Below are 53137 nucleotides of genomic sequence, written 5' to 3' on the forward strand. Positions count from 1 at the left end.
TGTTCGGCCCGAAGATACGCAACGGCTTCACGCTTCACGGCGGGCCCTACCACTTTTTTGAAACCAGATCCTTCATTGCTGCCAGATCCAGCATTTGCTCGGCCAGAAGCTTCTTGAGCTTGGCGTTCTCGTCCTCGAGCGTCTTCAGCCGCTTGGCCTCTGACACCGTCATGCCGCCGAACTTGGCTTTCCAGTTGTAAAAAGTGCCTTCCGACATGCCGTGCTTGCGGCACAGGTCGGCGCACTTTGCCCCTGCCTCATGTTCCGCCAGAATCCCGATGATCTGCTCGTCTGTGAATCTCGTTCGCTTCATTGTCCGTCCTCAAGTTGGGCCGGACTCTAATCGACGGTGGAGGAAAAATCCCGTGGCAGGTCACGCGACCCATTCGGAAAAACTGTTCCAACCATAGCCCCGGCTTATTTGCGCAAATCCTGCGTTCGGTGTTTCTTCGGCGACAATAATCGCTCAACAGGAGACCCGAACATGACATCCCCCTTCCCCTTGATCCGCACCGGCCTGCTGGCGGCCTGCCTTGCCGGGCTGGCGCCCGTCGCCGCCCTGGCTGCCGAAGTTTCGGTGCGTCTCGGCCACGTCCTGCCCGAGAGCCACAGCTGGCATGTCGCGGCCACCGGTTTTGCCGAGGAGGTCAACCAGCGCACCGACGGCCGGGTTGCCATCGAGGTCTTCCCTTCGGGCCAACTCGGCAGCGAAAAGGAAGTGATCGAAGGCATGCAGTTCGGCTCGGTCCAGGCCGGTCTGATCGGTTCGGGGTCGTTCCAGGGGATCGAGCCGCGGATGGGCATCATCGAAATGCCCTATGCCTGGGGCGCGCGCGATCAGGCCTTTGCGGCGCTTGACGGCGAACTGGGCGCCGAACTGGCCGGCATGCTCGACGCCAAGGGCATCAAGGTGCTCGGCTGGTGGGAAAACGGCTTCCGCAACATCACCAACAACGTCCGTCCGATCGAGACCCCCGAGGATCTCGCCGGCCTGAAAATCCGCGTCACCCCGGACAAGGTGCGCCTCGCCACCTTTGAAGGCCTGGGCGCCGAGCCTGCGCCGCTGTCCTTCGGCGAGCTGTATTCCGCGCTGCAACAGGGGTTGTTCGACGCCCAGGAAAACCCGCTGGCGATCATCTATTCGGCCTCCTTCTTCGAGGTGCAGAAATATGTCTCGCTCTCCGAGCACATCTGGGGCGCGGCGACGCTGACCATGTCGAACGCCACGTGGAACAAGATCGCGCCCGAGGATCAGGAGATCGTCATGGAGGCGGCCACGTCCTGGGGCCTGCAACAGCGCGACATGGTCGCCGCCGCCAACGATGAACTGATCGCCCAGCTGAAAGACAAGGGCATGCAGTTCAACGAAGTCGACAAGGCTGCGTTCATCGACGCCGTGGCGCCGATCTGGGAAAGCCAGAAGGATGTCTATGGCGAAGAGCTGCTGAGCGTGCTCGACCAGTACCGGAAATGAGCCTGCGGCCGGAAATAACAGAAGTTGCATCGGTCGAGCCGGTGCAACTTTACGACTTTTCGCAGAAAGTGCTGTTTTCTCCGGCGGCGCGCGGCGAGGGCTTTCTCAAGCTGACCGTGACCACCGGCCGGAAGGGCGCGAAATCCACCGCCCACAGCCATCCCCGCGACGAGGTGACGCTGACGCTGAAAGGCGAGGCGATCCTGCGCGCCGGGGGCGAAACCTACCACATGACCGAAGGCACCGCGGTGCGCCTGCCGCCCGGGCTCGACCACACGGTCGAGGTGATCTCGGACGAATGGGTGGTTGTGGCCGCCTATTGCGACGAATGCACGCTCTGCCGCGGCCCCGAAGGATTTCTGAACCCATGACATTGAAAGACGGGTCGCTGCGCGCGGCCGGAACCATCGACCGCGCCGCGCGCTGGTCCGGCGCGGCACTGGTGGCGGGGTTCGCCGCGATGGTCGTCTATGTGGTGATCTCGCGCTACCTGTTTTCCTCGACACCGCGCTGGGCCGAAGAACTGCCGCGGCTGGCACTGGTCTGGCTGACCTTTGTCGGCGCGATCTCGGGCTTCGTGCGTGGCTCGCATTTTCGCGCCGGGCTGCTCGACCTGATCGCCTTGCCACCGCTTCTGCGCCGCGGGCTGGCGATTCTGGCCTGGCTGGCCAGCGCTGTCTTTCTCGGGGTGTTCATCTGGACCGGCGCCCGGCTGACCGGAATAACCTGGAGCCATCAGACCACCGCGCTCTCACTGCCGGTCGGCCTGTTTTACCTGTCACTGCCGGTCTGCTGCGGGCTCGCGCTGCTGGGTCTGATCCTGAAAGGGGGGCGGGAATGAGCCTTGCGCTTGCACTTCTGCTGATTGTCTTTGTGGTTCTGGTGCTGCTGGATGCGCCGATCGCGGTGGCGCTTGGCCTGTCATCGATGTTCTACCTGCTGATTGCCGATGCCGCGCCGATGATCGTCGTGGCGCAGCGCGCGGTGGCGGGGATCAACAGTTTCACCCTGCTGGCGATCCCGCTGTTCCTGCTCGCCGGGCTGCTGATGGTCCACGGCGGGCTGGCGCCCAGGATCATCGCCTTTTGCGCGGCGCTGATCGGGCGGCGCACCGGCGGGCTGGCGATGGTGATGATCATCGCCTGCATGATGTTCGGCTCGCTTTCGGGCTCGGGCGTGGCCGATGTGGTCGCCATCGGCACGATGATGCTGCCGGCGATGCGCGATCAGGGCTATGCGCCGGGGTTCTCGGCGTCGGCGCTGGGCTGCGCCGGTTCGCTCGGCACGGTGATCCCGCCGTCGATCGTGCTGATCGTCTATGGCACTGCCACCAACAGCTCGATCGGCCAGCTCTTTGTCGCCGCCATCATCCCCGGCATCCTGCTTGGCCTCGGGCTGATGCTGGTGGCCTGGTGGATTTCGCGCCGCAATGGCTGGCAGGGCGGCGAGCCCTTTTCCTGGGGAGAGTTGGGCCGCGCCGCCAAGGGCTCGATCCTGGCCATGCTGGCGCCGATCATCATTGTCGGCGGCATCCGGCTGGGCATCTTCACCCCGACCGAGGCCGCCGGCATCGGCGTGGCCTATGCGCTGTTCATCGGCGTCTTTGTCTACCGTGCACTGACGTTGGCAACGCTGATGCGGCTGTTGCGGGAAACCACCGAGATGACCGGCGTGATCCTGCTGGTCATCGCCTCGGCCTCGGTTTTCGGCTGGATCCTCGCCGCCGAGCAGGTGCCGCAGATGGCCGTCGCCGGCATCACCCAGGCGACCGAAAGCGGCACTGTCGCGCTCTTGCTCATGATGCTGGTGCTGCTGGTTCTCGGCACCTTCATGGAAAGCATCGCGATCATCCTGATCCTGGCGCCGGTTTTCCTGCCGATCCTGGCGCATTACGGCATCGATCCGGTCTATTTCGGCATCCTGCTGACCATCAACCTCGCCATCGGCGCCAATACGCCCCCGCTCGGCATCGACCTGATGGCGGCCTGCCGTGTCGGGGAAATCCCGCTCAGCGCCTCGTTCCGATACCTCGTGCCCTTCCTTGGCGTGATGGTCGGCGTTCTGCTGCTGCTGGTGCTGTTTCCCGTTCTGATTACCGATCTCCCGGCGATCCTGTTCTGATCCCCGGCTCCTGAAAGAAAGAAGGTTCCCATGCCATTGCTCCCCGATACCCGCGTCGACCTTGATCGTTTCTGGTCGACCATCGAAGCCTCTGGCGCGATCGGCAAAGGCCGGCCCGGCGGGTTGTCGCGGCTGACGCTCAGCGACGACGACCGCAGCATGCGCGACCTGTTCCGCCGCTGGTGCGAAGAGGCGGGGCTGGCGGTCGAGGTGGATGAGGCGGGCAATATCTTTGGCCGCCGTGACGGCAGTGACAACGATCTGCCGCCGATCCTGATCGGCAGCCACCTCGACACCCAGATCAACGGCGGCCGCTTCGACGGTATTGCCGGCGTGCTGGCCGGGCTCGAGGTGATCCGCAGCCTGAACGACGCCGGCCATGTCACCAAACGACCGATTGTCGTGGTCGATTGGACCAATGAGGAAGGCGCGCGGTTTTCGCCGCCGATGGTGGCCTCGGGCTGTTTCATCGGCAAATACGATATCGACTGGGTGCATGATCTGGTGGGCGACGATGGCGCGCGCTTCGGCGATGAACTGGAGCGGATCGGGTACAAGGGCGACCGCTCCTGCAAGGCCGGCGAGATCGACGCCTATTTCGAGCTGCATATCGAGCAGGGGCCGATCCTCGATGCCGAAAACCGCCAGGTCGGCGTCGTCACCGGCGGCTATCCGGTGCGCGGCATGCGGGCATCGTTCAGGGGCCAGACCTCGCACACCGGGCCGACGCCGATGGACCTGCGCAAGAATGCGCTGGCGGCGGGCGCCCGCTGGCTGACGGCGGTGGACGATATCGGCTGGGATTTCGCGGTGCATGACGGCAAGGCCACCGCCGCGCGGCTGACTGCCTGGCCGAACAAGCCGGGCATTCTGTCGGACACCGCCGAAGCGGTCTGCGACGTGCGCCACCCCGACCCGATCACCACCCGCGCGATGGCGGAAAAGATGCGCCGGGCGCTTTTCGAATCCGCCGCCCGCTGCGGCTGCGACGCGGTGATCGAAGACGAATGGGAATGGGGCGGCGACATCTTTGACGCCGAGATGATCGACGGCGTGCGCAACGAGGCGATCCGCATGGGCTTCAACTGGCGCGACATTCAGAGCCAGGCGGGTCATGACGCCTATTTCCTGGCCACCCATTGCCCGACGGCCATGATCTTTACCCCCTGCAAGAACGGCATCACCCACAACAACGAAGAGCATTGCGAGCCCGAGGATTTCCTCGCCGGGCTGAACATCCTGATGCATGCGGTCGTCAACCGGGCCGACCGATGAGCGTGATGATCGGACATGACGCGCTCGAGGCCGGGCTGGGATGGCCCGAGCTGATCGCGCAGCTGCGGGACTGGTATCGCAGCGATGCGGTGACCGCGCCTGACCGGCAAGTGCTCTCCATCGCCCAGCCCGACGGCAGCGAGGCCTCTTTGCTGATCATGCCGGCCTGGGTGCCGGGGGCGCGCATCGGCGTCAAGGTTGTCAGCTTCTTTCCCGCCAATGCCGCCAAGGGTCGGCCGACGATCAACGCCGGCTATCTGCTGTTCGATGGCGAGACCGGCCATATGAAGGCGGCGCTTGACGGCGATGCGCTGACCGCACGGCGCACCGCTGCCGCCTCGGCGCTGGCCGCCGGCTATCTGGCGCGCCGGGATGCGGCGCATCTGCTGGTGGTCGGCACCGGCCAGCTCTCGCGCGCGGTGGCCGAGGCGCATTGCACCACCCGCAGCTATGACCGCGTGTCGATCTGGGGGCGCAGCCGCGACAAGGCGGCGGCGGTGGCGGCAGAGCTGGCCCAGGCTGGCCTGCCGGCCGAGGTGGCCGAGGATCTGGAGGCGACCTGCCGGGCGGCGGATGTGATCAGCACGGTCACCGCTTCGACCCGGCCGATCATCCGGGGCGACTGGCTGAAACCGGGCAGCCACCTCGACCTGATCGGCGCCTTCAAGGGCGACATGCGCGAAAGCGACGATCGGGCGATCGCGCAGGCGCAGGTCTTTGTCGATCTGCGCGCCGGGGCGATGCTGGCCGGCGATCTGTCACAACCGCTGGACGCGGGGCGGATCGAGCCCGGGCATATCCGCGCCGACCTTGCCGAGCTGTGCCAGCAGCGGCATCCCGGCCGCAGCGATGCGGCGGCGCGCACGGTGTTCAAATCCGCCGGCATGGCGCTTCAGGATCTGGCGGCGGCCGATCTGGCAGCCGGTCAGGCCATGTCGGGATAAAGCGCCAGAAGCTCCTGCACGATGGCCACGAACTTCTGCTCTGATGGGGAAAGCTTCTCCATCGGAGCATGCACCAGATAGACATCCGCGCCGATCGGCTCGTCCGAGATCTTGAGCGGCCAGAGGTCGCCGCGCCGCACATCCTCGTCCGAGGTCATCAGCGGCAGCAGGCCAATGCCCAGCCCGGCCACGATCATCCGGCGGATTTCCTCGATATTGGTGCTCAGCCCGTTGATCCTGTTGCCCAGTCGCATGCCCTCGCGCAGCACCGTCATCGGCTCCAGCCCCATGCCCTCAGTGGCGCAGGCGAACGAGATGAAGGGCTCGCGCTGAAGATCGCGAAGATTGACCGAGTCCTGGCCGAACAGCGGATGTTCGGCGCCGCAGAACACGCTGAATTCCTCGCGAAACAGCCGGATCGAGGGCAGGTTGACCAGCGGCCGGGCCAGAAGGCAAAAGCCCAGGGTCGCGCGGTTCTGCTGGATCGAGCGGACAATCGACTGGCTGTTCTTCACCTCGCTCTGGAACACCACCGACGGGTGACGCTGGTGATAGAGCCGCAGCATCTCGTCGAGCATCGGCGAGATCAGGTTTGACACGATCAGATAGCGAACCCGCCCGCGCTCTTCCTCTTCGGCGTCACGTCCCAGAAGGTTGATCCGCTCGGCGCTGTGAAAGATGTCGCGGCATTCCTGAAAGATCTTGTCGCCCCGCGTCGTCAGCTCGAAGTGGCGGCTGTCGCGAAACACCAGCTGACATTCGAGCTGGGTTTCGAGCTTTTGCAGCGCATTGCTCACCGAAGGCTGGCTGAGTCCCAGGCGTTGGGCGGCCTTGGTGATGCTTTGTTCCTTGGCAATCACATAGAACATGCGGAGCAGGTTCCAGTTCAGGTCCGATTGCTGATCCATGCGGGGTCTTAACTTTCAGTTCTGTTCAGGGCCGGAGTGCCTGTTCTTGAGGCAACCGTAACATAAGGCGACTCTATTAATGCCATTCTTTCCGGCTATGAAGCCAGCCTGTAAGGAATGTGCAGGGTCGGCTAAGCTTGCCGAAGTTTTAATCAGAAAGCGAGAAGCATGAGCATTACCCGTCTTCACCCCGGCCCCCGCATGAGTCAGGTCGTGATCCACAACGACACCGTCTATCTGGCTGGTCAGGTCGGCACCGCCGGCGCCGATGTCGCGACCCAGACCCGCGATTGCCTGGCCGCTATCGATACCCTGCTGGACGAGGCCGGCAGCAACAAATCCAAGCTGTTGCAGGTCATTATCTGGTTGGCCGACATGGGCGATTTCCAGGAAATGAACGCGGTTTACGACGCCTGGATCGATCCGGCCAACCCGGCGGCGCGCGCCTGTGGCGAGGCCAAGCTGGCGACGCCGGAGTACAAGGTGGAGTTCATCGTCACCGCCGCGCTCTGAGCGGTGCGAAAGGGGGGTTATGGTTGCCATAACCCCCGACTATTTGACCCTGACCGTGCCTGTGCGTCTTCTCTACGGGCAACCCCAAAGGTCAGGACAGGGCATGACGGCACAAGACGATCTCTCGGATGTGGAAACCGCGACACTCGGGCACTTTCTCGAGTCGGGTTTCATGGCCCCCGCGCTTCAGGCGCTGCTGCCCGAGCGCCGTATCTTCGGCCCGGCGCTGACGGTGCGGATGCCCGGTGACGATGGCTCGATCCTGGTCGAGGCGCTGTCGCGTGCCGAACCGGGGCAGGTGATCGTCATCGACCGCTGCGGCGACCTGCGCCATGCCTGCTGGGGCGCGGTCACCACCTGCGCCGCCAAGGCGCGCGGCGTGGTCGGCACGGTGATCGACGGCTTTGTCACCGACCGCTCGGCGATCCTCGCCGAGGATTTTCCGGTCTGGTGCCGTGGCCGTTCGCCGGTCACCACCAAACCGCGCCGTTTGGGCGGCGCCGTCAATGTCACCATCAACTGCGGCGGCGTCGCTGTGCGCCCCGGCGAGCTGGTGCTCGCCGACGAGAGCGGCGTTGTGGTCATCCCGCCCGGTGAGTCCGAGGCCCATATCCGCCGCGCCCGCCAGATGCAGGCCGAGGAACGCCTGCTCCTGGCGCGGCTGCGCGCCGGGGAAACCCTTGCCGATATCACCCGCGCCGCCTGATCCCGCCAGAGACCGGAAAACCGGCCGGCCTTCCCCCTCCCCATCAGCCAACCAACAGAGAGAGACATGACTGACATCTTCAAGACATCCCTGACCGGACTGGCGGCGCTGGCCGCCTGTACCGCCCTGACGCTTGGCACGCCGGCCAGCGCCGACAAGGCCAGCAACACGCTGAACGTCGCCTTTGCCGCCGAGCCCGAGCCGCTCGACACCTACAAGATCGCCGGCCGCCAGGGCCTGATCCTGGCGCGGCACATCTACGACGGCCTGCTCTACAAGAACCTCGACACCGGCGAGATCGTGCCCGCGCTGGCCGAATCCTGGGAATTCACCGGTCCGCTGACCATGGAATTCACCCTGCGTCAGGGCGTCAAGTTCCACAATGGCGCCGATTTCACCGCCGATGACGTGGTGACGACGCTGAACACCGTGATCACCCCGGAATACGGCACCCGCTATTCGATCTCGGTCGACTGGATCGAAAGCGTCGAGAAGCTGGCCGATTACAAGGTGCGCATCAACATGTCCAAGCCCTTTGCCGGCGCGGTCGAGATGCTGGCCGATGCGCTGCCGATCTATCCGCATGACTTCTTTGGCGAAAACGGATCAAGCGGCATGGCGGCCACGCCCATCGGCACCGGCCCCTACAAGCTGGTCAGCCAGGAGCCGGGCATTCGCTATCAGCTCGAGCGGTTCGAGGACCATTACGCAGGCAGCCCCAAGGCCGGCGCCACCATCGACGCGATCACCGTGCGCACCATCCCCGAGATGAACACCCAATATGCCGAGCTGATGTCGGGCGATCTTGACTGGATCTGGCGGATTCCACCGGATCAGGCGGCGCGGCTCGAGGGCCGGGTGCAGATCATCAGCGCGCCGATCATGCGCATCGGCTATGTCGGCTTTGCCCCCGAGGCGCTGGCCGGCGACAGCCCGATCGCCGACAAGAAGGTGCGACAGGCGCTGATCCACGCCACCAACCGCGGCGCGATTGTCGAGGCATTCGCCGGCGGCGCGTCGAAAGTGCTCAATACCCCCTGCAACCCGGCGCAATTCGGCTGCGAACAGGATGTCGCCGCCTATGACTTCGACCCGGAAAAGGCCAAGGCGTTGCTGGCCGAAGCGGGCTATGCGGACGGCTTCGAGATGGAGATGGTCTTTGCCGCCATGCCGCGCCCGACCGCCGAGGCCGTGGCCGCCGACCTGGCCAATGTCGGGGTGAAGCTGGAGCTGAACGAGCAGCAATATTCCTCCGGCATCGGCAAGTGGCGGGCCCGCGAGCTGCCGGCGTTCTTTTCGAACTGGGGCAGCTACGGCATCGGCGACACCGCCTTTATCCTGTCGAATTTCTTTGGCGGCGGCGCGGATGATCTTGTGCAGGACGCGCAGCTGGCCGAATGGCTGACCGAGGCCGATACCGCTTCGGATCGCGCGGTGCGGGCCGAGAATTATGCGATGGCGGTCAAGAAGATCGCGGAAGAGGCCTATTGGATGCCGATGTACAACTTCAACGTCAATTATGGCCTGTCCAACGATCTGAACTTCACCCCGCACCCGGATGAGTTCGCCCGTTGGTGGATGGCAAGCTGGAAATAGGCTGACCTCACTAACGACCTGTGCCGGGCGGAGCGCTTCCCGCCGCCCGGCACGCCATGAACGGAAAGACCCCATGCTCAGCTTCCTCTCCCGGCGTCTCTTTGTCGCCTTTTGCGTCTGCGTCACGGTTTCGGCGCTCAGTTTCGCGCTGATGTTCCTCTCGGGCGATCCGGCGATCGCCATCGCCGGCGCCGGTGGCCGCGCCGAGGATGCCGAGGCGATCCGCATCGCCTATGGCTTCGACCGGCCGCTGATCGTGCAATATCTCGACTGGATCGGCAGCGCGGTGACCGGCGATTTGGGGCAGAGCATCTATTTCAATCTGCCGGTGACCGAGATCATCGGCAACCGCGTCGGGGTGACGCTGACGCTGGGATTCATCTCGTTCCTGGTCGCACTGGCGGTGGCGGTGCCACTGGGCATCGCCGCGGCACTGCGCCCCAATGGCTGGATCGACCGCATTGCGCTGATCATCGCCGTGTCGGGGCAGGCGATCCCCAGCTTCTGGCTCGGGCTGATGGCGATCGTGGTCTTTGGCGTCTGGTACGGCATGGTGCCGATCTCGGGTGCCGAAAGCTGGCAGGGTTTCATCCTGCCGGTCATCGTGCTGAGCTATTACGCCGTGCCGGAACTGATGCGGATCACCCGCTCCGGGATGATCGACGTGCTGGCCACCGATTACGTGCGGGCGGCGCGGGCCAAGGGGCTGCCGATGCATCTGGTGATCTCGCGCCACGCGCTGCGCAATGCAGTGCTGCCGTTGGTGTCGCTGGCGGCGGTTCAGCTCGGGCAGCTTCTGTCCGGCTCGATCGTGATCGAAAGCGTCTTTGCACTCAATGGGCTGGGACGGCTGGCCTGGGAATCGCTGTTGCGCAGCGATCTGCCGGTGGTGCAGGCGATCATTCTGGTGCTGTCGCTGCTCTATGTCCTGCTGACCACCTGCGCCGACATTCTGAACGCGGTGCTCGATCCGCGGCTGAGGGGAGCGACCTGAGATGACCGAAGCAACCATGGAAACCACGCGCCCCTCGGCCTGGCGCAAGATGCTCGGCAACACCGGGGTGATGATCGGCGGCACGCTGCTGGCGGTGATTGTCGCGATTGCGGTGCTGGCCCCGGTTCTGGCGCCGCATGACCCGCTGGCGCAGGATCTGACCCGCCGCCTGCTGCCGCCGTTCTGGCATGACCGCGCGGTGCCCGAGCACATCCTCGGCACCGATCACCTGGGCCGCGATTACCTGTCGCGGATGATCCATGGCGCCCGGGTGTCGCTGGGTGTCGGGCTGGGCGTGATCCTGGTGTCGGGCGCCATCGGCATCACCCTGGGGTTGCTGGCCGGCTATTTCGGCGGCTGGATCGACATGGTGATCAGCTTTGCCATCACCACCCGGCTCTCGCTGCCCATCGTGCTGGTGGCGCTGGCGGCGGTGGCGCTGGGCGGGGCCTCGCTGACCACCCTGATCACGGTGCTGGGCCTGCTGCTCTGGGACCGCTTCGCCGTGGTGACGCGGGCGGCGGCGCAGGGCCTGCGGCATCAGGAGTTCATCATGGGCCTGCGCGCCATCGGCGCCAGCCGCGCGCGCATCCTGTTTCTCGAGATCCTGCCCAACATGCGGGCCACGATCCTGGTCGTGGTCTCGCTCGAGGTGGCCAATGTGATCCTGCTCGAAGCGGCGCTGTCCTTTCTCGGACTGGGGGTGCGGCCGCCAACGCCGTCCTGGGGACTGATGATCGCCGAGGGCCGCGACAATATCCTGTTCGACCCCTGGCTGATCGCGCTGCCGGGCTCGGCGCTCTGCCTGCTGGTGCTGGCGGTCAACCTGTTTGGTGACGGGCTGCGCGACATCACGGGGCCGGCACGGAAATGACTGACATGATGCTCGATATCCGCGACCTTCGGGTCTCCCTTCCGACCGAGCGGGGCCTGCTGAACGCCGTGCGCGGCGTCGATCTGCAAATCGCGCGGGGTCAGACGCTCTGTCTTGTCGGGGAATCCGGCTGCGGCAAATCGCTGACCGCCACGTCGATCATGGGGCTTCTGACGCGTCAGGCGCAGATCACCACCGACCGGTTCGAAATGGCCGGGCAGGATCTGACCCGCAAACCGGCCGCCGGGCTGGCCCGGATGCGCGGCCGCGACGTGGCGATGATCTTTCAGGATCCGACCAGCGCGCTGAACCCGACGCTGACCGTCGGGCGGCAGTTGACCGAAGGGGTGATGCGCAGCGAAAAGCTGAGCCGCAGGGCGGCCGAGGCCCGCGCCGTAGAGATGCTCGAGCGGGTGGGCATTTCCAATCCCGCGGCGCGGCTGGCGCAATATCCGCACGGCTTTTCCGGCGGCCAGCGCCAGCGCATCATGATCGCCTCGGCGCTGATGGGCCGCCCGAAACTGCTGATCGCGGATGAGCCGACCACCGCGCTCGACGTCACCATCCAGGCCCAGATCCTTCAGTTACTAGGCGAGTTGCAGGCCGATCTCGGGCTGTCGATCCTGCTGATCACCCATGATCTCGGGGTGGTGGCGGCCATCGCCGATGATGTGGCGGTGATGTATGCCGGGCGGATCGTCGAACGCGCCCCGGCCCGCGATCTCTTTGTCCGTCCGCGCCATCCCTACACCCGCGGTCTGCTGGCCGCGATCCCGGTGCCGGGGGTCACGCCGCGCGGCAGCGCCTTGCCGGCGATCCCGGGGCGGGTTCCCGGGCTGATCGGCACGCTGCGGGGCTGCGCCTTCCGCGACCGCTGCGCCCAGGCGGCGCCGGATTGCGCGGCCGATCCGGTGCCGCGCCACGGGATCGGTGCGGGCCGCTTTGTCGAATGTGTCAACCCCGAGGAGGCCAGCACATGACCGCCCCGATGATCCGCCTGCACAACATCCGCAAGGCCTATCGCCTGCGGCGCGGCATGTTCGCCCCGGTCGAAGAGCTGGTGGCGGTCAACGATCTGTCGCTTGAGGTGGCCGAAGGCGAGACCCTGGGGCTGGTCGGCGAATCCGGCTGCGGCAAGAGCACGGCGGTCAGCATCATGCTGGGCCTGCAATCGCCCGACAGCGGCGCGGTCGAGATCGCCGGGCAGAAGATCGGCGCCATGCCGGTGGCCGAACGCGTCCGTCTGATCCAGCCGGTGTTTCAGAATCCTAACGCCTCGCTTAACCCGGTCAAGCGCATCCAGAGCCTGATCGGCCAGCCGCTGCGACTGCACGGTGGCGGCAACGAAGCGGCCGAGGTGGCGCGGATGTTCGATCTCGTCGGCCTGCCGTCGCGGCTGGCCGATTCCTATCCCTCGGAATTGTCGGGTGGCCAGCGCCAGCGGGTGGCCATCGCCCGCGCGCTGATCCTGAATCCGCGAGTTATGATCTGTGACGAGCCGACCTCGGCGCTGGATGTCTCGGTCCAGGCGCAGATCATCAACCTCTTGCTGTCGCTCAAGCAGGAGCTGGGCCTGACCATGGTCTTTGTCAGTCACAACCTCGCCGTGGTCGAGCATCTGGCCGACCGGGTGGCCGTCATGTACCTCGGGCAGAAGATCGAAGAGGCCGCCACCGACGCCCTGTTCGACCGGCCACGGCATCCCTATTCGCGGGCCTTGCTGGCGGCGACGTTGCTGCCCGATCCCGGGCTTGGCATGCCCGAGCAGAAGCTTGGCGCCGCGGCGGCGGACCCCTTTGCGGCGCAGCGGGGCTGCCTCTTCGCGCCGCGCTGTCCCGAGGTGCAGAGCAGCTGCGCCGGCACGCCACAGCACCTGCGGCAGCTGGCCGAAAGCGCGGTGCGCTGCGACCAGGCGGTCTGACGGCCGCTGGGGTCAGGCGGCATCCGCCGCGATGCGCTGGATCGCCCGGAAGCCTTCGAAGCGGGGATGGCCGTCGTGCAGCGTGGGGCCGGTGCCGGCGCGGGCATCGGCCACGCGGAACTGCGGGCTGCGGGTCCAGGCGGTGAAATGCGCCTCGGACTGCCAGAGCGTATGCGAGGCATAGAGAATCCTGCCCGCCTCTTCGGGGCCTTTCAGCATGTGGAATTCGACGAAACCCCCCATCTCATGCAGCCTGCTGTCGCGGCTCAGCCAAAGCTCTTCGAAATCGGCGGCGTTTCCAGCGGCACGGTAAAGCGGTTCATGGCAAGGAACATCTGTGGTCTCCTGTTTAAGTCATTCGGCGGCAAGCGCCGCGAGGTGCGGCAGGACAAAGGGCGTGCCCGGCGGGGGGATCTGCCCGACATGCAGGGCACAGCCATAGGCGCGGCTCAGGATGTCGCTGGTCATGACGTCGCCGGGCGTGCCCTGGGCATGACAGGCGCCGGCGGCCAGCAAGATCACCTTGTCGGCGCAGATGGCGGTCAGATTGAGGTCATGCATGACGGCCACCACGCCGCCGCCGGCGCTGGCAAAGTCGCGGGCGATGCGCATGACCTGAAGTTGATGGGCGATGTCGAGGGAGGACACCGGTTCATCGAGAAACAGCCAGCGCGGCACCCCGTCCGCCACCGGCTCCCAGACCTGGGCGAGCACGCGGGCGAGTTGCACCCGCTGCTGTTCGCCGCCCGAAAGCTCCTGGTAGCTCCGGTCGGCATAGGCGCCGAGATCGACCCGGCCCAGCGCCGCCCGAATGCGTTCTGATTGCGCGCCCGAGGTGCCGCGATGCAGACCGATCTGCACCACTTCGGCCACGGTGAAGGGAAAGGCCAGGGTGCTGGCCTGCGGCAACACCCCCCTGAGGGCGGCGAGCTCTCGCGGGGAGAGCCGGGCGATGTCCTGCCCGCCGAGAGCGATGCGCCCGGCAAACGGCAGATCGCCGGTGATCGCCCGCAGGCAGGTGGTCTTGCCCGAGCCGTTCGGGCCGACGATGCAGGTGATCTGGCCAGGGCGGGCGGTCAGGGTCAGCCCGTCGAGGATGGTTTTGCCTCCGAGGGAGACGCGGAGATTTTGCACGTCGAGCATGTCAGAGGTCCACCACGCCGCGTTGCCGCAGCAGGATCCAGAGGAAGACCGGCGCGCCGAGCACGGCAGTGACGATACCGATCGGCAATTCGGCCGGCGTGATGATCACTCGCGCGATCATGTCGGCGCCGACCAGCAGCGCCGCGCCCAGCAGCGCCGAGTTCAGCAGCAGCGCCCGGTGGTCCGGTCCGGTGGCCAGCCGCAGCAGATGCGGCACCACGATGCCGACAAAGCCGATCCCGCCAGAGATGGCGACGGCGGCGCCGCTGGCGGCGGCGACGCAGAGGATGGCGGCGTTCTTCATCCGCTGCACCGGAATGCCGATGTGATGCGCCGTGGCCTCGCCAAGCGCCAGGCCGTTCAACCCGCGCCCCAGGCAGAGCGCCCCGGCGATGGCGGTCAGGATGATCGGCGCAGCGGCTGTCAGCTTGGCCCAGTTGGCGCCGGCGAGCGAGCCCATGTTCCAGAAGGTGAGGTCGCGCAGCTGCTGGTCGTCGGCCTTGTAGATCAGCACGCCGGCCAGCGCCCCGGCCAGGGCGGTCAGGGCGATCCCGGCGAGCAACATGGTGGCGACCGAGGTGCGCCCGGCGCGGGTCGAGACGCGGTAGAGCAGGATCGTGGTGGCCCAGCTTGCGACAAAGGCGGCGCAGGGCACCAGATAGGCGCCGGTCAGCGCGCGCAGCGCTGCGGGCAGCAGGCCGCCCAGAACGATCGCCAGAATCGCGCCCAGCATGCCGCCGGCGGTGACGCCGACAATGCCGGGATCGGCCAGCGGATTGCGGAACAGCCCCTGCATGACGGCGCCGGAAGTGGCCAGCGCCGCTCCCACCAGAAGCCCCATCGCCAGCCGTGGCAGGCGAATGTCCAAGAGCACGACGGATTCGGTGCGGCTCAGCGCATCGCCGCGCAGGCCCTTGGCCAGCACATCGCCCAGCGAGAGGCCGGTCGCCCCCACGGTCAGGCTTGCCAGTGAGACCAGAACCACCAGCAGGGCCAGCAGCAGATGCAGTCGCCGCGCCCGGTCCAGTCGGCGGGGCGGGCGGGTGCCGGGCAGAACGTCGGACAGCGCCACCATTGTGTCAGCCTCCGTAGAGCAGGGTGTTGAGCTCGGTCACCGCCTCGGCCGTGCGCGGGCCGAAGCCGAGCAGTTTCAGCCCGTCGATCTTGATCAGCGTCCGGGTGTCGGCGGCAGGGGTGATCGCCAGCGCCGGCAGCGAGAACAGCACATCGGCGGTGGTGCCATGATCGCCGCCGCGTTCCATCATCAGGATCACGTCGGGCGCGGCCACCGCCGCCGCCTCGTCGGAAAGTTGCTTGTAGCCGTCAAACCCTTCGGCGGCATTCACGCCGCCGGCCAGTCGGATCACCGCATCGGCGCCGGTTTCGGCGCCGCCAACCGTCAGCTTGCCTCCGGCGGCGCTGAGCACGAAGAGCACCCTCTTGCGCGGGTCAGGATTTGCGTCGGCCCGGGCCTTGGCGGCCGCCAGCGCCGTGGTGACCTCCTGCGCCAGTGTGTCGGCCTTGCCGGGCACCCCGAGCGCGTCGCCTATGGTGCGGATCTTGGCGGCGATGGCGGCGCCATCGAATCCGCCGGTAACCTCGACAAAATCGATGTCGGCGGCGCGCAACACATCGAGGGTCTCGGGCGGGCCGGCGCCCTCGGCCGAGAGGATCAGCGACGGCCCGACCGACAGCACGGCTTCCGGCGACAGGGCGCGCATATAGCCCACGTCGGGCAGGGCGCGCGCCGCTTCGGGCCAGGTCGAGGTGCTGTCGCGTGCCAGCAACCGGTGGCCCTGGTCCAGCGCATAGACGATTTCGGTCATGTCGCCGCCGATCGCCAGCACCCCGGCCGGCGGCAGGGGCTCGGCGGCCGGCTGATCTGCGCTGGCCGACCCGGACGCGAAGACACCGGAGGCCGCCACCCAGAGCGCCATCACGGCGCCAAAGCTCTGCCGTTTCATTCTGCCGCCTCCGTGGCCCGCGTTTCCAGCCCGGCGACGATCTCGCGCCACTGCGGGCGGCTGTCATTGGTCTCTTTCGACACCGGGAACGCCTGAAAGATCACCGTGCCCTCGGCATCGAAGGCCTCGACCGACAGTGCCGTGCCGCGCCGGGTGGGTTTCTCGACCGCATAGACCTCGGCGATGTGATTGCGGCGCAGGTGCATGTCGAAGCCGGGATCGAGGATGTTCAGCCAGGGGCCGGTTTCCTGAAGCCGTTTGACCGGGCCACTGTGAATCTGGATGCAACCGCGATTGCCGACAAAGAACATGAAGTCGATGCCACTGTCGCGCAGTCCTGTGAACATCTCGTCCACCGCGCCGGGGGGCAGGGGCCGCACAAAGGGGTTGCCCGGCATGCGATAGGCGCCAAGCCGGTTCATCTTGAGCTTGGCGCAGAGCCGCAGGAACTGATGCGTGTCGGTCAGCCGGGCCCATTCCTCGAACAGGATTTCGCGTTTCTCGGGCCGCGTCTTCGGCGCTTCGGCCGGTTTGCGGGCGGCCACCTCCAGCGCGTCGGATTGCGCCTCCAGCGCCAGCGCGGCCTTGATCCTCTCCCAGGCCGCCAGATCGGATGCCGGGCGCAGATGGATCTTGTGCACCGCCTCGCCGGCCGCGTCGAACACCTGCAACGACCGCCGTATACCGCCCGCCGTCTGTTTCTCGACCGCAAAGGCGCTCACCCACCAGGCGGGAAAGATCCGCAGGTCGATCTCTTCGGCCAGCACCATCGCCGCATGTTCGCCAGACCGGTAGTTGCTGTAACAGCCCACCTTTTCATGCACGCAAGAGGCATTGCGCGTGAGCGCCATAACCTCGCCCAAGGCCTCGGCGGCGGGGATCAGCCGGTCGGGGTGGGCGGCGATCCTGGTGGCGCTGTGGCCGACCCGAGCGGCAACAAGCTGGGCCTCGGCAATGCCCAGCCTCTCGGCCAGATCCCGTTCTCGCATCTTGGAATTTTCGGCAATGGCCGCGCGGATTTCGGCCGCGCCCGGCGTCTCTTGAGCCATCAGGTCCCTCACTTCGTTTCGACAAGGTTGCAACGCGTGGCTGGGCGCTCGAGAGAGATCGCTGGCGGGCATCTTTTTCTTGACTGTTTTAGTCGGTTAACTTAACTGCCGCAACCATGTTTTGCGCCGCCGCCCCGTGGCCGCCGCGCCCGCCAGCCCCCACGCCAGCGCCTCATCCCGAAAACACCTCACTTCATAAAGGGGACAGTCATGTTCATGACTCCGCTTCGCAGCTCGACCGCGCTGGTCACACTGCTTTCTCTGGCCGCGCCCGTCGCGGCGCAGGCCCAGGACACCCCCGGCGCCGGGTTCCTCGGAACGCTGTTTCTGACCTTCGGCAAACGCGACATCGCCGTCGGCTCGGCGGTGGCGCAGACCGTCGTCGATCAGGACGAGATCGAGGACCGACAGGCAGGCACCATCGCGCAGCTGATCGATTCCGTACCCGGCGTGACCCTGGTCAACGGCAACATGCCGCAGGGCTCGGGCATCAACATCCGCGGCTTTGGCGCCAACAACACCTATGGCACCGATCAGAAGGTGGCGATCCAGATCGACGGTGCTTCGGTCGGTTCGGAAGAGCTGTATCGCATCGGCACCCAGCTCTTTACCGATCCGCTGCTCTATCGCGAGGCCACCGTCCTGCGCGGCACCATCGGCAGTTTCGCCTATGGCTCCGGCATCGTCGGCGGCGTGGTCAAGCTGGACACCAAGAACGCCTCGGATTTCACCGGCGGCGAACATGGGCTCGCGGTCGGGCAGACGGCGGAATACAGTTCCAACGGCGAAGGTGTCAGCAGCTCGACCACGCTGGCCTGGCAGCCGAACGATCAGGCCGAATTCCTGCTCAACTTCTCCTATCGCAGCTATGACGACTATCTCGACGGTGATGGAGACGTGGTTGGCAATACCGCCTTTACCACCCCGTCCGGGCTGGCCAAGGCCCGGTTCACCTTTGGCGAGATGGGCGATCAGAGCCTGACTTTTGTGGTCTCGCGCACCGTGGCGGATGACAAGGACGTGCCGTATGATCAGTTTGCCACCACCGGCGGCAGTTTCGGCAATGTCGACCGGCTGACCGATACCACTCAGGCCAGCGTGGAATATGGCTACAATCCGCTGGGCAATGACCACGTCGATTTCACCGCCAACCTGTCTTATGCCGATCAGAAGATCGAATATGACTATGTGCCGGGGTCTTCGCCACTGGAGGGCACGCCGAGCTTCCCTTTCCTTGTGGGCACGGTGAATGCCGATCAGCGGTATGAGACGACCAAGCTGAAACTGGCCAATACCGCGCGGTTCGGCACCGGCGGGATCGGCCACAGCCTGGAAACCGGCGTCGAGGTGCAGGAACGCCGGCGCAAGGACAATGAGGCCGCAAGCGCACCGGGCGGCACCGATGACCGTCTGGCGGTCTATGCGATCGACGAGATGCGTCTCGGCCGGCTGACCGTCACCCCGGCGCTGCGGTTCGAGAGCGCGCGGGTCACCCCCGCCAATGACAGTTTCGACAGCTACGAGAATGATGCGCTCATGGGCGGTCTGGCGCTGGCCTATGAATTCGACAACGGCTTTGCCGTCTTTGGCAGCGCGGCCTATACCGAAGGCCTGCCGATCATCGACGATCTCGGCGACACCGCGGCCGCCATCGACAAGATGACCACCAGCGAAAAGTCCGAAACCTACGAGCTTGGTGCCTCTTTCGGCGGCGCCGATGTCTTTGCCGCGGGTGATACGCTGGCGATGCGGGGCAATCTCTACCGGACCGAGCTCTGGGACATCACCAGCTACGCCTCGCTCGAGCGGGTCAATGTCCAGGGCTTCGAGCTCGAAGCCTCGTACGGGCTGCAAAACGGGCTGTATGTCGATCTCAATGCGCATGTCGGCCATGGCGAAGAGACCGACACCGCCGGTGATACCGAGCGCTGGCGCATCCAGGCCGCCGACACCGTCAACCTGACGGTGGGCAAGCGTTGGAATGACCGCCTGGATCTGAGCTGGGAAGTGGTGCATGGCACCGACCGCCGCGATTCCACCGTCGAGGCGCTGCCCGATGCCACGGTGCACAACCTGCGTGCCACTTTCCGGCCAGAGCAGGGGGTGTTCCAGGAGACCGAGTTTCGGGTCGGGCTGGAGAATGCCTTCGATCTCGACTACGTCGGCCATCTTTCGTCGCCCGAGCGAAAGGCCCCGGGCCGAACCTTCAAGTTCGGCGTGACCAAGGTGTTCTGACACCGCACGGGCCCGGCGCCCTGTCGCATTTTCCTGATTGTTTCAGTCGGATTTCGGGTTGCAGCCGCGCCGCGCAATCCGTTAACACCGCTGCACACCCGCGAAGCCAAGCCGACCCGCCAGCCACGCGATTGCACCCAGAACAGGAGCGATCCATGCGCATGACCCTTTTCGGCGGCCTCATCGGTGCCGCGCTTGCCGTGCCGGCGCTGGCCGGCGATGTTACAGTCGAGACCGCCACCGGTCCGGCCCCCGTGCCCAGCCACCCCGAAACCATCGCCGTTTTCGACATTGCCGCCGTCGACACGCTTGTCGCGCTGGGCCAGGAGATCGACGGCTTGCCCGACAAGGTCTTTCTCGACCATCTCAAGCCCGCCGCCGAGAGCGCCGAGGTGGTCGGCACCTTGTTCGAGCCGGATTACGAAGCGCTGGCGGTGATGCAGCCTGACCTGATCGTCGCCGGCGGCCGCTCCTCCGCGCAGGTCGAAAACCTGGCGCAGATCGCGCCGACCATCGACATGACGATCTGGGGCGACGACCTGCTCGAACAGGTCGGTGCCCGGATCGCCGCCTATGGCACGATATTCGGCGTCGAAGACCGCGCCGCCAGGCTGACCGAGACGCTCGAAGCCCGGCTGCAAGAGGCCCGCGCAGCGGTGGACGGCAAGGGATCGGCGCTGATCCTTCTGACCAACGGCGGCAAGATCTCGGCTTATGGCGCCGGCGGCCGCTTTGGTTGGCTGCACAGCGCGCTCGACCTGCCGGAAGCGGCCGAGAACGTCGAGGCCGAAACTCATGGCGAAGCGGTCTCGTTCGAATTCGTCGCCGACATCGACCCCGAATGGATTCTGGTGATCGACCGGGGCGCCGCGATCGGCGCCGAAGGCGAAGCGGCGGCGGCCACGCTCGACAATCCGCTGATTGCCCGCACCAGGGCGGCGCAGGACGGCCACATCGTCCATCTCGACGCCGCCTCGCTTTACATCGCCTCGGGCGGTGCCGGTGCGGTGATGCAGGTGCTGGACGAAGTCATTGCGGCCTTCGGCCGCGCGGACAGCTGATCCTTGCGCCGGATTTGGCCTCTGGCATGGGCCGTGCTGGCCGGGTTGAGCCTGCTCAGCCTGATGATCGGCGCGGCCTCGCTGTCCGACGGGGACGGGGGCTGGCTGTTGATGGTCAGCCGCATTCCGCGCACGGCGGCGGCGCTTCTGGCCGGCGCCGGGCTGGCTCTGGCCGGCGTGGTGGTGCAGCAGGTGGTGCAGAACCGCCTGGTGGAACCGGCGCTGACCGGCACGCCGGAGGCGGCGATGCTGGGGCTGCTGGCGGTGACGCTGATCGCCCCGGGCATGGCAGTGGCCGGCAAGATGCTGATCGCTGCCGGGGCCGCGTTGGCCGGCATGGCCGGGTTCATCGCCCTGGCCGAACGGGTGCCGCGGGCCGATCCGATGATGCTGCCCATCGTCGGCATGATCTATGGCGGCATCCTGGGGGCCATTGTGGTCTGGGCGGCCTGGATGACCGACCTGATGCAATACCTCGGCACCTGGCAACTGGGCGAATTCTCGGGCGTGATGATCGGGCGCTATGAATGGCTCTGGGCGGTGGCGCTGCTGGCGGGGCTGCTGTACGCGGTGGCCGACCGGATCACCATCCTGGGGCTGGGCGAGGCACAGGCGCGCTCTCTGGGGCTGAATTACACCCAGACCCGGGGGCTGGGGCTGGTGATCGTCTCGACCCTGACGGCGCTGGTGCTGGTGACGGTCGGCGCCTTTCCCTTTGTCGGGCTGGTGGCGCCGAACCTGGTGTCGCGCTGGCGCGGCGACAACCTGCGCACCAACCTGCCGCTGATCGCGCTGGGCGGCGGCGGGCTCGTTCTGGCGGCGGATGTCATCGGCCGGGTGATCCGCTATCCCTTCGAAATCCCCGCCGCCACGGTCTTTGGCGTCTTTGGCGCCGGGGTATTCCTTTGGCTGCTCTACGCCGCCCCGAGGCGCGCCCATGGCTGAGCGACATCTGCCGCTGCTCGCTTTGGCGCTCTGCGCGCTGAGCGCGGCCTTCCTGGGGTGGCATCTGCGCGCGCCTTTCGGGTTCATCCTGGAATTGCGCGCCACCAAGCTGGCGGCGCTGATCTGTGTCGGCGCGGCCACTGGTGCCGCAACGATCCTGTTTCAGACCGTGGCGATGAACCGTCTGCTGACGCCGGGGATTGTCGGCTTCGATGCGCTTTTCGTGCTGCTTCAGACGCTTCTGGTGGTCGCCCTCGGCGGCGTCGGCACGGCGCAGATCCCGGGGGCCTGGCGATTTGTCCTCGAGGCGGTGTTCCTGATGGCCGCGGCGACGGCGCTCTTTGGCCTGCTGTTGCGCCGGGATGCCTCGGATGTGACGCGGATGATCCTGACCGGCGTGGTGCTCGGCGTGCTGCTGCGCGGGCTGGCCTCGATGGTGCAACGGATGATGGACCCGTCGGAATTCGCGGTGGTGCAACAGGCGATGTTCGCCAGCTTCGGCCGGGTCGACGGCGGACCGCTGGCCGCCGCCACCGGGCTGCTGGCGGCGGCTCTGCTGGCGGCGTTGCGACTGGCGCCGGCGCTGGATGTGGCCGGGCTGGGGCGCGGCGCGGCACGCGCGCTCGGGCTCGACCATGACCGGGTGGTGCTGGTTTCGCTGATGTTGGTGGCGGCGATGATCTCGGTCTCGACCGCGCTGGTCGGGCCGATCACCTTTCTCGGGTTGCTGGCCGCCAGCCTCGCCCGGCACCTGACCGACAGCCATCGCCACGCCGTGCTGATCCCGGCGGCGGCGCTGATCGGGGCGCTGATCCTGGTGACCGGGCAATTCCTCTTCGAACGGCTCATGGGCAGCCAGTCGGCGCTGGCGGTGGTGGTCGAATTTTTTGGCGGGCTGCTGTTTCTCGGGCTCGTGCTGCGCAGGGGGCGCCAATGATCGAGGTTGACGGGCTGAATTATGAGGTGGCTGGCACCGCCATCCTGCACCAGGTTGGCCTGGCGCTGGAACCCGGCGGCATCACAGCGCTGATCGGGCCGAACGGGGCGGGAAAATCCTCGTTGCTGCATTGCATGGCGGGGCTGAACCGGCCCGTGGCCGGGCGGGTGCGGATCGACGGGCTCGACCCGTTCACCGCCCCGGGAGAAGAGCGGGCGCGGGCGGTGGCGCTGTTGCAGCAATCGCCGGTGGTGGTCAGCCGGTTGAAGGTGCGCGATCTGGTGGCCTTTGGCCGCTGGCCGCATCACCGCGGCCGCTCCGGCGCGCGCGATGCCGCGCTGGTCGAGGCGGCGCTGGCGGCGTTTTCCTTGCAGGGTCTCGCCGAACGCCCCTTGGAAACTCTCTCCGGCGGCCAGCGCCAGCGCGCCTTCATCGCCATGACCTATGCCCAGGACACGCCCTGGATGCTGCTTGACGAGCCGCTGAATGCGCTCGACCCGCGCCATGCCCGCGACTTGATGGCGCGGCTGCACGGGCTGACGCGCGGCAGCGGGCGCAGCATTGTGATCGTGCTCCATGACATCAACGCCGCCGCCGGTTGGGCCGACCGGATCGTCGCGATGAAGGACGGCCGGGTGGTGGCGCATGACGCAAGCGCCGCGCTACTCACCTCGCAGATGCTGGCGGATGTGTTCGACACTCCCTTCGAGGTGCTGTCGCACAGGGGGCGCGCGGTGGTTGTGGCGCGTTAGGCCGCCCCCTCAGCGCCCCTGTATCCTGATCGAAAAGCTCCGCCGCGCGCCTGCGGGCGGCCGGGGAAAGGGGGCGGCGTTGCGCACCACCGCCAGCGCCGCCTGGTCGAAAGCCGCCGTGCCCGAGCTGCGCGCGATCGAGATCGCCGACAAACCGCCGCCCGGGGAAATCGAAAAGGCCACCACCGCCGCGCCCCGGGCCCGCCCCTCGGGCCGGCCGGCGCCCGCGATCCGGCGCATCACCAGGCCCGGGTAAGTGCTGGCGGCCGCCGTCCCGGCGTTGGTGCCGGCGCGGGCCTCCTGCCTGGCTCCGGCCGGCGCCGACTTGGCCTGTCTGGACGCCGGTTGGGCTTGAGGTTTGCGCGCTTGAGAGGTCGGCTCGGGCCGGGGCGAGCGGGCGAGCGTTGCGGTGTCGGGCGTCTCGCCGCTTACGACCTCGCGGGGGCGGTTTGGTGCCAGTTCGGACGCCGGCGCCGCCTTGAGCGGGGAAATGCCCGGCACCTGCGGCGCGGGCAGGACATCGGGGCGCTCTGCCATCACGGGCGCAACCTCTGGCGCCGCGTGCGCCACTGTATCCTGCGCCGTCTGGGCCGAGAGCGCCCCGGCGGCCATATCGGCAAAGGCATTGCCCAGGCGCACCTCGGCGGCACCGCCGCTGCCTTCGGTCATGGTCTCACCAGAGGCGGCCAGCGCCAGGGCGATGGCAGCATGGGCGAGGCCCGCAAATGACAGCGCCGCGAGCTTGGCCGTGCGTGACGACGCGATCATGACGCCAGTCCCCGTTCGGTGACCAGCACCACCCGCGCTGCCCCGGCGGCGCGCAGCGCGCGGCCGATGCGCAGCAGATCGGTGGCTGGCAGATCGCGGTCCGGCACAAGGCGCACCAGCGCCCGGCTCTCGGGCGGTTGCGCGTCAAAGAATGCCTCGGGCGAGGCGGTCTCGGCCCCGCGCCAGGTGAGCCGGCCATCGGCATGGATCACCAGCGCGTCGGCCGGGGCGGTGCCGGCAAGATCGGCGGTGCGCACCAGCGTCAACTGCTTGTCCAGCGGCCGCGCCAGGGTGCCGGCGACGAGAAAGAAGATCAGCATGAGAAAGACGATGTTGATCAGTGCAATGGTCGGTTCGCCTTTGTTGCGTGGGCGCGGTTTGCGGATCATGACGTCTCCAGTACCGTGACAGTGAGGCCCGGCACCTGGCGCAGGGTGGCCAGAAGGTCGGACAGGCGCTGCGCCGTTACCGCGCCGGTCAGGGCCACGATGACCGGCAATGCGCCATCGGCCCGCTGCTGCGCCTTCAACGCGGCGGGCAGGCCGACCAAGGTACGCTCGGCCCCATTCAGGCTGAGCCGCTCCGGCGACAGCCGCAGGAACACTGGTCGGCTGGTGTTGTCGGCCCCGCCGCCGGTGCCGCCGGCAGCCAGCTCGAGTTCGGCAAAGCGGGTGAATGTCGAGGACAGCATGAAGAACAGCAGCAACAGGAAGATCACGTCGATCAGCGAGGTCATCGACAGCCTGCGCCGCCGCCGGAGCCTACGCATGGGCAGGCGCGACCTGGGTTTCGGGGGCGAGGATGCTGTGCAGCGCCTGTTGCGCAAAGACCCGCTCGCGGTCCATCCGCGATTCGAACCAGCTCAGGATCAGCGCCGTCGGCATTGCCACCGCCAGCCCCACCGCTGTGGTCAGCAGCGCCACCCAGATGCCGCCGGCAAGGATCGACGGATCGACCTGCGCGCCGGCCTCTTGCAGCGCCTGAAAGGCCGAGATCATCCCCAGAACGGTGCCGAACAGCCCCAGAAGCGGCGCCAGCTGCGCCACGCTGTCGAGCAGGCGAAAGCCGCTTTCGAGCCGGGCGAAACGTGCCTCTGCCTCGGCCTCCAGCCGGTGCGGATCGGATTGTTCCGAGAGCGCCATGTCGATCACCGGCCGCAGATAGCTGCGCGACCGCCCGAGATGGTCCCGCGCCGCGCCACGCTCGCCCGCGTCCCAGGCGGCGACCGCCAGTTTCAGGGCGCGGTGGCTGCCCACCCGGGCGGCGGCGAACTGCCAGAGCTTGTAGAGCACGACGGCGCAGACCAGCACCGACAGCGCCGCCAGCAGCAGAACCACCGGGCCGCCGAGCTCGGCGATCCGCGTGACGGCCTGTTGCAGCGCGGCGATCATCCCAGCACCTCGACGTCGGCGCGGCTGCGCAGTTCGAGCCCCTCGCTACAGGCCGTCGGGCTCAGCCCGTCGCCGGAGCAGGTTTCGGCGCCGTTGAACAGAACCTGGCCCAGCGCCGCGCAGTCCAGATCGGGCACCACGAATTGCCGCACCCTTGGCCGGGCCGCCGGAAGTTCGCCGAAATCGAACAGGGTCAGCCGGTCGACCCGGCCCTGATCGTCGAACAGCACCGCTTCGAGCACCGCCTGGCGGATGTCGCTGGCGTGGCCGTTCTGGATCAGAAAGCTCATCCGGCAGGCGGCATCGACCGGCACCACGGCATTGAGCTCGATGGTGACATGGGCGCCCAGATCGGTTTCGGCTTCGGCGGCGGCCGGCCCGGCGAGCGGGACAAGGGCGGCCCAGACTGCCAGGGCGCGCGGTGCAAGGCGGATCATGGCCTTCGCTCCTGAGATTGTTTCACTTGGAACGTCTGGCTCGGGCGCCCGGCACCGCTGGCTGACTTGGCCGGTTTGGTACCAGCTTGCGCCGCGCTCGGCAATACCAGACAAAAACACTATGATTTGGCCGCCGGTGGGCCGCAGCGCGGAAAAACACCGGCGGTCTGGCTCAGGGAAGGTGGAAGACCTCTTCCATCGGTGCCCACCATTCACCCTCTGACCGGCTGTCGAGCGGGCTTTGCATCGGGCCGCAGATCTTCCACCAGTCGCGGGTGACGGGATCGGCGGCGATGGCGGCGGAATCGGCTTCGAAATCAGTGCCGGTATACTCCCAATAGCTGAACATCAGCATTTCCGGCTCGCGCAGGAAGATCGAGTAATTGGTGATGTTGGACTGCCGCAACCGTGCCAGCACATCCGGCCAGACCTCGGCATGAAGGCGTTTGTATTCCGCTGTGTGCTCCGGCTTCAGTCCGATGACCTGTCCCATGCGTTTCATTGAATTTCTCCCTCTTGATCAAGCGCGTAGATGCGGCGCGCGGTATTGCCGAACAGCGCCTCGCGTTCGGCCAAGGTCAGCTCTGCCGCCATTTCCTGCGCCGCCGCGTGCCATTTGGCATAGGTGCCGGCCAGCTCCAGCACCGGCCAGTCGCTGCCCCACATCACCCGCTCGGGCCCGAAACAGGCGAACACATGATCGAACACCGGGCGCAACCTTGGGGCGGACCAGCCGGGACCGAATTCATTGGCCAACCCCGAGAGCTTGCAGCTGACCTGCGGATGGCGGGCAAGGGCCTGAATGCCGGCGCGCCAGTTGTCGCCGGGATCGCTGCCGGCAAAGCGCGGCTTGGCGCAGTGGTCGATGATCAGCGGCAGCTCCGGCAGGGCGCGGGCGAGCCTGTCGATCAGCGCAAGATGGCGCGGCGTGATCAGCGCGTCCATGCGCAGCCCGGCTTCGGCCACCTGGCGCAACCCGGTCAGCACGTCATCACGCAGAATCCAGTCGGTTTCGGGGATGTCCTGAAGCATCGGCCGGATGCCCCGCAGCCGCGGATGCGCGAGGCGGTCGATCTGGCGCGGCACATCCCCGGTCAGATCGAGCCAGCCGACCACGCCGCGGATCAGCGGCGTGGTGTCGGAGAGCGACAGCAGGAATTCGGTCTCTTCCAGCGTCGGGGCGGCCTGAACGGCCACCGTTCCGGTCACCCCGGCGGCCTGGGCCAGCGGCGCGAGATCGGGCGGCAGGAGGTCGCGGCGGATCGCGGCCACGCTGTCATCCATCCACGAATAGTCGCCGCGCGCGATGCGCCAGAAATGCTGGTGGGCGTCAATGGTCACGGATTTTCCTTGCATGCTGCATTGTTCTAAATAATAACAAACCAAATCGGGAGACTCGTCAATGGCAATTCCAACCGTCCTGCAATTCGGCACCAGCCGCTTTCTTCAGGCGCATGCCGATCTGTTCCTTGCCGAGGCCATGCCAGAGGCGCGCCCCGTCGTGGTGGTGCAATCGAGCGGCGATCCGGCGCGCGCCGGGCGGGTCGCGGCGCTGGCACAGGGCTATGACGTCAGGATCCGCGGCTTGCAGGACGGCAAGCCATTGGACGAAACCCGGCGGGTCACCTCGGTGGCGCGCGGCCTGTCGCTCGGCCCGGATCTGGACGAAGTGGCGCGCCTGGTGGCGGGGGATGTGGAAATGATCCTGTCGAACACCGCCGATGCGGGTTTTGCGCCGCAACCGGCCGATGCGGGGACGCGGTTCGACATGGCGATGTCGTATCCCGCCAAGCTGGCGCATCTGTTGCGCGGCCGGTTCGAGGCTGGCGGCGCACCGGTGCAGATCATGCCGACCGAGCTGGTGCGCAATAATGGCAGGGTCCTGCGCGATCTCGTGCTGGCCGCCGCCGGCGCCATGCCGGCGGGCTATCGCGACTGGCTGCGTGACGAGGTCGTCTGGGTCAATTCGCTGGTCGACCGCATCGTTTCCGAGCCGCTGCATCCGGCGGGGGCGGTTGCCGAACCCTATGCGCTCTGGGCGATCGAGGCGCAGCCGCGCCTGCGGCTGCCCTGCACCCATCCGGCGATACGGGAGGTGCCCGATCTGGGGCCGATCGAGCGCCGCAAGCTCTTCGTGCTCAATCTCGGGCACAGCTGGATCGTGGCCGACTGGCTGGCGCGCGGGCGGGCCGGTGCCACCCATGTGCGCGACGTGATGGCAGATGCCGATTGGGCCGGGCGTTTGCGCGACCTTTATGCGCAGGAGGTGCTGCCCGGCTTTGCCGCGGCGGGGGAGGGCGATGGCGTGGCCGAATATGTGGCGACCACGCTGGAGCGCTTTGCCAACCCCTATCTCGACCACCGTCTCGAAGACATTGCTCAGAACCATGCCGAGAAGCTCGCGCGTCGGATCGGCGCCTTTCTCGATTGGGCTGAGGCCAACGGCGACACTGGCGCCAAACCGCAGCTGCGCGCTGCCCTGGAGGGGAAATGACCATGAAGACACGACGCATCGGCACCACGGATCTTTCGGTCACCGAGGTCGCTTTCGGCTGCGCCAGTATCGGCAATCTCTATCGCGAAACCAGCGAGGCCGAGGCCGAAGCGGTGTTGTCGCGCGCCTGGGAGGCGGGCATCCGCTATTTCGACACCGCGCCGCATTACGGCCGCGGCCTGTCCGAGATGCGTCTGGGGCGGTTCCTGAAATCCCGCCCCGAGGCTGTCGTGTCCACCAAGGTCGGGCGCATCCTGTCTCCCGCCGGATCGACGATTGCCGAGGCCGACGGCTATGTGAGCCCGGCCCAGAACGACGTGCGCTACGATTACTCCGGCGACGGGCTCGAAGAGAGCTTCGAGCAGAGTTGCGAGCGGCTCGGGCGCACGGAGATAGATATCCTCTATGTGCATGATATCGGGGAATATACCCATGGCGCCGAAGGCAATCGCCCACACCGCGAGGCGTTTCTTGACAGCGGTTATGCGCGGCTCGTTCGGCTTCGCGAGCAGGGGCGGATCAAGGCCTTTGGCCTTGGCGTCAATGAATGCGAGGTCTGCCTCGACCTGATGCGCAATGCCGGGCCGATCGACGTGATCCTGCTGGCCGGCCGGCTGACGCTGCTGGACCGATCCGCCGAGGCAGAGCTGGTGCCCGCCTGCACAGCGGCGGGGACAAGCCTGGTGCTCGGCGGTATCTTCAATTCCGGCATTCTGGCGACCGGCCCGGTCGAAGGCGCGACCTATGATTACGGCCCGGCCCCCGAAGAGGTGCTGAACCAAGTGGCCGAGTTGCAGGCCAGGTCCGAGGCGCTGGGCGTGCCGCTGGCGACGGCGGCGTTGCATTTCGCCATGCAGCATCCGGCGGCGGCTTCGGTGCTGCTTGGCACCGCGAAACCGGCCTCGCTGACCCGCAATCTCGACGCGCTTGCGACACCAACGCCGCGCGGCCTGCAAGCGCTCTTTGGCTGAGCGCGTTCAGCCCAGGTCGTGATGTCGCAGCGAGGACAGCAAGGTTGTCTTCGAGGTCCGCAGGTGGCGCAGGGCGGCGTCGCGCGCGGCCTCGGCATCGCGGGCCTCGAGCGCGTCGATGATCGCCAGGTGCTCATCGATGGCGGCGGCATTGCGGTGTTTCTCTTCGGTCTTGTCCCACATGTAATGGTAGTGAAAAATCAGCGAGATCACCTTTTGGAACTCGGCGATAAAGCGATTTCTGACCACTGAATTGATGGTCTGGTGAAACCGTTCGTCAAGCTTGGAGAATTCGTGGAAATCGCGGTCGATGGCCTGTTTCAGGGCGAGGTGGTCGGCGCGCAGCTGCGCCAGCCCGGCCCAGACCGGATGATCCACCGGCGCCTCGACGACCTGGCTCACGGCGTTCTGTTCCAGCACCGAGCGGAAATCTGACAGCTCGATGGCGAAATCCTTGGTAAAGCCCAGCAGCATCCAGCCGCCCTGCGGCCGGCGCGAGACCAGGCCAAAGCGGCTGAGCCCGGCAAGGAATTCCTTGAGATCGTATTGCGGCACCTCGAAGGTGCGCGACAGTTCCGCCACCGACAGCGGCGTATTCGCCGGAACGTCGAAGCGCAGCACCCAATCGAGAAAGCGTTGCTCGAGATCGCTGGGGTCGGCCGCGGCCTCGGGCACCGCGATCCGGTCTTCGGCGCGGGGCTGGCGCAGCAGATGTTTGTCGCGGCCCTGCCAGGAAATCAGGCCGAGCTCTTCCAGCCGCGTCAGGCAGCGCCGGATCACCGTGCGGCTGACGCCGGCAATCTCGGCCAGACGGGTTTCCGAGGGAATCGGCGCCTTGGGCGGCAGGGTCTCGCAATAGGTGAGGATCCGGTTGTAGGCCTCCCGATACCTGGTGTCGCTGCGCGCCATGTCACTGCCTTTCCTCGCGTCCGCCCCGGGGCGGTTCTTGTATTTGTACGATATTATAAAAAACAGTTGACGGAATCAAGAGAGGCTTGTTTATGTACTAAATAATTAAATGCAAGACAGCGAGAAGGGGAGGCGCATGTCTGACGCAACCAAACCCGCGGATCGGCGCGCTGCGACGCCGCTGGCGGCCCTGATGCCGGATGCGGCCAAGATCCACCGGCTCTCGGCGGTTCTGACGCTGCTGCTTCTGGTGGCCGGGTTTTCGCTGGCCAGCCAGGCATTCTTTTCGGTCAACAACGGGCTGACCATCCTGTTGCAGACCTCTGTCATCGGCCTGCTTGGCATCGGCATGACCATGGTGATCATCACCGGCGGCATCGACCTCTCGGTCGGCTCGGTTCTGGCGCTCTCCGGGGTCGGCACGGCGATGGCGATCAAGGCCGGGCTGCCGGTGGCGCCGGCGATGGCCCTTGGCGTTCTGATCGGCGCCGGCTGTGGCGCGGTCAACGGTCTGGTTGTCACCCGGATGAAGATCCCGCCGTTCGTGGCGACGCTGGGCATGATGCTGATGGCGCGGGGTCTGGCCCTGCAACTGACCGGCGCGGCGCCGATTTCCCAGCTTGGCGAGGCCTTTGGCCGGCTGGGCAACGGGGCGCTCTTTCGCATGGTCGAGATGCAGTCCAACGGGTTTCCCAAGGTGATCTTTCCCGGCATTCCCTATCCGGCGATCCTGCTGCTGCTGGTGGCAATGGGCGCGGCCTACATGTTGCGGCGCCGCCGCATCGGCCGCCACATCTATGCCACCGGTTCCAACGAAGAGGCGGCGCGGCTTTCCGGCGTGCGCGTCGATCAGACCAAACTCTATGCCTATGTGATGTCGGGCGCGCTGGCCGGGCTGGCGGGCAATGTGCTGATGTCGCGTCTGGTCACGGCGCAGCCCAGCGAAGGCGTGATGTACGAGCTTGACGCCATCGCCGCGGCGGTGATCGGCGGCGCCTCGCTCTCGGGCGGTGTCGGTACCGTCTCGGGCACGATGATCGGCGCCTTCATCATCGGCATCCTGCGCAACGGGCTGAACATGGCCGGCGTCTCGGCCTTCATCCAGCAGATCGTCATCGGTGCGGTGGTGATCGGCGCGGTCTGGATCGACCAGATGCGCAACCGGCGCTGACAGAGGTTCTGTCCGGTGCCGGCCATGGCCGGACCGGGCGTCCAATAAGACCAAGACCCAAAATCTCAACTGAGGAGGAATGAGATGAAGACCTACAAGCTTGGAATGCTGGCGTCGGTGATGGCGCTTTCGGCCGGGATGGCCACGGCCGGCGAGATCGCGGTGATCGTCAAGACCACCAGCTCGAACTTCTGGCAGAACGTCAACAAGGGCGCGGAAGCCGCGATCGCGGCCCAGTCCGAACACAGCTTCAGCTTTGATGGCCCGGCCACCGAAAGCGCCGTCGCCGATCAGGTCAACCTCGTCGAGAACGCGATCAACCGCGGCGTTTCCGGCATCGTGCTGGCACCGTCCGACCCCGAAGCGCTGGCCCCGGTGGTCAAGCGTGCCTATGAGAGCGGCATTCCGGTGGTGATCATCGACAGCGCCCTGACCGACGGCGCGAAAGGCACCTATCAGGCGTTCCTGTCCACCGACAATTGCGCCGCCGGCGAAGAGGTGGCCAAGCGGATGATCGACGAGGCCGGCACCGAGGGCAAGGTTGCCGTGATGTCCTATGTCGCCGGTGTCGGATCGGAAATCGGCCGCGTCGGCTGTTTCTCGGACTATCTGACCGCCAATTCGGATCTGGAAATCGTCGGCCCTTATTATTCGCAGAGCCAGATGGCGCAGGCGCTGAACCAGACCACCGATATCCTTGCCTCAAACCCCGATCTTGTCGGCATCTTCGGCGCCAACGAGCCCACCGCCGTGGGCATGGGCCGCGCCATCATGCAGGCGGGCAAGGCCGGTCAGCTGGTCGCGCTGGGCTTTGACGGCAACGAAGACCTGCAACAGTTCGTCCGCGAGGGGCTGATGGAGGCGACGGCGGTTCAGGGCTCTTTCGCGATGGGCGAAAAGGGCGTGAACGCGATCATCGACATCCTCGGCGGTGAAAAGGTCGAGCCCTTCATCAACACCGGTGTGGTGCTGGTGGATCAGGAGAACATCGACTCCGACCAGGCGAAAAACGTGCTCTACTGAGCCGAAATCGCGGCGGGCGCGCCAGGTTGCGCGCCCGTCGATCAGACAGCAGCAGACCCCCGGCAGAAAGGCGCCCCATGTCACAGCCCCCCCTCGTAGAGATGATCGGTATCGAGAAGCACTTCGGTGGCGTCCGGGCCGTCGATCACGTCTCGCTTGATCTGTTTCCCGGCGAGGTGGTCGGCGTGCTGGGCCACAACGGCGCCGGCAAATCCTGCCTGATGCGCATCCTGGCCGGCGCGATGATCCCCAATGCCGGCGAAATCCGCGTCAACGGCAGCCCGGTGAGCTTTGCCGATCCCAACGACGCCCGCGAAGCCGGAATCGAGACGATCTATCAGACGCTGGCGCTGGCCGATCACCTGGATGCGCCGTCGAACCTGTTTCTCGGCCGCGAGCTCAAGACCCGTTTAGGCAATCTCGACGATGCCCGCATGCTGGCGGAATCGCGCAAGGTGCTGGCCCGGCTCAACCCGAATTTCAAGAACCTGCAAGACCCGGTCTCGTCGCTTTCGGGCGGCCAGCGGCAGGTGATCGCCATTGCCCGGGCGATCTATTTCGACACCCGTGTTCTGATCATGGACGAGCCCACCGCCGCGCTCGGCCCGTCGGAGACCGCGATGGTCGCCAATCTGATCCGGCAATTGCAGTCCGAGGGCATCGGCATCCTGCTGGTCAGCCACGACATGCACGATGTCTTTGACCTCTGCGACCGGGTGGTGGTGATGAACAAGGGCCGGCTAGTCGGCGCCCACCGCATCGACGAGGTGACCAAGGACGATGTGCTCAGCCTGATCGTCAAGGGCGAACTGCCGGCCGACTGGACGGCGCGCAATCTGGAGGCGGCGCAATGAAGGACGTGATGCAAGAGACAATGGCCTGCGGCACCTGTGTCGAGCCGGGCACTTTCGCGCTGCAAGAACGTGCCAAGCCGCGCGAGGCGCCAGAAGGTCACCGACTGGTGGATATCGCCGCCATCGGCATCTGCGGCACCGATTACCACATCTTCGAGGGCAAACACCCGTTTCTGAACTACCCGCGCGTGATCGGCCACGAGCTCTCCGGGCATCTGGCCGACGGGCCGGACGCCGGCAGGCTGGTGGTGGTGAATCCCTATCTGTCCTGCGGCACCTGCCGGGCCTGCCGACGTGGCAAACCCAATTGTTGCAGCGATATCGCGGTGCTAGGGGTGCACGCCGATGGCGGCATGTGCGCCCGGATCGTTGTGCCGGAACAGAACCTCTATCCCGCCGAAGGGCTGACACCGGAGCAGGCGGCGATGGTCGAGTTCCTTGCCATCGGTGCCCATGCGGTGGCGCGCTCAGGGTGCGGGGCGGGCGACCGGGTGATGGTGACCGGCGCGGGGCCGATCGGGCTTGGCACCGCGCTTTTTGCCCGGATCGCGGGGGCCGAGGTGCATCTGATGGATCTGAGCGCCCAGCGGCTTGCCAAGGCCGCCGATCTCTTCGGCTTTGCCGACACCCATCAGCCGGGCGAGGATATCCTGTCGGGCGATCTGGCCGAGGGGTTCGATCTGGTGTTCGACGCCACCGGCAATGCCAAGGCGATCGAGGCGGGCTTTCCACTGGTGGCGCATGGCGGCAGCACCGTGCTGGTCAGCGTGGTCAAGGAAAGCATCACCTTCGCCGACGCCGAGTTTCACAAGCGCGAATCCCGCATCATCGGAAGCCGCAATGCGCTGAAAGAGGATTTCGACCGGGTGATGGCGGCGATCCGCAGCGGCGCGGTGCCGACCGAGGCCATCGCCTCGGCCATCGTGCCGCTCAAGGATCTGCCCGCGCGGTTCGCGAAGCTCGCGCATGACCGTGATCACCTGATAAAGGTCATCGTGACGCCGTGAAGGATACAGAAATGACCGACCAGCCCTTTGCGCTTTGTCTGCACGCCGGCGACAACGTTCTTGTCGCCCTGCGCGCCGTGCCGCCGGGCACCCGGTTGCCCGGCGATGTGACCGCGCAAGAGGCGGTTCCGGCGGGCCACAAGATCGCGCTGCGCGACCTGCGGCGCGGCGAGAATATCCTGAAATACGGCCAGATCATCGGCGCGGCGAGCGCTGACATTTCCGCTGGCGCGCATGTTCATGTGCACAACCTCGGCATGGGGGCGCACAAACAGGATCACGCCTTCGGCACCGCCGCGCAGCCCCTGCCGAAAGCGGAGGCGGCGGCCGAATTCCAGGGCTTTCACCGCCCCTCCGGCCGGGTCGGCACACGCAATTACATCGGCATCCTCACCTCGGTGAACTGCGCCGGTTCGGTGGCGCGGTTCATTGCCGAAGGCGCGGCCGCGGCGGACATTCTGGCCGAATTCCCCAATGTCGACGGCATCGTGCCCATCGTGCATGGCACCGGCTGCGGCATGGCCGGCAAGGGCGAGGGCTATGAGACGCTGTTCCGCACCCTTGCGGGCTATGGCCACAGCGCCAATTTCGGCGCCATCCTGATGATCGGGCTGGGCTGCGAGGTCATGCAGATCCCCGATCTGATCGACCGCAAGGCGCTCAAAGACAGCGCGCGGTTCCGCTACATGACGATCCAGCAACAGGGCGGCACCCGCGCCACCGTCGACAAGGGCGTGGCGATCCTGCGCGAGCTGGCGGCCGAGGCCGACAAGGCCCGCCGCGCCCCGGCCCCGGCCCGCCACCTGGTTCTGGGCATGCAATGCGGCGGCTCGGACGGCTATTCCGGCATCACCGCCAATCCGGCGCTGGGCGTGGCCTCGGATCTTCTGGTGCGCCATGGCGGCACCTCGATCCTGTCGGAAACTTCCGAGATCTACGGCGCCGAACACCTGCTGACCCGCCGCGCCGTGGATGCGCCGACCGGCCGCAAGCTGATCGACCTGATCGACTGGTGGGAAGATTACACCGCCCGCAACTTTGGCGAGATGGACAACAACCCCTCGCCCGGCAACAAGCGCGGCGGGCTGACCACCATTCTCGAGAAATCGCTGGGCGCGGTGGCCAAGGGCGGAAGCGCGCCGCTCTCGGGTGTGTACAAATACGCCGAACCGATCGATCAGCCCGGCTTCGTCTTCATGGACAGCCCCGGATATGATCCCTGTTCGGTCACCGGGCAGATCGCTTCGGGCGCCAATCTGGTCGCCTTTACCACAGGCCGCGGCAGCGTCTCGGGCTATCAGCCGGTGCCGGCGATCAAGATCGCCTCGAATCCCGATCTCTGGCGGCGGATGGAGCCAGACATGGACGTGAACTGCGGTGACATCCTCTCCGGCACCAGCCTCGAGGCTAAGGGGCAGGAGATTTTCGATCTGCTGCTTCAGGTGGCCTCCGGCAGCCAGACCAAGAGCGAGGCGCAGGGCTTTGGCGCGGTGGAATTCGTGCCCTGGCAAATCGGCGCCGTGATGTGACGGCGCGCAAGGGAGACAAGATATGACAAGCGATCTGACAGGCCAGCGCGTGCTGGTGACGGCCGCCGCCCAGGGCATCGGCCGCGCCACCGCCCAAGCCTTTGCCCGCGCCGGCGCGCGGGTGCTGGCCACCGATATCAACGCGCCCGGCCTAGCCGGGCTCGATGGCTGCGAGACCGCGCGGCTCGACGTTCTGGATGCGGAATGCGTCGCCGAGGTCTGCGCCCGGGCCGGAGCGGTCGATGTGCTGTTCAACGCCGCCGGCGTGGTGCACAGCGGCACGGTGCTGGACTGTTCCGAGGCCGAGCTCGACTTTGCCTATGACCTCAACGTCAAATCGATGGTGCGGATGGTGCAGGCGGTGCTGCCGGGCATGCTCGAGCGCAAGTCGGGCACGATCCTCAACGTCTCGTCGGTGGCCTCGTCGGTCCAGGGCGTGCCCAACCGTTTTGTCTATTCCACCACCAAGGCGGCGGTGCTCGGCCTGACCAAGGCGATTGCCGCCGATCACGTGGCGCAGGGCATCCGCTGCAATGCGATCTGCCCCGGCACGGTGCAATCGCCGTCGCTCGACGACCGGCTTGCGGCGGGCGGCGACTACGAGGCCGCCCGCGCCGCCTTTGTCGCGCGGCAGCCGATGGGGCGCATCGCCGCGCCGGAAGAGATCGCCGATCTTGCGGTCTACCTGGCCGGCGCCACGTTCACCACCGGCCAGGCCTGTTGCATCGACGGCGGCTGGACCCTCTGATTTTCCTCAAGAAAGACGACAAATGAAACTGCTTCGCCATGGCGCTCCGGGCGCCGAAAAACCCGGCCTGATGCACAGCGACGGCACCATCCGCGACCTCAGCGGCCTGATCGACGATCTCGCCGGCGCGGCGCTGTCGCCCGAGAGCCTGGCCAGGCTTGCCGCAGTCGATGCCGGCGGGCTGCCCGAAGTCGCGGGCAATCCCCGGCTCGGGCCGCCGGTGGCGGGCACCGGAAAATTCATCTGCATCGGGCTGAACTATGCCGATCACGCCGCCGAAAGCGGCATGGAGGTGCCGCCCGAGCCGGTGATCTTCATGAAGGCGACCTCGGCGATCTGCGGCCCGAACGACCCGATCATCCTTCCGCGTGGCTCGGAAAAGACCGACTGGGAGGTCGAGCTTGCGGTGATCATCGGCAAGGCAGCGAAATATGTCAGCGAGGCCGAGGCGCTGGACCATGTGGCCGGCTACGCAATCACCAACGACGTTTCGGAACGGGCCTTCCAGGCCGAACGCGCCGGTCAGTGGACCAAGGGCAAGAGCTGCGACAACTTCGGCCAGATCGGCCCCTGGCTGGTCACCCGGGACGAGGTCTCCGATCCGCAGAACCTCGCCATGTGGCTCACCGTGAACGGTGAGACGATGCAGGACGGCTCCTCCAAAACGATGGTCTATGGCGTCGCGCATCTTGTGCATTATCTCAGCCAGTTCATGACGTTGCACCCCGGCGACGTGATCTCGACCGGCACCCCGCCGGGCGTCGGGCTGGGGATGAAGCCGCCGCGCTACCTCAAGGCCGGCGACGTGGTGGAGCTTGGCATCGCCGGGCTGGGCCAGCAGCGCCAGGACGTGATCGCCGACTGAGCCCGCCGAGGGGGACGGCACCGCCCCCCTCGATCCGGCCCGTCGCCTTGACCGGCTCCCGCCCGCCCGGCGCCGGCATCCGCTTTGTGGCTTTGCACCTGCCTCGTTATGCTCTAAGGCGACGGTCCGGGCCCCCCCGGACCGACACCCGACGCGCCCGGCTTCCGAGCCGGCGGCTGCGTGTCATGCTGCTTCCAGACGCTTGACCCGGCGGCGGATGCGGTCACACTCCGGCCGGGGTGCCACAGAGTCAGGCCATACAGGCAGGAGCGCAATGACCGTACCAACGACCCGCATGCAGGACCACCAGGCCTTTCTCGGGGGAAACCACGACTTTCAGGCCGATATCGAGCTGATTGCCGGCAGCGAAACCGTGAGCGTCATTCTCGAAACCGTGCGCCTGGCGACCGGCATGCGCTTTGCCGCCGTCTCGCGGGTGACCGCGGATCGCTGGGTCGCCTGCCGCACCTCCGACGATATCTCGTTCAATCTGGCCAGCGGTGATGAGATCGCCATCGGCAGCACCTTTTGCCAGACCGCGCGCGACACCGGCGAACCGGTGGTCTTTGACGACGTCAACACCGACGAGGCCTTCGTGGATCATCCGATTGCCCGGCAATTCAATATCGTGAGTTATGTCTCGATCCCGATCTACCGCGACGATGGCAGCTTCTTCGGCACGCTCTGCGGCATCGACATCGTGCCGCGCCGGGTCAAGCGGCCCAGAGTGCAGGCGATGTTCCGGATGTTCGCCGATCTCATCGGCCGCAGCCTCGATACCGAAATGCGGCTCGAGGCGCAGGAACAGCTGGTCGAACATGAACGCCGACTGGCCGCCGCGCGCGAGGAATTCGTCGCCATCCTCGGCCATGACCTGCGCAATCCGGTGACCGCCTTTGGCGCCGGCCTGCGGCAGCTGCGCGGCGAGGCCCTCTCGGACCGGGCGGAACAGACCGTCGCGCTGATGCGGGCGGCGGTGCTGCGGATGGAAGATCTTATCGGCAACATGCTGATCCACGCCAAACAGCGGCTCGGCGGCGGGATTTCGGTCTCGGTGGTCGCGGATGCGCCGATCCGCCAGGCGATCAGCCAGGTGGTGGAAGAGGTGCGCATCGCCCATCCCGCGCATGAGGTGAGCCTCGATCTCGAGATCGACCGTCCGGTGAGCTGCGATGCGCCGCGGGTGGCGCAGGCGGTGTCGAACCTGCTGGCGAATGCGGTGCAGCACGGGCGCGAGGGTGGCCCGATCCGGGTTGCGGCCTTCTGCGACGATGCGGGCATGACCATCGCGGTCACCAACGCCGGCCCGGCGGTCTCGGACGATTTCGCCCAGAAACTATTCGAGCCCTTCCGCCGCGCTGCCGGGTCCGGCGGCGATGGTCTCGGACTTGGGCTCTACATAGCTTCGGCCATCGCCACGGCGCATAACGGCCATCTCGAGGTCAAGAGCGGCGAAGGAGAGGTCACCTTCTCCTTTCGTCTGCCGCTCTTCGCCTGAGCGTCAGCCACCGGCTGATCACGTATTCCGATTGAAAATACCGCGGACCGGAGGGTCGCCCCCGGTCCGCGGCCGGCGATCCGCGGCGGTCAGCCCCGGACCATGCCGACAATGTCATAGGCCCGCTCGAGGATCGGCGCCGCGATGGCCCGCGCACGGCCGGCGCCATGCGCCAGGATACGGTCGATCTCGCCGACATCGCCCATCAGCCGCGACATCTCGGTCGAGATCGGCGAGAGCTTGGCCACCGCCAGATCGGCCAGCATCGGCTTGAACTCCGAGAATTGCCGCCCGCCGGCCTCGGCCAGCACCTCTGCCACCGTCTGGTTGTTCAGCGCGGCATAGATATTGACGAGGTTGCGCGCCTCGGGCCGGTCCTCGAGCCCCTCGGCCTCCGAGGGCAGCGCCTCGGGATCGGTCTTGGCCTTGCGGATCTTCTTGGCGATCATGTCGGCATCATCGGTCAGGTTGATCCGCGAGGCGTCCGAGGGATCGCTTTTTGACATCTTCTTCGACCCGTCGCGCAGCGACATCACCCGCGTCGCGGTGCCCTCGATCACCGGTTCGGTGATCGGAAAGAAATCGACGCCGAAATCGTTGTTGAACTTGATCGCAATGTCGCGGGTCAGCTCGATATGCTGCTTCTGGTCTTCGCCCACCGGCACATGGGTCGCGTGATAGGTCAGGATATCGGCCGCCATCAGCGCCGGATAGGCGAACAGGCCCAGCGAGGCATTTTCCTGGTTCTTGCCGGCCTTGTCCTTCCATTGCGTCATGCGCTTCATCCAGCCCATGCGTGCCACGCAGTTGAAGATCCAGGCAAGCTCGGCATGGGCCGAGACCTGGGACTGGTTGAACAGCACCGACTTGTCGGGGTCGACGCCCGAGGCGATGAAGCCCGCCGCCAGCTCGCGGGTGGCGCGGCGCAGGTCGGCCGGATCCTGCCAGACGGTGATCGCATGCATGTCGACCATGCAGAAGATCGATTGAACGCCGCTGTCCTGGCTGTCGGCAAAGCGCTTGAGCGCGCCGAGATAATTGCCGAGATGCAGGTTGCCCGAGGGCTGGATGCCCGAAAAGACGCGCGGGGTGAAGGCAGATGGGGTTTGGACGCCCTCTGTCATGGGATTTCTCCGTCTGGATTTTCGATCGTTCAGCGCTTACCCATGGCATCCGAGGCCGTCAAGCCGAAGGCCCGGAGCCACAGCAGGAGCGCCCATGTCCGATCCGTTCAACCATCCGCCGGTCAACCCGTTGCCGCCGGCCATCACCGGGCTGTTCCTGGTGATCGCCGGGATCGAGCTGGCCTTTCAGGCCGGCACCCAGGGCTTTGTCGGTGGGCCGCAGGCGGTGGGCTGGCGGCTGAACGCGATGCAGAACTTCGCCTTTTCCGGCGATATCTTCGACTGGATGCTGGCCAATGGCATCTACCCGCCCGAGCAGCTTCTGCGTTTTGTCAGCTATCCCTTCATCCAGGCCAATTTCACCCATGCGCTGTTTGTCGGCGTGATGCTGCTGGCGCTGGGCAAATGGGTCGGCGAGGTGATGGGTGGGGCGCGGGTGATCGCGCTGTTTTTCTTTGCCTCGGTGGTCGGGGCGGCAGCCTATGGCCTGCTGCTCGACGATCCGGTGCCGTTGATCGGCGGCTTTCCGGGTGTCTACGGCATTATCGGTGGCTTTACCCTGCTGCTCTGGCGGCGACTGGGCGAAGAGGGCGCGCCGCAGGCGCGGGCGTTTTTCCTGATCGGCGCGCTGCTGCTCATCCGGCTGGTGTTCGGCCTGCTTTACGGCACCGATGCCACCTGGGCGGCCGATTTCGCGGGCTTTGCCGCAGGTTTTCTGCTGGCCGGGGTGCTGGCGCCGGGCGGCTGGCGCGCCGTTCTGGCGCGGATCCGGCGATAGGGCTCAGACCTCGGGCGTGGCCGATGTGTTCTTGGGCGACGGCGCCGCCGCGACTTCGCCCGGAACCTCCCCTTCGAAGACGTCGAGCATGACCAGCAGGATCGCCAGCATCGGGATCGCCACGATGGCTCCGATCGGCCCCCAGAGCCAGAGCCAGACCACCAGAGAGACAAAGATCAGCAGCGGGTTTATCGCGATGTTCTTGCCGACCAGCGCCGGCGTGACGAACTGCGCCTCGATCAGGTTGAACAGCAGATAGAGCACCGGCGGCAGGATCACCATGATGCCGTCGAAGGCCAGCAGCCCGGCGAGGCTGAGTCCGAGAACCATCCCGATCGGACCGATATAGAGGATGTAGTTCAGCATTGCCGCCGCCAGCCCCCAGATCACCGGGCCAGGCAGGCCGATCAGCGCCAGCGCGCTGCCAACCGCCGCGCCAAGGCCGAAATTGATCGTGGTGATCGTCAGGAAATAGCGCGAGACGACGCGTTCGGCGCGGGTGAGGCGGCGCATGATCTCGGGCGTTTCCGCCGAAGAGCCGATCTTGCGCGACATGTAGACATAGATGTTCTTGCGGGTGAACAAAAAGAAGAACAGCGCCCCGACAAAGATCAGGAATTGCGCCAGGAACACCGGCGCCAGCAGGATGGCGCTGGTCAGATTGGGCATCACCGGGTCACCTTCGGCGTCGGTCTGGCCGTTGCCGTCACCGCCGAGGGCCTGTTCGACCTCGCGGTTGACGTCCTCGAGGCCGCGGATCAGCCCGCGGAGCTCCTCGATGAAGCTGCGCAGTTCGAGCCGGATGCGTGGCACCTCTTCGGCGACGCGCCAGACCACGGGTTCCACCAGGATAACAAGCACCCCGATGCCGCAGACCCCCGCAAACAGCACCAAGGCCGAGGCCAGCCCGCTTGACAGCCCGAGCTTTTCAAGCCCGTCGGTCACCGGCGCCAGCATGACGCCGGTAATTGTCGCGAGCGTCAGCGGCGCAAAAATGTCTGCCCCCGCCTTGAGCGTCGCGAACACAAGGATCGCGGCGATGACGATGACGGCGGACCGCAGGATCGGGTCGGGATTTTTGTATCGATGAGCCACAGGTCAGCAACCCTGTGAACCCGGGCCGGGTTCCCGCCAGTGGGCGATATTGTTGCCGGGCTTGCGGGTCTGCGTCGCTGCCGCGACGGGCGCGGTCGCGGCCGATGTCAGATCAGCGGGCGGGTGATCTGCTCGCGGTCGGGTTCGAGCTGCGCCAGTTCGCAGAGCGCGTCGTATTTCCGGACCGTCAGCATCCCGTTCTGCCAGGACGCCAGGCCACGTTCGCGCAGGCGGGTGAGCATCTTGTTGGTATGCACTAGCGACAGCCCCAGCGCATCGGCGAGATCATGTTGTTTGTAGGGCAGGGGCAGCCGGTTTTTTCGGACGAGGCCCTGCGCACTGCCCCGGTCGTAAAGCCGGACAAAGGCCCGCGCGATGCGCTCGAGGCCATTCATCCGGCCAATGACCGCCAGGCTCTCGCCCAGGAGATGCTCTTCGACCGCGGCGACCCAGGTCAGGTCAAAGGCCCGGTCCGGGTGGTCCGCGAACAAAGACCACAACGCCTTGCGGTCAAAGACGCAGAGCCGCATCTGTGTCGTCGCCTCGACCGAATGCTGCATTTCGGACATCACGCCCGCCTGCAAGCCAAGGAAATCTCCGGGGAAAACGAAATTGATCACCTGACGTTCGCCGCCCGACAACGTCTTGTAGCGCAGGCCCATGCCTTCGAGCACGGTAAACAGCTGCGGGCTGTTCGACCCTTCCATCATCAACGTCGCGCCGCCCTCGATGGCCAGCTCGCCGGATTTGAACTCCTGCATGAAGGCCAGTTCTTTCTCGGTCAGAGGATCGAAAATCGGCCACTTTCGCAGCGGGCAGCTTCGGCAAGGCGTGGTCATGGCAAGAAACCTTGTCTTGGTATGTCATATTTTAATGCAAGGGTTGGGCGAAGGAATCAATATGCTTTCATGAGCAGAGGGGAATCGATGAAAGACAGCGTTGAGCCAAGCGGCCTCGCGCACCAGGATGCCGCGCCGGTGATCCTGGTTCTCGAGCGGGATCCGCTCATTGCAGAGGATATCATCGGATCGCTTGGCGCTGTGTGTGATTGCCGGGTTGTTCATGCCAGCCAGCTGGAGGAGTTTTTGGCCAAGCTGGTGGAAGAAGCCCATGTTCTGGCTGCCTTTCTTGAGATGCGCTTGTCCAAGGTGGTGGAAAGTGGTCTTGACCAGACCCTTGCCCAAAAGGGAGCCGGCATTGTTCTGACCGTAGGGGAGGACGATCAGAAACAGGCGCAGGAGAAGGGCTGGGGCATGTTGGTCCGGCCCTTCTCCGATCAGATGATCGGCGAGGCATTGCGCTCGGTCGTGCGGCCGGAGGCCGGTCAGGTCAGCATTCCCTGAGCCTGCATCGGATGAAAGGGCGCAGCCTGTGAGCACCGCTCTCGCGGTCGGTGACGATATCCAAGAGCATCGTCGCCAGCATGTTCGTGACCGGATGCGGCAATTCTTCGAGCAACATCGGACCGGGTCCGGTCTTTTTCGTCCTGGGCGAGCGCGCGATTTTCTGTGTCCGTCCGAACACCGTGCGCGTGCGGAAATTCGGCGCAGGGGGCTGTGACTGGGAACTTGCCGGGCCGTCAGGCGTTGGTCCGGGAACCCGAGAGGTGGGCCTGCGGACCAAAAGCATCGCCTGCCTTCCACATCACCGAGACCAGCGGAGACGGAAGATGAGCTCACCCGACACCAACCTGAAAAAACAAAAACGCCGCCACAGGGGGCCGCTGATCGGCATGGCCGTCGTGGCGGTCTTTGCCATCGGCCTGATCCTGTTCTGGATCGGCGAGGTCTTTGTCACCGCACCCGGCCCCGAGAGCGAGCCGGCGGAGGCCGCCACCGAGCAGGTTTCGCCGACCGAGCTTGAGACAGGCACCGTCGACGTGCCGCCCGAGGCCCCGGTCGAAGAGGTCGCCCCCGGCGATACCGACGTCGAAGTCGAACAATAAGCCTGACGGGCCCCCGCCGCGAACCGGCGGGGGCTTTGCCTACAAGGTCCAGGCCGCCCAGGAAATCGTGCCCAGCACCAGAACCGCCAAGATCGGCCAGAGGATGCGGTGCCAGGGAAAGGCTGCTTGGTCCGCCTGCGGCGTGTCCAGCACTGCCCGGGCAGTGTCTTGGCCCGGCTTTTGCGCCACCACCTTCGGGGCTGCCGGGCGTCTGCTGTCCAGATAGATCACATTTTGGAGGTGCGGCGCGCCGGCCGGGTCTTTCTGCGGCTGTCCCATGGGCTGGCATTCCTTCGCATGACGGTGCCGTTCACTCAGTCGTGAACACCGCCGCGACCATAAAGTTCCCGAAATTCGACAGTCTGGAAGCAAATGATTTTTCGGCGGATTTTCACATCCGCCGGGAACTCGCCTGTAACGCCGGCGTTTACATTTCAGTACGCAAAGCGAACAGGAGGACATTATGAACTGGGACCAAATCGAAGGCAATTGGAAGCAATTCAAAGGTCAGGCGCAAGCCAAATGGGGTGACCTCACCGACGACGAATTGCAGCGCGCCAAGGGCAACCGGCAGGAGATGGCCGGTATCATCCAGGAGAAATACGGCAAGACCCGCGAAGAAGCCGAGCGGGAAGTCGATGCCTGGGCCAGTACGCTCTGAGGCCGCGGAATGTCGATGACAGACAAGGTGCGCGCAGATGCGCGCACCGCCCTGTTCGACGTGTTGAGCGACACCGGCACCGGCATGCTCGGCGTCAAGAATGCCGATCCGCACATGCAGCCGATGACCCATCACGCCGACCGTGACACGGCCGAGCTTTGGTTCATCACTTCTTCCGACACCGATCTGGTGCGGGCCATGGGGCGGGGCGCCGAGGCGCACTACTGCCTGACCAAGGGAGACGGCACGTTTTACGCCTGCCTGTCCGGCCGGTTCGAACCCAGCGTCGACACCGCCAGGCTGGATGATGTCTGGACTGCTGCGGCCGCCGCTTGGTTCGATGCGGGGCGCGACGGGTTCGACGTGAGGCTTCTGCGCCTCGCGCTCAGGGACGCCGCGATCTGGACCGCAACCGACAGCGCCGTGACCTTCGGGCTCGAAATCGCCCGGGCTAGGTTCGACGCCGACAAAAAACCCGATCTCGGCGCTCGCCGGATCGTCACCTTCGCGGACGCATAACGCCTCGGGCCCATGCCACCGCACGCGGCCCGGCCGCCGGTCTCCAGAAGTGTCGGACCCGCACAGAAACCGGGAGCCCACATCATGACCCAGACCGACAAGACCCAAGACAACCCCGATCCACAAGCATCGCCGCCGATGGCGGACAGCGCCTCCGACGTGTCGCTCGGGCGCGGTGAATTCGCGCGCGGCCCGCGATGGGCGCTGGTGGCCATTGGCGTCGCCAGCATCATCGCCGGGATCGCGGCGATCCTGTTGCCGTTCTTCGCCTCGCTCGCGGCCGTCCTGACCGTTGGCTGGTGCCTGGTTTTTTCCGGGGCGGTCGGCCTTTTCGCCGCGTTCCGCCGGCACGAGACCTGGGAAATGGCCAGCACCTTTGCGCTCTCGGTTCTCGCCATCGGCGTCGGCATCCTGATGATCCTTCAGCCCTTTGTCGGCATTGTCGCGCTGGCCACGCTGATCATCGCCTGGCTGGGTGCCAGCGGGGTGCTGCGGCTCTGGTACGGTCTCAAGCGCCGCCGCGAACCCGGCGCCATCTGGATGATGCTCTCGGGGCTTGCCGCCTTTGCCGTGGCCCTGCTTCTGTGGTTCGGTTTCCCGTTTAACGCGATCTGGCTGCCCGGCGTGGTGCTGGGATTCGACCTCATGCTCTGGGGCGCGCTGCTGATCGTGCTGTCGCGCAAGCCGGCAAGGGCCAGCGGCGCCGACCGCGGCGGCACGACGGAACAAAGCTCATGAAACCGTGTTGAGACGTGAGACGGCCGTGAGGCCAGGCAACCAAGGGAGGCAGCCATGCATGCCATTATTTATCTCGTCGGACTGATCGTCATCGTGCTTGCGATCGTGAATTTTGTTCTGTGACCCCTGCCGAAAGGATTTATCATGAGTACCCAAAACTTTGACGGCACAACCACAACGCGCAAAAGCGACCCGGAAACGGCCCGGACCGAGACCGACGCCCTGCGCAAGGATGCGCAAGAGACCGCCCGCGACATGAGCGAAACCGTCGTCGGCGAGGCCCATGCCCGGGCCGATGCCGCCAAGGAGGGCGTGGCCGATGAAATCTCGTCCGTGTCCCGGGCGCTGCGCAAGGCCTCGGACGAGCTGCGCGACGGCTCGGCGCAAGAGCGCACCTTCGGCGCCGCAGCCTCCTCGATGGCCGATTTCGCCGACACCGTGCGCGACAAGGATCTCGGCCAGATGGTGGATGATCTGGGCGATTTCGCCCGGCGCAATCCGGTGGCCTTTCTCGGCGGTGCGGCGCTTCTGGGCTTTGCCGGCGTGCGCATGGCCAAGGCATCGCGCCGTGCCCGGCTGAGCGACGAGGCCAGCGGGCGCCCCGGCGATGGCCAGCCCTCTTATGGCGGCAGCCAGGGCGTGGCCTCGGCCAGCGCCCACCCCAGCATGACACGCACCGGGAAAGGAGAGACATCATGACCAAGTCACCGAATGAAAGCACCTCCAGCCTGCTCGGCGATGCAATGGCCCATGTCAGCGCCCTGGTGCGCGGCGAGGTCGATCTGGCCCGCGCCGAGATCGACCAGAACCTGCGCCGGGCGGGCACCGCCATCGGCTTGCTGGTGGCCGCGCTTGTGGTGGCGCTGACCGCGCTCAACGTGCTTGTCGGCGCCATTGTCGCCGGGCTGTCCGAAGCCGGGATGGATCCTGGATGGGCCGCCTTTGCCGTGGGCGTCGTTCTGGTGATCGTCGCCTATGGCTTCGTCCAGAAGGGCCTGAACGATCTGAAACTGAGCAGCATCGCTCCGAGCCGCGCCGCGGCCAACGTGCAGCGCGATGTCGAAGCCGTCAAAGGAGCCGCAAATGCCAAATGACACCCGCACGCCCGATCAGATCGAACGAGACATCGAACGCGAACGCTCCGATCTGGCCAGTACCGTCGATGCCCTGCAAGACAAGTTTTCGCCCGAGGCTGTGATTTCCGAGATCGCCAATGGCGTCCGGCGTCATGGTGGCGAGTTCGGCGATGCCGTCGGCCGCTCGGCCAAGCAGAATCCGCTGGCGCTGGCCGTCACCGGCGTTGGCCTGGCCTGGCTGATCTTTGGCCGGTCGCACGACGACCCGGCCGAGGACGTCCGCCGCAACGGTGTCACCCATCACAGCAGCAATCATGACCGTCGCGTGCCTGGCTACGCCGCCGGGCCGATGCGCGAATTCGCCGGGCGCGACCGCTATGCCGGGGCCGGATATGGCACCACGACCGAGCGCGAAGCGCGTTACGGCTCGAGCTATGCCGGCTATCCCGAATGGGCGCGTCACGATCTCGACGAGGGTTGGGACGACGAGGATAATGACCGTTCGCTGACCGACCGTGCCACCGACACCGCCAGCGCTGCCGGCGAGACCGTGCGCGACGGCGCCGCCAGTGTCGCCTCGGGCGCAAGTTCCACCGCCGAGGCCGTGGGCTCGGGCGCCAGCGCCGCAGGGTCTGCCGTGGCCGGGGGCGCGCGCAGCGCCGCCGATGGCGTCAGCCGCGCCGCACGCGGCACCGCCGACCGTGTGGGCCGCGCCCGCGAGCGGCTTGCCCGGGGTACCGAAGACCTGAGCGACGCCGCCCGCGAGCGGATCGTCACCGCCCGGGCGCGCGCGCTCGACATGGCGCACAAGGCCGATGAAGCGGCGCGGCGCAACTATGCCCGCGGCCGCGACGCCACGGCGGATTTCGTCGAGGAGCAGCCGCTGGTGGCCGGTGCCATCGCGTTGGCCGTCGGCGCCGCGTTGGCCGGCGCCCTGCCGCGCACCAAGCGCGAGGACGAGCTGGTGGGGCAGACCCGCGACGAGCTTTTCGACGAGGCCGAGCGCATTTTCCGGGAAGAGCGCGACAAGGCCGAGCGTGTCGCCCGCGCCGCAATGTCCGAGGCCGAAAGTATCGCCGAAGAGAAACGCGATGCCGCCGACAATGCCGCGCCGGGCGACAAAACCGCTGTCGAGGCCGCGGCCGACGAGATGCGCGACGCCGGTCAACGGGTTGCCGATGCCGCCAGAGACAAGGCGGACGAGGAAAACCTCGGCAAGCCGAAAGGCTGAGCGATGTCGGATATTCCCGGCCGCCATGCCACCCGGCCGCGCGACATTCCGTTGCGCGGCTGGAAAATGATCTTTCTGCGCGCCTGGCGCAAGATGAACGAGGACCACGTCGGCCTGATCGCGGCCGGCGTGGCTTTTTACGGTCTGCTGGCGCTGTTTCCTGCGATCACCGCTCTGATGGCGATTTCCGGCCTGCTCTTCGATCCGCAGCAATTTACCGGTGAACTCGAGACCGTGACGGCCTTTATGCCGGAAACCGTGGCCGAGATCGTGCTCGGCCAGGCCATCGAGGTGGCCGGAAGCCAGGAAGGCGGCCTCGGTCTTGCCGCGCTGTTCGGGATCGGCGTCGCGCTCTATTCCGCGTCGAAAGGTGTGGCGAGCCTGATCGAAGGCATGAACGTGGCCTACAACCAGCCCGAGACCCGGGGCATCGTCAGCCTCACGCTGATCAAGCTGGCGCTGACGCTGGGGCTTCTGGTCGGGCTGATCGCGGGCTTGGGCGCGGCGCTCGTCCTGCCCGGCATTCTTTCCATTCTGGCGCTGGGGCCACTGACCGAGATGCTGATCGGCCTGACCCGCTGGGTGATCCTGCTGGCAATGACGATCGGCGGCATTCTTGTTGTCTATCGCACCGCGCCCGATCGGGCGCCGGCGCAATGGATCTGGCTCTGGCCCGGCGCGGTGCTGGCCTGCGTCACCTGGATTGCGGCGTCGTTCGGCTTTTCGGTCTATGTCGAGAACTTCGGCAGCTACAACGAAAGCTTTGGAGCCCTCGCCGGGGTGATCGTGCTGCTGATGTGGCTGTGGATCTCGGCCTATGTCCTGCTGGTCGGCGCCGAGGTCAATGCCGAGGCCGAGGCCCAGGTCCGGCCCGACAGCACCACCGGCCCCGGCATGCCGCTTGGTATGCGTGGCGCGGTCAAGGCCGACGAACTGGCCGGCGGAACCGAACCGAAGGCGCGCGACGCCTGACAGCCTTTGCTATGCGCGATGCGAAGCCGCCGGGGTGTGCCACACCCCGGCGGTTTTGTTTCCGATGTCGGCTAAGATGCCCCCGGCGGCCCTGCCGCAATAGAAAAAGCCCGCCGTGGGGCGGGCTTTTCCGAACCGGGTCAACGGTTTGCTCACCCTTCGTAGTCGGGCATTGCCTTGAGCTCTTCCTCGGTCATCGAGATATAGACGCGGATGTCACCGCCGCCTTCGGTGCGCAGGATGTCGATCTGCGACAGTTCCAGCTGCACCGGCTTTTCGCCAATGCCGAGGAAGCCGCCAACATCGACGATCACCGAGCTCACTTCGCCGCTGTCGGACAGGATGATTTCCGAAACTTCGCCGATGTGGTCGTCGGTGCTGTCATAGGCCGGCGCCCCGGTCAGGTTCTCGGAGGTCAGCTCTTCCAGCGGTGCCGTGGCATAGCCTTCGCGCTCGATCAGCCCCGCACCATAGCTCAGAGGTCCGCCGGCGGGATCAACCGGCTCCGCGCCATCTTGGAGGTCGGTGGTCACCTCGGCGTCGGTTTCGGTGGCGACCGTCGCGGGCTGTTCGCCCTCGGCGGCGTCCATCGCGCCGTCAACTTCGGTCTCGACTGCGTCCATGGCACCTTCCATGGCTTCGCCGGTCTCCTCCATCGCGCCTTCAACTGCGGCGCCAGTCTCTTCCATCGCGCCTTCGACCGCGGCGCCGGTCTCTTCCATGGCGGTATCCGCGTCCATCATGGCATCGCCCATTCCGCCCGTATAGGCCGGCGCCTCTTCAAGCGCGGCGACCGGGGCGTTCAGCACCAGGAAGAAGTCGGTTTCGTCCTCGGCCGTGGCATCATCCGAGACGAAGCGGACGGACCCCATGTCGACGGCGACACGGTTTTCGCCAATGCCAAGAAAACCGCCGATGTCGACGAGCACGGAGTCGATCTGGCCATCGCGGGTCAGCACGATGTCGTGGATTTCGCCGATGTCGTCCCAATCATCCTGAAGGCCGTCGACCGCGTTGGTGTCGGTCTCTGCGCGATACACGCGCATGCCGATGAAGTCGGAGGCATGGATTGCGTTCGGGTCTGCTTCGGTACGGAACATGCCGTCAGCACCCTGCGCCATGACCGCGCCGCTGGTCGCTGCAACAAGCGCAGTGGAAATCAAAAGCCGTTTCATGTCTAGGTCTCCTTGTTAACCCACAAATAGCGCTCATGCGCGCCTGTTGAGACAACGTGCGTCCAGCCTCCGGGTTCCCGCGTGCGCCTAAATCTTGCCGGAGATTTCGGCGGAAAAATGCCGAGACCCACGCACAACGGCTCCAGTTTTTATTGATTTTGTCCAGGCACTTGCCCTCGGGGCGCCACAGGTTGCGGAATCCCGGTTCGGGGCAGGAATGTCTGCCCGGCTTCGGCCAGAGCACGGTCAGAGCAGCCGGCCACCGATCAGCCAGCCCAACCCGGCATAAGGCAGCAGGGCGAGCAGGAAAAACAGGCCGTCGCGGGTCAGCAGTGACAGTGCGAGAAAGCTCACCCCGATGGCGGCGACAGAGGAGGAAAACGGAATGAACTCGAGGAAGGGCATCATCATGCCGGACAGCAGGCTCAGTATCACAGGCAGGTAAATCAACGGCCGGTGAAACAGAACCGACAGTCGGTTGTGGCTGTGCCGGTCGATCCAGGAAATCACCGGCCGCGCCGACCGCAGGGCCTTGTCCAGGGATTTGCCGTCAACTGTCTGGCGCAACAGCCGACGTGGCAGCCAGACCTCCTCGACGCTCATGAGAAGCTGAAAGGAAATGATCGCAATCGCCACGCCGGCGACCATCGAAACGCCCGGAATACCCGACAGCGGCGTCGCGCAGAGCAGGGCGGGCACGAGCAGCAGGGGCACAAGGCTGCGATGGCCCACCGCATCGACGATTTCATCCACCGACACCTTGTCGCGATCGCTGACCGAGGAAATGCTGTCGGCCAATTCGCCGAGCGTTCTGGGCTGTTGTGATGTCAAGGACAGGTACCTCCTGCCTCGCCAACCGGATGCCTGTGGCATTGTTCCCGCTGTGGCAGGAAAGCCGCATCGGGGCAGCGCCCGGACCTGTGTCTATCCGCGATGGAACCGCAGGGCACCACCGATGGTTAAGCCCCCGAACCAGAATAGGAACAATGACCCGGACGTCCGAATATGCCTGAGAATAACAACAACACAGAGGATTGGGTGCAGAACCAGATCGACAGCAATCTCAAGCGGATCTATCGCCAACCCTCTGAGGGCAAATTGCCCGACCGCATGGCCCAGCTCCTGGACCAATTGCGGGAAAAAGAGGCCGCCCGAAGCTAAAGCGGCCGGCCCTGACAGACCTTAACCCGGTCCAGAACGCCCGACCTTCCCGGCCTTGCCGGGGAGATGATGCCGCTTGGCCGTGCGGCGTTCATCCCCAAGAGCACATTTCAATAGGCCCGCAGTCACTTAACTGTGCGGAATGTCCCGGAACCTACCGACTGGTTTGGTGGTTGATTATCCACTTGGTAAAGAGTGATGAAAGGAGGCGTCCATGTTGTATTGGGCACTCATCTTCCTGATCGTGGCGCTTGTTGCCGGTCTGCTGGGGTTTGGCGGCATCGCATCGGCCTCGGCCGGGATTGCGCAGATACTGTTTTTTGTTTTCCTCGTTCTCTTTCTCGTGGCGGTCGTGCTGCGCATCATGCGGGGGCGCGCACCCTGAGACGTGACGGCCAGAAGATCAACGAGATGCAAGACGTGAAAAGGCGTCCCGATGGAAATCGGGGCGCCTTTGAAGTGCGAGGTATTATGCTTTCAACGTCTGTGTACTGGAGAAGAACATCGCCTGGCTGACGGCCGATTGCACCTGCTCCTCGGTATAGGGCTTGGCAATAAGGAAGGCGGGTTCTGGCCGTTCGCCGGTCAGCAGGCGCTCGGGGAAGGCGGTGATGAAGACCACCGGCACCTCGCCCATCTCTGACAGGATGTGATTGACGGCATCGATCCCCGAGGAATTGTCGGCCAGCTGAATATCGGCCAGCACCATGTCGGGCCGGTCACGATGCGCCAGGGCGACGGCTTCGTCACGGGTGCGGGCGTTGCCGGTCACCACGTGGCCCATGCTTTCGACGATGGCCGAGATATCCATCGCGATGATCGCCTCATCCTCGATCACCAGGATGCGGCCGCGGATCGCGCCCGACATTTCCTTGCGCGCAATGACCACCAGATCGCCGGCTTCTTGTTCCGGTACGTCAAGGATGGCGGAGATTTCGGGGATGGTGAATCCCTCGATCGAGTTCAGCAGCAGCGCCTCGCGGGTGTTGGCCGTCAGCCCTGACAGCCGCCACTGGGCGCGCGCCTCGGGCGAGCTTTCTTCGTCCAGCTCTTCCACCGGCGAGCCGGAGGAGGCCCAGATGCCATGAAAGGCCCTGAACAAAGCCACCTTGGGGTGTTGCGTGCCGCTCAGAACGCTGTCATCAGTCAGAAGCGCCTCGAGCGTCGCAGCGGCATAATGATCGCCCGTCTGCTGATTGCCGGTCAGCGCCCGTGCATAACGACGCAGGTAGGGCAACTCGGTCGCGATCTGTCCGGTCACATCAGTCTGTGTGTGGCTTTCAGTCATGTGGTCCTCGAAAAATTTGATGAGCTGGGAACAAAAACGCATAACTCGGTGTTAAGTTCCAGCCTAGGTGCGAAGAAGCATCCACGCGGCGTTGATTAACCTGAAGGGCATGATGGCAAACAACAGTAAGACAACCAAGCTTGATCGGCAAATCGATGAAAATCTTCGGCGGGTCTATTCCGATCTGTCCGAAGAGCCGCTGCCCGATCGTTTCTCACAGCTTCTTGAAAAACTGCGCCAGCAGGAAGAGGCGAAAACCGGCTCGCAGCAGCCCAAGGATGACGCGTGACCCAACCG

The 53137-nt window shown here is 65.9% G+C and carries 63 protein-coding genes and 1 pseudogene (1 of these 64 cut by a window edge); 42 read left to right on the plus strand and 22 right to left on the minus strand.

Translation table 11 applies throughout. The features are described 5' to 3' along the window. Positions 1–313: pseudogene (locus tag BMW90_RS12130) on the minus strand (transposase); the annotation flags it as partial. A 171-nt stretch (positions 314–484) separates the two neighbouring features. Here BMW90_RS12130 and BMW90_RS12135 point away from each other — a divergent pair. The 6 genes from BMW90_RS12135 to lhpI are packed head-to-tail and all read left to right on the plus strand — an operon-like array spanning position 485 to position 5814. Continuing rightward, positions 485–1474: a TRAP transporter substrate-binding protein gene (locus tag BMW90_RS12135; RefSeq protein WP_074836817.1), complete on the plus strand. Its 990-nt coding sequence runs from the start codon at positions 485–487 to the stop codon at positions 1472–1474. After that, entirely contained in the window at positions 1471–1845 is a 375-nt protein-coding gene (locus tag BMW90_RS12140) for a cupin domain-containing protein (RefSeq protein WP_244526494.1), read from the plus strand. Before BMW90_RS12135 ends, BMW90_RS12140 begins: the two co-directional genes overlap by 4 nt. Continuing rightward, positions 1842–2315, plus strand: coding sequence for a TRAP transporter small permease (locus tag BMW90_RS12145; protein ID WP_074836819.1), 474 nt, complete (start codon positions 1842–1844; stop codon positions 2313–2315). Before BMW90_RS12140 ends, BMW90_RS12145 begins: the two co-directional genes overlap by 4 nt. Beyond that, on the plus strand, positions 2312–3595 hold the full coding sequence (locus BMW90_RS12150) for a TRAP transporter large permease (RefSeq protein WP_048529199.1): 1284 nt from the start codon (positions 2312–2314) through the stop codon (positions 3593–3595). The genes BMW90_RS12145 and BMW90_RS12150 overlap by 4 nt, the downstream gene beginning before the upstream one ends. 30 nt (positions 3596–3625) lie before the next feature. Further along, entirely contained in the window at positions 3626–4870 is a 1245-nt protein-coding gene (locus BMW90_RS12155; protein WP_074836821.1) for a Zn-dependent hydrolase, read from the plus strand. Further along, a complete protein-coding gene (gene lhpI, locus BMW90_RS12160) occupies positions 4867–5814 on the plus strand; it encodes a bifunctional Delta(1)-pyrroline-2-carboxylate/Delta(1)-piperideine-2-carboxylate reductase (RefSeq protein WP_074836823.1) in 948 nt (315 codons plus the stop codon). Before BMW90_RS12155 ends, lhpI begins: the two co-directional genes overlap by 4 nt. On the opposite strand, the gene BMW90_RS12165 is transcribed toward lhpI, so the two are convergent. After that, positions 5796–6722: a LysR family transcriptional regulator gene (locus BMW90_RS12165; RefSeq protein ID WP_074836825.1), complete on the minus strand. Its 927-nt coding sequence runs from the start codon at positions 6720–6722 to the stop codon at positions 5796–5798. The genes lhpI and BMW90_RS12165 overlap by 19 nt on opposite strands. Positions 6723–6890: 168 nt before the next feature. On the opposite strand from BMW90_RS12165, the gene BMW90_RS12170 reads away from it, so the two are divergent. The 7 genes from BMW90_RS12170 to BMW90_RS12200 all read left to right on the plus strand — a co-directional run bounded on the left by BMW90_RS12170 (position 6891) and on the right by BMW90_RS12200 (position 13326). Beyond that, positions 6891–7235: a RidA family protein gene (locus BMW90_RS12170; RefSeq protein WP_170850544.1), complete on the plus strand. Its 345-nt coding sequence runs from the start codon at positions 6891–6893 to the stop codon at positions 7233–7235. 103 nt (positions 7236–7338) lie between these two features. Beyond that, entirely contained in the window at positions 7339–7941 is a 603-nt protein-coding gene (locus BMW90_RS12175; protein ID WP_074836827.1) for an RraA family protein, read from the plus strand. 66 nt (positions 7942–8007) lie between these two features. Next, positions 8008–9537: an ABC transporter substrate-binding protein gene (locus BMW90_RS12180; protein ID WP_074836829.1), complete on the plus strand. Its 1530-nt coding sequence runs from the start codon at positions 8008–8010 to the stop codon at positions 9535–9537. Positions 9538–9610: 73 nt separating this feature from the next. Then, positions 9611–10531 (plus strand): ABC transporter permease, encoded by a 921-nt coding sequence (locus tag BMW90_RS12185; RefSeq protein ID WP_048529210.1) that lies wholly within the window; start codon positions 9611–9613, stop codon positions 10529–10531. Position 10532: 1 nt separating this feature from the next. Next, positions 10533–11405 (plus strand): ABC transporter permease, encoded by an 873-nt coding sequence (locus tag BMW90_RS12190; RefSeq protein ID WP_074836832.1) that lies wholly within the window; start codon positions 10533–10535, stop codon positions 11403–11405. A 5-nt stretch (positions 11406–11410) separates the two neighbouring features. Next, positions 11411–12385, plus strand: a complete 975-nt coding sequence (locus tag BMW90_RS12195; RefSeq protein ID WP_083416037.1) for an ABC transporter ATP-binding protein — start codon at positions 11411–11413, stop codon at positions 12383–12385. Continuing rightward, positions 12382–13326 (plus strand): oligopeptide/dipeptide ABC transporter ATP-binding protein, encoded by a 945-nt coding sequence (locus BMW90_RS12200; RefSeq protein ID WP_083416038.1) that lies wholly within the window; start codon positions 12382–12384, stop codon positions 13324–13326. Before BMW90_RS12195 ends, BMW90_RS12200 begins: the two co-directional genes overlap by 4 nt. A gap of 12 nt (positions 13327–13338) precedes the next feature. Here the strand turns inward: BMW90_RS12200 and BMW90_RS12205 are convergent, their stop codons facing one another. From BMW90_RS12205 to BMW90_RS12225, 5 genes are all read right to left on the minus strand, one after another. Continuing rightward, positions 13339–13569 carry an antibiotic biosynthesis monooxygenase family protein gene (locus tag BMW90_RS12205; RefSeq protein ID WP_306456256.1) on the minus strand — a complete coding sequence of 77 codons (231 nt, stop codon included), beginning with the start codon at positions 13567–13569 and terminating at the stop codon, positions 13339–13341. 111 nt (positions 13570–13680) lie between these two features. Continuing rightward, positions 13681–14469 carry a heme ABC transporter ATP-binding protein gene (locus tag BMW90_RS12210; protein ID WP_074836838.1) on the minus strand — a complete coding sequence of 263 codons (789 nt, stop codon included), beginning with the start codon at positions 14467–14469 and terminating at the stop codon, positions 13681–13683. 1 nt (position 14470) lies between these two features. Continuing rightward, the gene (locus BMW90_RS12215) at positions 14471–15544 is read right to left on the minus strand and encodes a FecCD family ABC transporter permease (protein ID WP_074836840.1); all 1074 of its coding nucleotides are present in this window, start codon (positions 15542–15544) and stop codon (positions 14471–14473) included. A gap of 4 nt (positions 15545–15548) precedes the next feature. Beyond that, positions 15549–16433: a heme/hemin ABC transporter substrate-binding protein gene (locus BMW90_RS12220; RefSeq protein WP_139211353.1), complete on the minus strand. Its 885-nt coding sequence runs from the start codon at positions 16431–16433 to the stop codon at positions 15549–15551. Then, complete coding sequence (locus tag BMW90_RS12225) at positions 16430–17482, minus strand: hemin-degrading factor (RefSeq protein WP_074836842.1); 1053 nt, start codon at positions 17480–17482, stop codon at positions 16430–16432. Before BMW90_RS12225 ends, BMW90_RS12220 begins: the two co-directional genes overlap by 4 nt. A gap of 210 nt (positions 17483–17692) precedes the next feature. Here BMW90_RS12225 and BMW90_RS12230 point away from each other — a divergent pair, with 210 nt between their 5' ends. From BMW90_RS12230 to BMW90_RS12250, 5 genes are all read left to right on the plus strand, one after another. After that, the gene (locus BMW90_RS12230; protein WP_074836843.1) at positions 17693–19717 is read left to right on the plus strand and encodes a TonB-dependent receptor plug domain-containing protein; all 2025 of its coding nucleotides are present in this window, start codon (positions 17693–17695) and stop codon (positions 19715–19717) included. A gap of 155 nt (positions 19718–19872) precedes the next feature. Further along, positions 19873–20778, plus strand: a complete 906-nt coding sequence (locus BMW90_RS12235) for a siderophore ABC transporter substrate-binding protein (RefSeq protein ID WP_048529236.1) — start codon at positions 19873–19875, stop codon at positions 20776–20778. A 63-nt stretch (positions 20779–20841) separates the two neighbouring features. Then, positions 20842–21723 (plus strand): iron chelate uptake ABC transporter family permease subunit, encoded by an 882-nt coding sequence (locus BMW90_RS12240; RefSeq protein WP_244526500.1) that lies wholly within the window; start codon positions 20842–20844, stop codon positions 21721–21723. Continuing rightward, positions 21716–22660 carry an iron chelate uptake ABC transporter family permease subunit gene (locus BMW90_RS12245; RefSeq protein ID WP_074836847.1) on the plus strand — a complete coding sequence of 315 codons (945 nt, stop codon included), beginning with the start codon at positions 21716–21718 and terminating at the stop codon, positions 22658–22660. Before BMW90_RS12240 ends, BMW90_RS12245 begins: the two co-directional genes overlap by 8 nt. After that, positions 22657–23412, plus strand: coding sequence for an ATP-binding cassette domain-containing protein (locus BMW90_RS12250; RefSeq protein WP_074836849.1), 756 nt, complete (start codon positions 22657–22659; stop codon positions 23410–23412). The genes BMW90_RS12245 and BMW90_RS12250 overlap by 4 nt, the downstream gene beginning before the upstream one ends. A 9-nt stretch (positions 23413–23421) precedes the next feature. On the opposite strand, the gene BMW90_RS12255 is transcribed toward BMW90_RS12250, so the two are convergent. From BMW90_RS12255 to BMW90_RS12285, 7 genes are all read right to left on the minus strand, one after another. Next, positions 23422–24180, minus strand: a complete 759-nt coding sequence (locus BMW90_RS12255; RefSeq protein WP_074836851.1) for an energy transducer TonB family protein — start codon at positions 24178–24180, stop codon at positions 23422–23424. Beyond that, on the minus strand, positions 24177–24569 hold the full coding sequence (locus tag BMW90_RS12260) for an ExbD/TolR family protein (protein ID WP_074836853.1): 393 nt from the start codon (positions 24567–24569) through the stop codon (positions 24177–24179). Before BMW90_RS12260 ends, BMW90_RS12255 begins: the two co-directional genes overlap by 4 nt. Continuing rightward, a complete protein-coding gene (locus BMW90_RS12265) occupies positions 24566–24916 on the minus strand; it encodes a biopolymer transporter ExbD (RefSeq protein WP_083416039.1) in 351 nt (116 codons plus the stop codon). Before BMW90_RS12265 ends, BMW90_RS12260 begins: the two co-directional genes overlap by 4 nt. A 25-nt stretch (positions 24917–24941) precedes the next feature. Then, positions 24942–25571 carry a MotA/TolQ/ExbB proton channel family protein gene (locus BMW90_RS12270; RefSeq protein WP_074836856.1) on the minus strand — a complete coding sequence of 210 codons (630 nt, stop codon included), beginning with the start codon at positions 25569–25571 and terminating at the stop codon, positions 24942–24944. Then, positions 25568–26008, minus strand: coding sequence for a hypothetical protein (locus BMW90_RS12275; RefSeq protein ID WP_074836858.1), 441 nt, complete (start codon positions 26006–26008; stop codon positions 25568–25570). Before BMW90_RS12275 ends, BMW90_RS12270 begins: the two co-directional genes overlap by 4 nt. Before the next feature lie 172 nt (positions 26009–26180). After that, complete coding sequence (locus tag BMW90_RS12280; protein ID WP_074836860.1) at positions 26181–26510, minus strand: L-rhamnose mutarotase; 330 nt, start codon at positions 26508–26510, stop codon at positions 26181–26183. Then, positions 26507–27349 (minus strand): amidohydrolase family protein, encoded by an 843-nt coding sequence (locus BMW90_RS12285; RefSeq protein WP_074836861.1) that lies wholly within the window; start codon positions 27347–27349, stop codon positions 26507–26509. Before BMW90_RS12285 ends, BMW90_RS12280 begins: the two co-directional genes overlap by 4 nt. A 61-nt stretch (positions 27350–27410) precedes the next feature. On the opposite strand from BMW90_RS12285, the gene BMW90_RS12290 reads away from it, so the two are divergent. Both BMW90_RS12290 and BMW90_RS12295 read left to right on the plus strand, forming a co-directional pair. Further along, a complete protein-coding gene (locus BMW90_RS12290) occupies positions 27411–28502 on the plus strand; it encodes a mannitol dehydrogenase family protein (RefSeq protein WP_074836863.1) in 1092 nt (363 codons plus the stop codon). A 2-nt stretch (positions 28503–28504) separates the two neighbouring features. Next, a complete protein-coding gene (locus tag BMW90_RS12295) occupies positions 28505–29473 on the plus strand; it encodes an aldo/keto reductase (protein WP_074836865.1) in 969 nt (322 codons plus the stop codon). Positions 29474–29479: 6 nt separating this feature from the next. Here BMW90_RS12295 and BMW90_RS12300 read toward each other — a convergent pair whose 3' ends face one another. Continuing rightward, positions 29480–30382: a GntR family transcriptional regulator gene (locus BMW90_RS12300; RefSeq protein ID WP_074836868.1), complete on the minus strand. Its 903-nt coding sequence runs from the start codon at positions 30380–30382 to the stop codon at positions 29480–29482. Positions 30383–30518: 136 nt separating this feature from the next. Here BMW90_RS12300 and BMW90_RS12305 point away from each other — a divergent pair, with 136 nt between their 5' ends. The 8 genes from BMW90_RS12305 to BMW90_RS12340 all read left to right on the plus strand — a co-directional run bounded on the left by BMW90_RS12305 (position 30519) and on the right by BMW90_RS12340 (position 39077). Beyond that, on the plus strand, positions 30519–31553 hold the full coding sequence (locus tag BMW90_RS12305) for an ABC transporter permease (RefSeq protein ID WP_211568872.1): 1035 nt from the start codon (positions 30519–30521) through the stop codon (positions 31551–31553). Between the two features lie 84 nt (positions 31554–31637). Continuing rightward, positions 31638–32576 (plus strand): ABC transporter substrate-binding protein, encoded by a 939-nt coding sequence (locus tag BMW90_RS12310; protein WP_048529259.1) that lies wholly within the window; start codon positions 31638–31640, stop codon positions 32574–32576. Between the two features lie 77 nt (positions 32577–32653). Further along, positions 32654–33430, plus strand: coding sequence for an ATP-binding cassette domain-containing protein (locus BMW90_RS12315; RefSeq protein ID WP_074836870.1), 777 nt, complete (start codon positions 32654–32656; stop codon positions 33428–33430). After that, positions 33427–34437: a zinc-binding alcohol dehydrogenase family protein gene (locus BMW90_RS12320; RefSeq protein WP_244526495.1), complete on the plus strand. Its 1011-nt coding sequence runs from the start codon at positions 33427–33429 to the stop codon at positions 34435–34437. The genes BMW90_RS12315 and BMW90_RS12320 overlap by 4 nt, the downstream gene beginning before the upstream one ends. Positions 34438–34448: 11 nt before the next feature. Then, positions 34449–35966, plus strand: coding sequence for a UxaA family hydrolase (locus BMW90_RS12325; protein WP_074836872.1), 1518 nt, complete (start codon positions 34449–34451; stop codon positions 35964–35966). Positions 35967–35988: 22 nt separating this feature from the next. Then, entirely contained in the window at positions 35989–36714 is a 726-nt protein-coding gene (locus tag BMW90_RS12330; RefSeq protein WP_074836874.1) for an SDR family oxidoreductase, read from the plus strand. 22 nt (positions 36715–36736) lie between these two features. Then, positions 36737–37579, plus strand: coding sequence for a fumarylacetoacetate hydrolase family protein (locus BMW90_RS12335; protein WP_074836876.1), 843 nt, complete (start codon positions 36737–36739; stop codon positions 37577–37579). Between the two features lie 274 nt (positions 37580–37853). Beyond that, entirely contained in the window at positions 37854–39077 is a 1224-nt protein-coding gene (locus BMW90_RS12340) for a GAF domain-containing sensor histidine kinase (RefSeq protein WP_048529271.1), read from the plus strand. 89 nt (positions 39078–39166) lie between these two features. Here the strand turns inward: BMW90_RS12340 and trpS are convergent, their stop codons facing one another. Beyond that, positions 39167–40201 carry a tryptophan--tRNA ligase gene (gene trpS, locus BMW90_RS12345; protein WP_048529275.1) on the minus strand — a complete coding sequence of 345 codons (1035 nt, stop codon included), beginning with the start codon at positions 40199–40201 and terminating at the stop codon, positions 39167–39169. Between the two features lie 94 nt (positions 40202–40295). Here trpS and BMW90_RS12350 point away from each other — a divergent pair, with 94 nt between their 5' ends. After that, positions 40296–40979: a rhomboid family intramembrane serine protease gene (locus tag BMW90_RS12350; RefSeq protein ID WP_074836880.1), complete on the plus strand. Its 684-nt coding sequence runs from the start codon at positions 40296–40298 to the stop codon at positions 40977–40979. Between the two features lie 3 nt (positions 40980–40982). Here BMW90_RS12350 and BMW90_RS12355 read toward each other — a convergent pair whose 3' ends face one another. Both BMW90_RS12355 and BMW90_RS12360 read right to left on the minus strand, forming a co-directional pair. Continuing rightward, the gene (locus tag BMW90_RS12355) at positions 40983–42074 is read right to left on the minus strand and encodes an AI-2E family transporter (protein ID WP_083416042.1); all 1092 of its coding nucleotides are present in this window, start codon (positions 42072–42074) and stop codon (positions 40983–40985) included. Between the two features lie 107 nt (positions 42075–42181). Next, on the minus strand, positions 42182–42913 hold the full coding sequence (locus BMW90_RS12360; protein WP_048529280.1) for a Crp/Fnr family transcriptional regulator: 732 nt from the start codon (positions 42911–42913) through the stop codon (positions 42182–42184). An 87-nt stretch (positions 42914–43000) separates the two neighbouring features. Between BMW90_RS12360 and BMW90_RS12365 the strand changes: the two genes are divergently transcribed. Next, positions 43001–43417 (plus strand): response regulator, encoded by a 417-nt coding sequence (locus BMW90_RS12365; RefSeq protein ID WP_048529284.1) that lies wholly within the window; start codon positions 43001–43003, stop codon positions 43415–43417. A 326-nt stretch (positions 43418–43743) separates the two neighbouring features. Continuing rightward, positions 43744–44019, plus strand: a complete 276-nt coding sequence (locus BMW90_RS12370; protein ID WP_048529285.1) for a hypothetical protein — start codon at positions 43744–43746, stop codon at positions 44017–44019. A 39-nt stretch (positions 44020–44058) separates the two neighbouring features. On the opposite strand, the gene BMW90_RS12375 is transcribed toward BMW90_RS12370, so the two are convergent. After that, positions 44059–44298 carry a hypothetical protein gene (locus BMW90_RS12375; RefSeq protein WP_074836883.1) on the minus strand — a complete coding sequence of 80 codons (240 nt, stop codon included), beginning with the start codon at positions 44296–44298 and terminating at the stop codon, positions 44059–44061. 184 nt (positions 44299–44482) lie between these two features. On the opposite strand from BMW90_RS12375, the gene BMW90_RS12380 reads away from it, so the two are divergent. The 7 genes from BMW90_RS12380 (at position 44483) to BMW90_RS12410 (ending at position 49216) form a co-directional block, all read left to right on the plus strand. Next, positions 44483–44680, plus strand: a complete 198-nt coding sequence (locus tag BMW90_RS12380; RefSeq protein ID WP_048529290.1) for a CsbD family protein — start codon at positions 44483–44485, stop codon at positions 44678–44680. Between the two features lie 9 nt (positions 44681–44689). Beyond that, positions 44690–45199 carry a pyridoxamine 5'-phosphate oxidase family protein gene (locus tag BMW90_RS12385; RefSeq protein ID WP_074836885.1) on the plus strand — a complete coding sequence of 170 codons (510 nt, stop codon included), beginning with the start codon at positions 44690–44692 and terminating at the stop codon, positions 45197–45199. Between the two features lie 84 nt (positions 45200–45283). Then, a complete protein-coding gene (locus BMW90_RS12390; protein ID WP_074836887.1) occupies positions 45284–45937 on the plus strand; it encodes an HdeD family acid-resistance protein in 654 nt (217 codons plus the stop codon). 144 nt (positions 45938–46081) lie between these two features. Next, positions 46082–46636: an ATP synthase subunit B family protein gene (locus tag BMW90_RS12395; RefSeq protein WP_074836889.1), complete on the plus strand. Its 555-nt coding sequence runs from the start codon at positions 46082–46084 to the stop codon at positions 46634–46636. After that, complete coding sequence (locus tag BMW90_RS12400; RefSeq protein WP_048529297.1) at positions 46633–47031, plus strand: phage holin family protein; 399 nt, start codon at positions 46633–46635, stop codon at positions 47029–47031. Before BMW90_RS12395 ends, BMW90_RS12400 begins: the two co-directional genes overlap by 4 nt. Next, positions 47021–48244 carry a DUF3618 domain-containing protein gene (locus BMW90_RS12405; protein WP_074836891.1) on the plus strand — a complete coding sequence of 408 codons (1224 nt, stop codon included), beginning with the start codon at positions 47021–47023 and terminating at the stop codon, positions 48242–48244. The genes BMW90_RS12400 and BMW90_RS12405 overlap by 11 nt, the downstream gene beginning before the upstream one ends. A 3-nt stretch (positions 48245–48247) precedes the next feature. Then, positions 48248–49216, plus strand: a complete 969-nt coding sequence (locus BMW90_RS12410) for a YihY/virulence factor BrkB family protein (protein ID WP_074836892.1) — start codon at positions 48248–48250, stop codon at positions 49214–49216. Between the two features lie 152 nt (positions 49217–49368). Here the strand turns inward: BMW90_RS12410 and BMW90_RS12415 are convergent, their stop codons facing one another. Continuing rightward, the gene (locus BMW90_RS12415) at positions 49369–50391 is read right to left on the minus strand and encodes a PRC-barrel domain-containing protein (protein WP_074836894.1); all 1023 of its coding nucleotides are present in this window, start codon (positions 50389–50391) and stop codon (positions 49369–49371) included. Between the two features lie 246 nt (positions 50392–50637). Next, complete coding sequence (locus tag BMW90_RS12420) at positions 50638–51222, minus strand: exopolysaccharide biosynthesis protein (RefSeq protein ID WP_170850545.1); 585 nt, start codon at positions 51220–51222, stop codon at positions 50638–50640. A 174-nt stretch (positions 51223–51396) separates the two neighbouring features. Here BMW90_RS12420 and BMW90_RS26370 point away from each other — a divergent pair, with 174 nt between their 5' ends. Next, positions 51397–51552 (plus strand): NepR family anti-sigma factor, encoded by a 156-nt coding sequence (locus BMW90_RS26370; RefSeq protein WP_139211355.1) that lies wholly within the window; start codon positions 51397–51399, stop codon positions 51550–51552. Between the two features lie 214 nt (positions 51553–51766). Then, positions 51767–51937, plus strand: a complete 171-nt coding sequence (locus tag BMW90_RS12425; RefSeq protein ID WP_048529304.1) for a DUF1328 domain-containing protein — start codon at positions 51767–51769, stop codon at positions 51935–51937. 84 nt (positions 51938–52021) lie between these two features. Here BMW90_RS12425 and BMW90_RS12430 read toward each other — a convergent pair whose 3' ends face one another. Further along, a complete protein-coding gene (locus tag BMW90_RS12430) occupies positions 52022–52840 on the minus strand; it encodes a response regulator (RefSeq protein ID WP_074837023.1) in 819 nt (272 codons plus the stop codon). A gap of 67 nt (positions 52841–52907) precedes the next feature. On the opposite strand from BMW90_RS12430, the gene BMW90_RS12435 reads away from it, so the two are divergent. Further along, positions 52908–53129, plus strand: a complete 222-nt coding sequence (locus BMW90_RS12435) for a NepR family anti-sigma factor (protein WP_244526496.1) — start codon at positions 52908–52910, stop codon at positions 53127–53129. Further along, positions 53126–53137, plus strand: partial view of an RNA polymerase sigma factor gene (locus tag BMW90_RS12440; RefSeq protein ID WP_074836898.1) — the beginning only. Its footprint extends 543 nt past the window's final position; 12 of the gene's 555 nt are visible here — the first part of the coding sequence; the start codon lies at positions 53126–53128; its stop codon lies off the right edge, out of view. The genes BMW90_RS12435 and BMW90_RS12440 overlap by 4 nt, the downstream gene beginning before the upstream one ends.

This window comes from Marinovum algicola (assembly GCF_900109145.1).
GTDB classification, from domain to species: Bacteria; Pseudomonadota; Alphaproteobacteria; order Rhodobacterales; family Rhodobacteraceae; genus Marinovum; species Marinovum algicola.

Excerpts from the sequence above, each read along its gene's own strand:
- BMW90_RS12230 (WP_074836843.1), top strand. The coding sequence starts at position 17,693 with ATGTTCATGACTCCGCTTCGCAGCTCGACCGCGCTGGTCACACTGCTT.
- BMW90_RS12170 (WP_170850544.1), top strand. The coding sequence starts at position 6,891 with ATGAGCATTACCCGTCTTCACCCCGGCCCCCGCATGAGTCAGGTCGTG.
- BMW90_RS12250 (WP_074836849.1), top strand. The coding sequence starts at position 22,657 with ATGATCGAGGTTGACGGGCTGAATTATGAGGTGGCTGGCACCGCCATC.
- BMW90_RS12395 (WP_074836889.1), top strand. The coding sequence starts at position 46,082 with ATGAGTACCCAAAACTTTGACGGCACAACCACAACGCGCAAAAGCGAC.
- BMW90_RS12175 (WP_074836827.1), top strand. The coding sequence starts at position 7,339 with ATGACGGCACAAGACGATCTCTCGGATGTGGAAACCGCGACACTCGGG.
- BMW90_RS12335 (WP_074836876.1), top strand. The coding sequence starts at position 36,737 with ATGAAACTGCTTCGCCATGGCGCTCCGGGCGCCGAAAAACCCGGCCTG.
- BMW90_RS12220 (WP_139211353.1), bottom strand. The coding sequence starts at position 16,433 with ATGAAACGGCAGAGCTTTGGCGCCGTGATGGCGCTCTGGGTGGCGGCC.
- BMW90_RS12405 (WP_074836891.1), top strand. The coding sequence starts at position 47,021 with ATGCCAAATGACACCCGCACGCCCGATCAGATCGAACGAGACATCGAA.
- BMW90_RS12410 (WP_074836892.1), top strand. The coding sequence starts at position 48,248 with ATGTCGGATATTCCCGGCCGCCATGCCACCCGGCCGCGCGACATTCCG.
- BMW90_RS12150 (WP_048529199.1), top strand. The coding sequence starts at position 2,312 with ATGAGCCTTGCGCTTGCACTTCTGCTGATTGTCTTTGTGGTTCTGGTG.
- BMW90_RS12245 (WP_074836847.1), top strand. The coding sequence starts at position 21,716 with ATGGCTGAGCGACATCTGCCGCTGCTCGCTTTGGCGCTCTGCGCGCTG.
- BMW90_RS12180 (WP_074836829.1), top strand. The coding sequence starts at position 8,008 with ATGACTGACATCTTCAAGACATCCCTGACCGGACTGGCGGCGCTGGCC.
- BMW90_RS12430 (WP_074837023.1), bottom strand. The coding sequence starts at position 52,840 with ATGACTGAAAGCCACACACAGACTGATGTGACCGGACAGATCGCGACC.
- BMW90_RS12385 (WP_074836885.1), top strand. The coding sequence starts at position 44,690 with ATGTCGATGACAGACAAGGTGCGCGCAGATGCGCGCACCGCCCTGTTC.
- BMW90_RS12325 (WP_074836872.1), top strand. The coding sequence starts at position 34,449 with ATGACCGACCAGCCCTTTGCGCTTTGTCTGCACGCCGGCGACAACGTT.
- BMW90_RS12375 (WP_074836883.1), bottom strand. The coding sequence starts at position 44,298 with ATGGGACAGCCGCAGAAAGACCCGGCCGGCGCGCCGCACCTCCAAAAT.
- BMW90_RS12280 (WP_074836860.1), bottom strand. The coding sequence starts at position 26,510 with ATGAAACGCATGGGACAGGTCATCGGACTGAAGCCGGAGCACACAGCG.
- BMW90_RS12265 (WP_083416039.1), bottom strand. The coding sequence starts at position 24,916 with ATGACCTCGCTGATCGACGTGATCTTCCTGTTGCTGCTGTTCTTCATG.
- BMW90_RS26370 (WP_139211355.1), top strand. The coding sequence starts at position 51,397 with ATGCCTGAGAATAACAACAACACAGAGGATTGGGTGCAGAACCAGATC.
- BMW90_RS12240 (WP_244526500.1), top strand. The coding sequence starts at position 20,842 with ATGATCGGCGCGGCCTCGCTGTCCGACGGGGACGGGGGCTGGCTGTTG.
- BMW90_RS12235 (WP_048529236.1), top strand. The coding sequence starts at position 19,873 with ATGCGCATGACCCTTTTCGGCGGCCTCATCGGTGCCGCGCTTGCCGTG.
- BMW90_RS12310 (WP_048529259.1), top strand. The coding sequence starts at position 31,638 with ATGAAGACCTACAAGCTTGGAATGCTGGCGTCGGTGATGGCGCTTTCG.
- BMW90_RS12165 (WP_074836825.1), bottom strand. The coding sequence starts at position 6,722 with ATGGATCAGCAATCGGACCTGAACTGGAACCTGCTCCGCATGTTCTAT.
- BMW90_RS12260 (WP_074836853.1), bottom strand. The coding sequence starts at position 24,569 with ATGATCCGCAAACCGCGCCCACGCAACAAAGGCGAACCGACCATTGCA.
- BMW90_RS12350 (WP_074836880.1), top strand. The coding sequence starts at position 40,296 with ATGTCCGATCCGTTCAACCATCCGCCGGTCAACCCGTTGCCGCCGGCC.
- BMW90_RS12200 (WP_083416038.1), top strand. The coding sequence starts at position 12,382 with ATGACCGCCCCGATGATCCGCCTGCACAACATCCGCAAGGCCTATCGC.
- BMW90_RS12225 (WP_074836842.1), bottom strand. The coding sequence starts at position 17,482 with ATGGCTCAAGAGACGCCGGGCGCGGCCGAAATCCGCGCGGCCATTGCC.
- BMW90_RS12365 (WP_048529284.1), top strand. The coding sequence starts at position 43,001 with ATGAAAGACAGCGTTGAGCCAAGCGGCCTCGCGCACCAGGATGCCGCG.
- BMW90_RS12270 (WP_074836856.1), bottom strand. The coding sequence starts at position 25,571 with ATGATCGCCGCGCTGCAACAGGCCGTCACGCGGATCGCCGAGCTCGGC.
- BMW90_RS12140 (WP_244526494.1), top strand. The coding sequence starts at position 1,471 with ATGAGCCTGCGGCCGGAAATAACAGAAGTTGCATCGGTCGAGCCGGTG.
- BMW90_RS12300 (WP_074836868.1), bottom strand. The coding sequence starts at position 30,382 with ATGGCGCGCAGCGACACCAGGTATCGGGAGGCCTACAACCGGATCCTC.
- trpS (WP_048529275.1), bottom strand. The coding sequence starts at position 40,201 with ATGACAGAGGGCGTCCAAACCCCATCTGCCTTCACCCCGCGCGTCTTT.
- BMW90_RS12305 (WP_211568872.1), top strand. The coding sequence starts at position 30,519 with ATGTCTGACGCAACCAAACCCGCGGATCGGCGCGCTGCGACGCCGCTG.
- BMW90_RS12210 (WP_074836838.1), bottom strand. The coding sequence starts at position 14,469 with ATGCTCGACGTGCAAAATCTCCGCGTCTCCCTCGGAGGCAAAACCATC.
- BMW90_RS12315 (WP_074836870.1), top strand. The coding sequence starts at position 32,654 with ATGTCACAGCCCCCCCTCGTAGAGATGATCGGTATCGAGAAGCACTTC.
- BMW90_RS12195 (WP_083416037.1), top strand. The coding sequence starts at position 11,411 with ATGATGCTCGATATCCGCGACCTTCGGGTCTCCCTTCCGACCGAGCGG.
- BMW90_RS12400 (WP_048529297.1), top strand. The coding sequence starts at position 46,633 with ATGACCAAGTCACCGAATGAAAGCACCTCCAGCCTGCTCGGCGATGCA.
- BMW90_RS12190 (WP_074836832.1), top strand. The coding sequence starts at position 10,533 with ATGACCGAAGCAACCATGGAAACCACGCGCCCCTCGGCCTGGCGCAAG.
- BMW90_RS12145 (WP_074836819.1), top strand. The coding sequence starts at position 1,842 with ATGACATTGAAAGACGGGTCGCTGCGCGCGGCCGGAACCATCGACCGC.
- lhpI (WP_074836823.1), top strand. The coding sequence starts at position 4,867 with ATGAGCGTGATGATCGGACATGACGCGCTCGAGGCCGGGCTGGGATGG.
- BMW90_RS12215 (WP_074836840.1), bottom strand. The coding sequence starts at position 15,544 with ATGGTGGCGCTGTCCGACGTTCTGCCCGGCACCCGCCCGCCCCGCCGA.
- BMW90_RS12425 (WP_048529304.1), top strand. The coding sequence starts at position 51,767 with ATGTTGTATTGGGCACTCATCTTCCTGATCGTGGCGCTTGTTGCCGGT.
- BMW90_RS12380 (WP_048529290.1), top strand. The coding sequence starts at position 44,483 with ATGAACTGGGACCAAATCGAAGGCAATTGGAAGCAATTCAAAGGTCAG.
- BMW90_RS12295 (WP_074836865.1), top strand. The coding sequence starts at position 28,505 with ATGAAGACACGACGCATCGGCACCACGGATCTTTCGGTCACCGAGGTC.
- BMW90_RS12155 (WP_074836821.1), top strand. The coding sequence starts at position 3,626 with ATGCCATTGCTCCCCGATACCCGCGTCGACCTTGATCGTTTCTGGTCG.
- BMW90_RS12370 (WP_048529285.1), top strand. The coding sequence starts at position 43,744 with ATGAGCTCACCCGACACCAACCTGAAAAAACAAAAACGCCGCCACAGG.
- BMW90_RS12320 (WP_244526495.1), top strand. The coding sequence starts at position 33,427 with ATGAAGGACGTGATGCAAGAGACAATGGCCTGCGGCACCTGTGTCGAG.
- BMW90_RS12275 (WP_074836858.1), bottom strand. The coding sequence starts at position 26,008 with ATGATCCGCCTTGCACCGCGCGCCCTGGCAGTCTGGGCCGCCCTTGTC.
- BMW90_RS12290 (WP_074836863.1), top strand. The coding sequence starts at position 27,411 with ATGGCAATTCCAACCGTCCTGCAATTCGGCACCAGCCGCTTTCTTCAG.
- BMW90_RS12390 (WP_074836887.1), top strand. The coding sequence starts at position 45,284 with ATGACCCAGACCGACAAGACCCAAGACAACCCCGATCCACAAGCATCG.
- BMW90_RS12415 (WP_074836894.1), bottom strand. The coding sequence starts at position 50,391 with ATGAAACGGCTTTTGATTTCCACTGCGCTTGTTGCAGCGACCAGCGGC.
- BMW90_RS12340 (WP_048529271.1), top strand. The coding sequence starts at position 37,854 with ATGACCGTACCAACGACCCGCATGCAGGACCACCAGGCCTTTCTCGGG.
- BMW90_RS12330 (WP_074836874.1), top strand. The coding sequence starts at position 35,989 with ATGACAAGCGATCTGACAGGCCAGCGCGTGCTGGTGACGGCCGCCGCC.
- BMW90_RS12255 (WP_074836851.1), bottom strand. The coding sequence starts at position 24,180 with ATGATCGCGTCGTCACGCACGGCCAAGCTCGCGGCGCTGTCATTTGCG.
- BMW90_RS12360 (WP_048529280.1), bottom strand. The coding sequence starts at position 42,913 with ATGACCACGCCTTGCCGAAGCTGCCCGCTGCGAAAGTGGCCGATTTTC.
- BMW90_RS12135 (WP_074836817.1), top strand. The coding sequence starts at position 485 with ATGACATCCCCCTTCCCCTTGATCCGCACCGGCCTGCTGGCGGCCTGC.
- BMW90_RS12185 (WP_048529210.1), top strand. The coding sequence starts at position 9,611 with ATGCTCAGCTTCCTCTCCCGGCGTCTCTTTGTCGCCTTTTGCGTCTGC.
- BMW90_RS12205 (WP_306456256.1), bottom strand. The coding sequence starts at position 13,569 with ATGGGGGGTTTCGTCGAATTCCACATGCTGAAAGGCCCCGAAGAGGCG.